Origin of the sequence: Luteipulveratus mongoliensis (assembly GCF_001190945.1) — a bacterium.
In the GTDB taxonomy this organism is placed as follows: Bacteria; Actinomycetota; Actinomycetes; order Actinomycetales; family Dermatophilaceae; genus Luteipulveratus; species Luteipulveratus mongoliensis.
On record NZ_CP011112.1, the window covers coordinates 4,874,640 to 4,928,972 of the forward strand.

At 68.5% G+C, this 54,333-nt stretch carries 61 protein-coding genes (1 of these 61 cut by a window edge); 21 read left to right on the forward strand and 40 right to left on the reverse strand.

Annotated features, from left to right (window positions below):
- The 3 genes in view from VV02_RS23215 to VV02_RS23225 are tightly spaced (at most 35 nt apart) and all read right to left on the reverse strand, a layout consistent with a single transcriptional unit that may run on beyond the window.
- A protein-coding gene (locus VV02_RS23215; RefSeq protein WP_281177323.1) for a DNA polymerase III subunit delta' crosses the window boundary here: on the reverse strand, positions 1–530 show its 5' end (the start). 625 nt of this gene lie to the left of the window's left edge; only the first 530 of its 1,155 coding nucleotides appear in the window; it begins with the start codon at positions 528–530; its stop codon lies off the left edge, out of view.
- Positions 527–1,177: a dTMP kinase gene (tmk, locus tag VV02_RS23220; protein WP_052595515.1), complete on the reverse strand. Its 651-nt coding sequence runs from the start codon at positions 1,175–1,177 to the stop codon at positions 527–529. The genes VV02_RS23215 and tmk overlap by 4 nt, the downstream gene beginning before the upstream one ends.
- A gap of 35 nt (positions 1,178–1,212) precedes the next feature.
- Entirely contained in the window at positions 1,213–1,995 is a 783-nt protein-coding gene (locus tag VV02_RS23225) for a MerR family transcriptional regulator (protein WP_245633175.1), read from the reverse strand.
- Positions 1,996–2,114: 119 nt separating this feature from the next.
- Here VV02_RS23225 and VV02_RS23230 point away from each other — a divergent pair, with 119 nt between their 5' ends.
- Entirely contained in the window at positions 2,115–2,318 is a 204-nt protein-coding gene (locus VV02_RS23230) for a hypothetical protein (protein ID WP_052595517.1), read from the forward strand.
- Positions 2,315–2,680, forward strand: coding sequence for a type II toxin-antitoxin system death-on-curing family toxin (locus tag VV02_RS23235; protein WP_052595519.1), 366 nt, complete (start codon positions 2,315–2,317; stop codon positions 2,678–2,680). The genes VV02_RS23230 and VV02_RS23235 overlap by 4 nt, the downstream gene beginning before the upstream one ends.
- On the opposite strand, the gene VV02_RS23240 is transcribed toward VV02_RS23235, so the two are convergent.
- From VV02_RS23240 to VV02_RS23260, 5 genes are all read right to left on the reverse strand, one after another.
- Complete coding sequence (locus VV02_RS23240) at positions 2,660–3,904, reverse strand: APC family permease (protein WP_052595521.1); 1,245 nt, start codon at positions 3,902–3,904, stop codon at positions 2,660–2,662. The genes VV02_RS23235 and VV02_RS23240 overlap by 21 nt on opposite strands.
- Entirely contained in the window at positions 3,904–4,404 is a 501-nt protein-coding gene (locus tag VV02_RS23245; RefSeq protein ID WP_052595523.1) for an HIT family protein, read from the reverse strand. Before VV02_RS23245 ends, VV02_RS23240 begins: the two co-directional genes overlap by 1 nt.
- Before the next feature lie 74 nt (positions 4,405–4,478).
- Positions 4,479–5,270 (reverse strand): class I SAM-dependent methyltransferase, encoded by a 792-nt coding sequence (locus VV02_RS23250; RefSeq protein WP_052595524.1) that lies wholly within the window; start codon positions 5,268–5,270, stop codon positions 4,479–4,481.
- A gap of 2 nt (positions 5,271–5,272) precedes the next feature.
- Positions 5,273–5,893 (reverse strand): GNAT family N-acetyltransferase, encoded by a 621-nt coding sequence (locus tag VV02_RS23255; protein ID WP_083450382.1) that lies wholly within the window; start codon positions 5,891–5,893, stop codon positions 5,273–5,275.
- Positions 5,894–5,920: 27 nt separating this feature from the next.
- Positions 5,921–6,805: a hypothetical protein gene (locus tag VV02_RS23260; RefSeq protein ID WP_052595528.1), complete on the reverse strand. Its 885-nt coding sequence runs from the start codon at positions 6,803–6,805 to the stop codon at positions 5,921–5,923.
- A 136-nt stretch (positions 6,806–6,941) separates the two neighbouring features.
- Between VV02_RS23260 and VV02_RS23265 the strand changes: the two genes are divergently transcribed.
- Positions 6,942–8,306, forward strand: a complete 1,365-nt coding sequence (locus VV02_RS23265; RefSeq protein WP_052595530.1) for a serine hydrolase domain-containing protein — start codon at positions 6,942–6,944, stop codon at positions 8,304–8,306.
- 58 nt (positions 8,307–8,364) lie between these two features.
- Here VV02_RS23265 and VV02_RS23270 read toward each other — a convergent pair whose 3' ends face one another.
- The 3 genes from VV02_RS23270 to topA form a co-directional block, all read right to left on the reverse strand.
- Positions 8,365–9,048, reverse strand: coding sequence for a hypothetical protein (locus VV02_RS23270; RefSeq protein ID WP_052595532.1), 684 nt, complete (start codon positions 9,046–9,048; stop codon positions 8,365–8,367).
- Positions 9,049–9,174: 126 nt separating this feature from the next.
- Positions 9,175–9,741 (reverse strand): thioredoxin-like domain-containing protein, encoded by a 567-nt coding sequence (locus VV02_RS23275; protein WP_052595534.1) that lies wholly within the window; start codon positions 9,739–9,741, stop codon positions 9,175–9,177.
- 24 nt (positions 9,742–9,765) lie between these two features.
- Positions 9,766–12,573: a type I DNA topoisomerase gene (gene topA, locus VV02_RS23280; RefSeq protein ID WP_052595535.1), complete on the reverse strand. Its 2,808-nt coding sequence runs from the start codon at positions 12,571–12,573 to the stop codon at positions 9,766–9,768.
- Between the two features lie 159 nt (positions 12,574–12,732).
- Here topA and VV02_RS23285 point away from each other — a divergent pair, with 159 nt between their 5' ends.
- Entirely contained in the window at positions 12,733–13,509 is a 777-nt protein-coding gene (locus VV02_RS23285) for a dioxygenase family protein (protein ID WP_052595537.1), read from the forward strand.
- Between the two features lie 124 nt (positions 13,510–13,633).
- On the forward strand, positions 13,634–13,978 hold the full coding sequence (locus tag VV02_RS23290) for a nucleoside triphosphate pyrophosphohydrolase family protein (protein ID WP_052595540.1): 345 nt from the start codon (positions 13,634–13,636) through the stop codon (positions 13,976–13,978).
- 44 nt (positions 13,979–14,022) lie between these two features.
- Here the strand turns inward: VV02_RS23290 and VV02_RS23295 are convergent, their stop codons facing one another.
- The 5 genes from VV02_RS23295 to VV02_RS23315 all read right to left on the reverse strand — a co-directional run bounded on the left by VV02_RS23295 (position 14,023) and on the right by VV02_RS23315 (position 17,488).
- Positions 14,023–14,445, reverse strand: coding sequence for a type II toxin-antitoxin system VapC family toxin (locus VV02_RS23295; RefSeq protein ID WP_052595542.1), 423 nt, complete (start codon positions 14,443–14,445; stop codon positions 14,023–14,025).
- A complete protein-coding gene (locus VV02_RS23300; RefSeq protein WP_052597469.1) occupies positions 14,442–14,690 on the reverse strand; it encodes a type II toxin-antitoxin system Phd/YefM family antitoxin in 249 nt (82 codons plus the stop codon). Before VV02_RS23300 ends, VV02_RS23295 begins: the two co-directional genes overlap by 4 nt.
- A gap of 173 nt (positions 14,691–14,863) precedes the next feature.
- Entirely contained in the window at positions 14,864–16,372 is a 1,509-nt protein-coding gene (locus VV02_RS23305; RefSeq protein ID WP_052595543.1) for a DUF7059 domain-containing protein, read from the reverse strand.
- 7 nt (positions 16,373–16,379) lie between these two features.
- On the reverse strand, positions 16,380–17,084 hold the full coding sequence (locus tag VV02_RS23310; protein WP_052595545.1) for an AIM24 family protein: 705 nt from the start codon (positions 17,082–17,084) through the stop codon (positions 16,380–16,382).
- A 53-nt stretch (positions 17,085–17,137) separates the two neighbouring features.
- Complete coding sequence (locus VV02_RS23315; RefSeq protein WP_052595547.1) at positions 17,138–17,488, reverse strand: anti-sigma factor antagonist; 351 nt, start codon at positions 17,486–17,488, stop codon at positions 17,138–17,140.
- A 76-nt stretch (positions 17,489–17,564) separates the two neighbouring features.
- Here VV02_RS23315 and VV02_RS23320 point away from each other — a divergent pair, with 76 nt between their 5' ends.
- Together VV02_RS23320 and VV02_RS23325 are read left to right on the forward strand one after the other, a co-directional pair.
- Positions 17,565–19,904 (forward strand): DEAD/DEAH box helicase, encoded by a 2,340-nt coding sequence (locus tag VV02_RS23320; protein ID WP_083450383.1) that lies wholly within the window; start codon positions 17,565–17,567, stop codon positions 19,902–19,904.
- 55 nt (positions 19,905–19,959) lie between these two features.
- Positions 19,960–20,406: a hypothetical protein gene (locus VV02_RS23325; protein WP_052595549.1), complete on the forward strand. Its 447-nt coding sequence runs from the start codon at positions 19,960–19,962 to the stop codon at positions 20,404–20,406.
- Between the two features lie 73 nt (positions 20,407–20,479).
- Here VV02_RS23325 and srmL read toward each other — a convergent pair whose 3' ends face one another.
- Positions 20,480–21,619, reverse strand: coding sequence for a PheS-related mystery ligase SrmL (srmL, locus tag VV02_RS23330; protein WP_052595551.1), 1,140 nt, complete (start codon positions 21,617–21,619; stop codon positions 20,480–20,482).
- 264 nt (positions 21,620–21,883) lie between these two features.
- Here srmL and VV02_RS23335 point away from each other — a divergent pair, with 264 nt between their 5' ends.
- Positions 21,884–22,234: a hypothetical protein gene (locus VV02_RS23335; protein ID WP_052595553.1), complete on the forward strand. Its 351-nt coding sequence runs from the start codon at positions 21,884–21,886 to the stop codon at positions 22,232–22,234.
- Positions 22,235–22,245: 11 nt separating this feature from the next.
- Here VV02_RS23335 and VV02_RS23340 read toward each other — a convergent pair whose 3' ends face one another.
- The 9 genes from VV02_RS23340 to VV02_RS23380 form a co-directional block, all read right to left on the reverse strand.
- Positions 22,246–23,586 carry a M20/M25/M40 family metallo-hydrolase gene (locus tag VV02_RS23340; protein ID WP_245633176.1) on the reverse strand — a complete coding sequence of 447 codons (1,341 nt, stop codon included), beginning with the start codon at positions 23,584–23,586 and terminating at the stop codon, positions 22,246–22,248.
- Between the two features lie 7 nt (positions 23,587–23,593).
- Positions 23,594–23,980 (reverse strand): Rv3654c family TadE-like protein, encoded by a 387-nt coding sequence (locus tag VV02_RS26745; RefSeq protein ID WP_083450384.1) that lies wholly within the window; start codon positions 23,978–23,980, stop codon positions 23,594–23,596.
- The gene (locus tag VV02_RS26750) at positions 23,977–24,372 is read right to left on the reverse strand and encodes a TadE family type IV pilus minor pilin (protein ID WP_169787743.1); all 396 of its coding nucleotides are present in this window, start codon (positions 24,370–24,372) and stop codon (positions 23,977–23,979) included. The genes VV02_RS26745 and VV02_RS26750 overlap by 4 nt, the downstream gene beginning before the upstream one ends.
- On the reverse strand, positions 24,372–24,590 hold the full coding sequence (locus tag VV02_RS23355; protein WP_052595557.1) for a DUF4244 domain-containing protein: 219 nt from the start codon (positions 24,588–24,590) through the stop codon (positions 24,372–24,374). The genes VV02_RS26750 and VV02_RS23355 overlap by 1 nt, the downstream gene beginning before the upstream one ends.
- 129 nt (positions 24,591–24,719) lie before the next feature.
- The gene (locus VV02_RS23360; protein ID WP_052595558.1) at positions 24,720–25,298 is read right to left on the reverse strand and encodes a type II secretion system F family protein; all 579 of its coding nucleotides are present in this window, start codon (positions 25,296–25,298) and stop codon (positions 24,720–24,722) included.
- The gene (locus VV02_RS23365) at positions 25,295–26,011 is read right to left on the reverse strand and encodes a type II secretion system F family protein (protein ID WP_052595560.1); all 717 of its coding nucleotides are present in this window, start codon (positions 26,009–26,011) and stop codon (positions 25,295–25,297) included. Before VV02_RS23365 ends, VV02_RS23360 begins: the two co-directional genes overlap by 4 nt.
- On the reverse strand, positions 26,005–27,147 hold the full coding sequence (locus VV02_RS23370; RefSeq protein WP_052595562.1) for a TadA family conjugal transfer-associated ATPase: 1,143 nt from the start codon (positions 27,145–27,147) through the stop codon (positions 26,005–26,007). Before VV02_RS23370 ends, VV02_RS23365 begins: the two co-directional genes overlap by 7 nt.
- Complete coding sequence (locus VV02_RS23375; RefSeq protein WP_052595564.1) at positions 27,144–27,857, reverse strand: nucleotide-binding protein; 714 nt, start codon at positions 27,855–27,857, stop codon at positions 27,144–27,146. The genes VV02_RS23370 and VV02_RS23375 overlap by 4 nt, the downstream gene beginning before the upstream one ends.
- An 896-nt stretch (positions 27,858–28,753) precedes the next feature.
- Positions 28,754–29,602, reverse strand: coding sequence for a Fic family protein (locus tag VV02_RS23380; protein ID WP_052597478.1), 849 nt, complete (start codon positions 29,600–29,602; stop codon positions 28,754–28,756).
- A gap of 151 nt (positions 29,603–29,753) precedes the next feature.
- On the opposite strand from VV02_RS23380, the gene VV02_RS23385 reads away from it, so the two are divergent.
- Both VV02_RS23385 and VV02_RS23390 read left to right on the forward strand, forming a co-directional pair.
- On the forward strand, positions 29,754–30,101 hold the full coding sequence (locus VV02_RS23385) for a DUF485 domain-containing protein (RefSeq protein ID WP_052595565.1): 348 nt from the start codon (positions 29,754–29,756) through the stop codon (positions 30,099–30,101).
- Positions 30,098–31,735: a solute symporter family protein gene (locus VV02_RS23390; RefSeq protein WP_052595567.1), complete on the forward strand. Its 1,638-nt coding sequence runs from the start codon at positions 30,098–30,100 to the stop codon at positions 31,733–31,735. Before VV02_RS23385 ends, VV02_RS23390 begins: the two co-directional genes overlap by 4 nt.
- 102 nt (positions 31,736–31,837) lie before the next feature.
- Here the strand turns inward: VV02_RS23390 and VV02_RS23395 are convergent, their stop codons facing one another.
- Positions 31,838–32,986, reverse strand: coding sequence for a beta-1,3-glucanase family protein (locus VV02_RS23395; protein ID WP_245633178.1), 1,149 nt, complete (start codon positions 32,984–32,986; stop codon positions 31,838–31,840).
- 290 nt (positions 32,987–33,276) lie between these two features.
- Here VV02_RS23395 and VV02_RS23400 point away from each other — a divergent pair, with 290 nt between their 5' ends.
- Positions 33,277–34,302 (forward strand): OmpA family protein, encoded by a 1,026-nt coding sequence (locus VV02_RS23400; protein WP_052595570.1) that lies wholly within the window; start codon positions 33,277–33,279, stop codon positions 34,300–34,302.
- A 341-nt stretch (positions 34,303–34,643) separates the two neighbouring features.
- Positions 34,644–35,174, forward strand: coding sequence for an AMIN-like domain-containing (lipo)protein (locus VV02_RS23405; protein WP_052597480.1), 531 nt, complete (start codon positions 34,644–34,646; stop codon positions 35,172–35,174).
- Between the two features lie 83 nt (positions 35,175–35,257).
- Here the strand turns inward: VV02_RS23405 and VV02_RS23410 are convergent, their stop codons facing one another.
- A complete protein-coding gene (locus VV02_RS23410) occupies positions 35,258–35,605 on the reverse strand; it encodes a DoxX family protein (RefSeq protein WP_052595572.1) in 348 nt (115 codons plus the stop codon).
- A gap of 64 nt (positions 35,606–35,669) precedes the next feature.
- Between VV02_RS23410 and VV02_RS23415 the strand changes: the two genes are divergently transcribed.
- Positions 35,670–36,041, forward strand: coding sequence for a winged helix-turn-helix transcriptional regulator (locus VV02_RS23415; protein ID WP_083450386.1), 372 nt, complete (start codon positions 35,670–35,672; stop codon positions 36,039–36,041).
- A gap of 63 nt (positions 36,042–36,104) precedes the next feature.
- On the opposite strand, the gene VV02_RS23420 is transcribed toward VV02_RS23415, so the two are convergent.
- From VV02_RS23420 to VV02_RS23450, 7 genes are all read right to left on the reverse strand, one after another.
- Complete coding sequence (locus VV02_RS23420) at positions 36,105–36,593, reverse strand: hypothetical protein (RefSeq protein ID WP_052595573.1); 489 nt, start codon at positions 36,591–36,593, stop codon at positions 36,105–36,107.
- 31 nt (positions 36,594–36,624) lie between these two features.
- A complete protein-coding gene (locus VV02_RS23425; RefSeq protein WP_052595575.1) occupies positions 36,625–37,092 on the reverse strand; it encodes a hypothetical protein in 468 nt (155 codons plus the stop codon).
- 21 nt (positions 37,093–37,113) lie between these two features.
- Complete coding sequence (locus VV02_RS23430) at positions 37,114–37,644, reverse strand: hypothetical protein (RefSeq protein WP_052595576.1); 531 nt, start codon at positions 37,642–37,644, stop codon at positions 37,114–37,116.
- A gap of 140 nt (positions 37,645–37,784) precedes the next feature.
- Positions 37,785–38,171: a universal stress protein gene (locus VV02_RS23435; RefSeq protein WP_052595578.1), complete on the reverse strand. Its 387-nt coding sequence runs from the start codon at positions 38,169–38,171 to the stop codon at positions 37,785–37,787.
- Positions 38,168–39,667 carry a tripartite tricarboxylate transporter permease gene (locus tag VV02_RS23440; protein ID WP_052595581.1) on the reverse strand — a complete coding sequence of 500 codons (1,500 nt, stop codon included), beginning with the start codon at positions 39,665–39,667 and terminating at the stop codon, positions 38,168–38,170. Before VV02_RS23440 ends, VV02_RS23435 begins: the two co-directional genes overlap by 4 nt.
- Positions 39,667–40,191 carry a tripartite tricarboxylate transporter TctB family protein gene (locus VV02_RS23445; RefSeq protein WP_052595583.1) on the reverse strand — a complete coding sequence of 175 codons (525 nt, stop codon included), beginning with the start codon at positions 40,189–40,191 and terminating at the stop codon, positions 39,667–39,669. The genes VV02_RS23440 and VV02_RS23445 overlap by 1 nt, the downstream gene beginning before the upstream one ends.
- On the reverse strand, positions 40,188–41,180 hold the full coding sequence (locus tag VV02_RS23450) for a Bug family tripartite tricarboxylate transporter substrate binding protein (RefSeq protein ID WP_052595585.1): 993 nt from the start codon (positions 41,178–41,180) through the stop codon (positions 40,188–40,190). The genes VV02_RS23445 and VV02_RS23450 overlap by 4 nt, the downstream gene beginning before the upstream one ends.
- Before the next feature lie 100 nt (positions 41,181–41,280).
- Between VV02_RS23450 and VV02_RS23455 the strand changes: the two genes are divergently transcribed.
- The 3 genes from VV02_RS23455 (at position 41,281) to acs (ending at position 45,727) form a co-directional block, all read left to right on the forward strand.
- Positions 41,281–42,927, forward strand: coding sequence for a sensor histidine kinase (locus tag VV02_RS23455; RefSeq protein WP_052595587.1), 1,647 nt, complete (start codon positions 41,281–41,283; stop codon positions 42,925–42,927).
- Complete coding sequence (locus tag VV02_RS23460; protein WP_052595588.1) at positions 42,924–43,601, forward strand: response regulator; 678 nt, start codon at positions 42,924–42,926, stop codon at positions 43,599–43,601. The genes VV02_RS23455 and VV02_RS23460 overlap by 4 nt, the downstream gene beginning before the upstream one ends.
- 119 nt (positions 43,602–43,720) lie before the next feature.
- Positions 43,721–45,727 (forward strand): acetate--CoA ligase, encoded by a 2,007-nt coding sequence (gene acs / locus VV02_RS23465; RefSeq protein ID WP_052595590.1) that lies wholly within the window; start codon positions 43,721–43,723, stop codon positions 45,725–45,727.
- Between the two features lie 329 nt (positions 45,728–46,056).
- Here the strand turns inward: acs and VV02_RS23470 are convergent, their stop codons facing one another.
- Positions 46,057–46,503: a nitroreductase family deazaflavin-dependent oxidoreductase gene (locus tag VV02_RS23470; RefSeq protein ID WP_052597483.1), complete on the reverse strand. Its 447-nt coding sequence runs from the start codon at positions 46,501–46,503 to the stop codon at positions 46,057–46,059.
- A 132-nt stretch (positions 46,504–46,635) separates the two neighbouring features.
- On the opposite strand from VV02_RS23470, the gene VV02_RS23475 reads away from it, so the two are divergent.
- From VV02_RS23475 to VV02_RS23490, 4 genes are all read left to right on the forward strand, one after another.
- Positions 46,636–47,340, forward strand: a complete 705-nt coding sequence (locus VV02_RS23475; protein WP_052595592.1) for a TetR/AcrR family transcriptional regulator — start codon at positions 46,636–46,638, stop codon at positions 47,338–47,340.
- 140 nt (positions 47,341–47,480) lie between these two features.
- Positions 47,481–48,794, forward strand: a complete 1,314-nt coding sequence (nhaA, locus tag VV02_RS23480; RefSeq protein WP_052595594.1) for a Na+/H+ antiporter NhaA — start codon at positions 47,481–47,483, stop codon at positions 48,792–48,794.
- A gap of 101 nt (positions 48,795–48,895) precedes the next feature.
- Positions 48,896–49,297 (forward strand): phage holin family protein, encoded by a 402-nt coding sequence (locus tag VV02_RS23485; RefSeq protein WP_052595596.1) that lies wholly within the window; start codon positions 48,896–48,898, stop codon positions 49,295–49,297.
- Positions 49,298–49,361: 64 nt separating this feature from the next.
- Complete coding sequence (locus VV02_RS23490; RefSeq protein ID WP_342667858.1) at positions 49,362–50,252, forward strand: alpha/beta fold hydrolase; 891 nt, start codon at positions 49,362–49,364, stop codon at positions 50,250–50,252.
- Here the strand turns inward: VV02_RS23490 and VV02_RS23495 are convergent.
- The 3 genes from VV02_RS23495 to VV02_RS23505 are packed head-to-tail and all read right to left on the reverse strand — an operon-like array spanning position 50,242 to position 52,536.
- On the reverse strand, positions 50,242–50,895 hold the full coding sequence (locus tag VV02_RS23495; RefSeq protein ID WP_052595600.1) for an NUDIX hydrolase: 654 nt from the start codon (positions 50,893–50,895) through the stop codon (positions 50,242–50,244). The two genes, VV02_RS23490 and VV02_RS23495, sit on opposite strands and share 11 nt — an antisense overlap.
- 28 nt (positions 50,896–50,923) lie before the next feature.
- Positions 50,924–52,156: a DUF6596 domain-containing protein gene (locus tag VV02_RS23500; RefSeq protein WP_052595603.1), complete on the reverse strand. Its 1,233-nt coding sequence runs from the start codon at positions 52,154–52,156 to the stop codon at positions 50,924–50,926.
- Positions 52,153–52,536, reverse strand: a complete 384-nt coding sequence (locus VV02_RS23505) for a YciI family protein (RefSeq protein ID WP_052595604.1) — start codon at positions 52,534–52,536, stop codon at positions 52,153–52,155. The genes VV02_RS23500 and VV02_RS23505 overlap by 4 nt, the downstream gene beginning before the upstream one ends.
- Before the next feature lie 215 nt (positions 52,537–52,751).
- On the opposite strand from VV02_RS23505, the gene VV02_RS23510 reads away from it, so the two are divergent.
- Entirely contained in the window at positions 52,752–53,282 is a 531-nt protein-coding gene (locus VV02_RS23510) for a dihydrofolate reductase family protein (RefSeq protein ID WP_052595606.1), read from the forward strand.
- Between the two features lie 4 nt (positions 53,283–53,286).
- Here VV02_RS23510 and nth read toward each other — a convergent pair whose 3' ends face one another.
- Positions 53,287–53,979, reverse strand: coding sequence for an endonuclease III (gene nth / locus VV02_RS23515; protein ID WP_083450616.1), 693 nt, complete (start codon positions 53,977–53,979; stop codon positions 53,287–53,289).
- Positions 53,980–54,333 lie beyond the last annotated feature (354 nt).

A 54,333-nucleotide genomic window follows, 5' to 3' on the forward strand; every position in this document is an offset into this window, starting at 1 on the left:
TCGGCCACCGCTGCCACGGGAGGAGTGCGGAGCCGGACGTGACGCGACCGGCTGCGGATCGTGATGATGACGTCCTCGACGGACGGTGCGCACAGCAGCCAGACCGTACGCGCAACGGGCTCCTCAAGGGCCTTCAGCAAGGCATCGGCGGCCCGCTCGGTCAGCCGGTCGGCGTCCTCGACGAGGATGACCCGCCAGGCGCCGACGGACGGACGGTGCTGCGCGAGCTGGGCGAGCTCACGCGCGTCCTTGACCTGGATGGACAGCCCTTGGGTGGCCAGGACGGTGACGTCCGCGTGGGTGCCGTCCAGCGCGGTGCGGCACTCGTGGCACGTCCCGCAACCGCCATCGGGGCACAGCAGAGCAGCAGCGAAAGCCCTTGCCGCAGTAGATCGTCCGGACCCAGGCGGTCCCGTGAGCAGCCATGCGTGGGTCATCTGCGCTGGATCGGTCACAGCGCCCTGCAGCATCTCGACCGCGTGCTCCTGGCCGATGACGTCGTCCCAGACACCTGGGCGGACCGTGATCACTGACGACCTCTTCCCAGCGCCTCGTCGACGCGATCCCGGACGATCTCGGCGATCTCGGACAAGGGCAGTGCGGCATCGACCACGAGATAGCGATGCGCCTCGGCCGCTGCCAGAGCGAGGAAGTGCTGGCGGACCCGCTCGTGGAAGTCGTCGGTCTCGCGCTCAAGGCGGTCGTGCACCTCACCGCGACGCTCCCGCCCGGTCTCCGGCGTCACGTCGAGCATCACCGTCAGGTGAGGGCGCAGCTCCTCGGTGCCCCACAGCGAAAGACGTTGCACCTCTTGAGGATCCAGGTCGCGGCCCGCACCCTGATAAGCGATCGAGGAGTCCATGTAGCGGTCCTGCAGGACGACCGCGCCACGCTGGAGCGCGGGCCGCACGAGCGTCGCCACGTGGTGTGCACGGTCGGCCGCGAACAGCAGCGCCTCCGCTCGCGGCGCCACATGGTCGCCGTGCAGCACCAGTGCGCGGATCTGCTGCCCGAGCGGAGTGCCCCCTGGCTCACGGGTCACGACGACCTCGCGGTCCTGGGTGAGCACCCACTCGCGCAGCTGCTCGATCTGAGTCGTCTTGCCCGCGCCGTCACCACCCTCGAACGCGATGAAGACACCGAGCTCGTCCGAGCCGGGGATGGGAGAGGCGGGCATGCCGCCGAGCCTAGGGCAGTCGTACGACGTCGGTTCTACAACTCCTGCCGCTCAGAGTTGGCGTAGATCGCGTCGCGCACCCACAGCGCGAATCCGGGGGCGTCGAACGAGCCGTCGTACGCCTCCGTATAGCGCGGGTCGGCGATGTACATGTCGCCGAGGTTGCGGTGGAACTGCGGTGACACGTCGTAGAACCAGCGGGTGATGTGCAGCCGATGCGCCTCGACTCCGTCCATCGCCTCCGCGCTGTCCGCAATGACGCCGTCCTTGAACAACTGGGCCAGCTGTCCCTGGATCTGGTCCGCCTCGGCCTTGATGGTGAGCCAGTCGGCCTTGGTGTAACTCTTGGTTCGGCGCTTGGACTCCTTGAACGCGTCGCTCTCACCCCAGCGCTCCCGCGCCTCCTCCTGGTAGTCCTCGTAGCTGTCGCCGAACAGCTGCTTCATGTCATCGGTCGTCATCGGTTGATCTGCCATGGTCTTCTCCAGTGCGTTGTCGATGGCTGCGACGAGACCTTCCATCTCGTCGAGCCTGGCCATGACCGCTTCACGCTGACGACGCAGATGCGTTGCCACGTCACCGGATTCGAGCAACGTCGCGATCTCGTCCAGAGGCATCTCGAGCCTTCGGTAGACCACGATGTGCTGCAGCCGGGTCAGGTCCTCCTCGGTATAGAGGCGGTATCCGGCCGACGACCGCTCGCTCGGCACGAGCAGTCCGATCTGGTCGTAGTGGTGCAGCGTGCGGACCGTGACGCCGAAGGTCTCGGCCACCTGTCCCACTGTGAGCATCTGCATCAGCTGCGTTCCCTCGGTCATGTGATCAACCGTCCAGGCTGACGTCACGTCAGGGTCAAGCCCGTTACACGACGGTTCTACGCACTTTCCTTCGAGGCCAGGCTAGGTGAGCGGGCTCCGGGGCAATAGCATCCGGGTTCATGGCGATGAACGTACGGCTGACCTCCGAGGCGGACACGGTGCTGTCGGCCATGGCCGAGCAGCAAGGCATCAGCAAGAACGAAGCAATCAATCGAGCGATCCTCGAACAAGGCAGCCGATCCGCCCACCGCGAGGACGTACGTCGCCTCGCACGGCAGACCGCCGAGGACTACGGCCGCCTCCTCAGCCGCCTCGCACGGTGACCCGCTACCTGACGACCGAGGACCTCTTCGACATCGCTGTCGAGCTCGGCAGCGACGTCGAGGTCCGTGACCTCGGCTTGCTCGACGGCGCTGCACATCGGCCTGCCGCAACGGTTTTCGGCGACGACACTTATCCCGATATCCATCTCAAGGCGGCCGTGCTGCTCGAGTCGATCGTGCGCGGGCAGCCGCTCACTGACGGCAACGAGCGCCTCAGCTGGGCCAGCACCGTGGTCTTCCTCGCCCTCAACGGGATCGTCGTGACCGCCCCGCACGACGACGCCTACGACTTGGTCATCGCCGTCGCCCAGGGCCTGCGCAGCCCGGAGGACGTCGCCGCCTTACTCCGCGACTGGTGCTGATCGCCTGAGCACCCGGTAGCCGACGCCGACTGCCAGCACCAACAGCCCCACCACGACGGAGCGCCACGGCAGCGTGGCGACGAGGCTGACGCAGCCCACCAGCCCCATGAGCTGGAGCGCCCTGGGCCACCGACGGTGCGCGCCGTCCTGGCTGTACGCCGCAGCGTTGGCGACGGCGTAGTAGAGCAGCACGCCGAACGACGAAAACCCAATAGCACCGCGGAGATCCGCGACCAGCACGAGCACGCAGACGACCGCGCCCACCGCGATCTCGGCGTGATGAGGGATCCGGTACGTCGGATGCACGGCAGCCATCCACCTCGGCAGATCTCCCTCCCGAGCCATCGCAAGCGTCGTACGACCGATGCCGGCGACGAGGGCGAGCAACGCACCGATCGCGGCCAAGGTGCCGGCGACGCGAACCACCGGCTCAGCCCATGGCCAGCCAGCTCCAGCAGCCTCCGCCAGTGGTGCCGCTGTGTGAGCCAGCCGATCCGGGCCAAGGACCGACAGGACGCTCACCGCGACCACGGCATAGAGCACCACAGCGACACTCAGGGCGGTGACGATCGCGCGCGGGATCGTACGCGTCGGATCGCGCACCTCCTCACCCATCGTGGCGATCCGGGCATAGCCCGCGAACGCGAAGAACAGCAGGCCACCTGACTGCCAGATCCCATAGATACCAACGCCATCCGTCGACCAGGCTCGATCAACGTCAGCCTGGCCACCGGCCACACAAGCGACCACGAGGACGACCAGCAGGATGAGCACGACGGCCACGATCGCGCGCGTCGCCAAGGCAGTCCGCGTGACACCGCGCAGATTCACCGCGGTGATGACCAGGACCACGCAGGCCGCCACCGGGCGTTGCCAGCCGGACGGGACGGCGTACGCCGCAGCGGTCATCGCCATCGCAGCACAGCTGGCCGTCTTGCCGATCACGAAGCACCAGCCCGCGAGATAGCCCCACCAGTCGCCGAGTCGTTGACGCCCGTAGACGTAGGTGCCACCGGACGAGGGGTACTGCGCCGCGAGCTGGCCCGAGGACGTCGCGTTGCAGAACGCCACGAAGGCGGCGAGCGTGAGGCCGAGGAGCAGCCCGGAGCCGGCCGCCTCGGCCGCTGGTGTGAATGCGGCGAAGAGCCCCGCGCCGATCATCGAGCCGAGTCCGATGACCACGGCGTCGGAGAGTCCGAGCCGACGCGCGAGGGTCGTGCTCATCAGATGGCCATGGTCGAGCTGATCTCGGCTCCGACAGCGTCGATCTCGGCACGCGACAGGGGCGGCATCGTGTCCTCCCAGACCGGCAGCATGTGGCCCATCATGTCGAGCCGGCCGATCGGTCGCGGCATGAACCACACGTGGAAGTGGGCGCCGCCGTCGCCCCATCGGTAGAGGTACACGCGGGCTACGCCGTCGAGGCTCATCAGCGCTCGATCGACGCGGGCGCAGACGGGACCAAAGCTCGCCTGATGCTCAGGCGGTAGGTCCGCGAACGAGTCGACGTGCACCGTGCTGGCGAGCCAGACCGCGCCCCGCAGGCTGGTCTGCCCAGGACTGTGCAGGCGCCACTGCTCGTCCGACCAGAGGGTCTGGGCTCGGTCCGACCACTCGCACGCGCCGCAGACGTCGCCGCCCGGCTCACCTCGCCGCGGCGGCTCGGGGACGACGAGCTCGCACGGCTCGCGCACGGTCAGGGGTTCGGCGTACGGCAGTGACATGACTGGACCTCCAGTGAAGGAATGTTGGGTTCAGCGTCGTCCGTACGCCGGTGGCGCCACTTGATCGATCTTGCTCAGCAGCGACGAGGGTCGGCTTCCGTCGAGGCCCGTCGTGCGACGGCGAGGAACCGCCCCGACTGATCGTCGAACGAGCGCGCCATGGTGGTGATGTCCTCTCGCAGGCGCTGTGCGTCGCGGCGTCCCTCTAGCGCGAGGTCGTCCACTCGTTCGAGGAGGAGGCGCGCCGTCGTCTCCTGCCGCGCACGCCAGTCAGGCGTCTCGTCGTACCGCTCGACCGTCAGCCCGGCACTCTCGAGGACGGGACGATGGTCCTCGACCTGCGGCGGTCGACCCGCCGGTTGGCGGGCGTAGTCCCACGACGTGAGGACGAGACAACCACCCGGCCTCAGGACCCGCGCGATCTCGGCAGCCGCGAGCGCCTTGTCCTGAGCAAAGAGCAGCGCATCGATGCTGACGACCGCGTCGACCGAGTTGCTCTGCAGGGGAATCGCCTCGAACGAACCAGCCAGGCAAGCCGTACGACGATGTGCGGTCTCCGCACGACCCTTCGCGAGGTGCAGTGCCGTCGTGTCGGCGTCGACCGCGACGAGGTCGGCGCCCACAGACGCGCTGAGCCACAGGCCGGGACCGCCTGACCCGCAACCGAGGTCAGCGACTCGGCCAACACCTTCATGCAGCAGCACGCCTCGTATCTGCTCCAGCTCGGTGCGACTGGTCCAGCTGTAGACGTCGAGACCATCGGGATACTCCGGCCCCATGGCTTCGCGCCAGACCTGCTCCGTGACCGCCGAGCGCGGCGACCACACGGCTCCACCGACGGGCGCCAGCCACGCAGCGTCCGTCATGCTCATCCGTTCGGCTGCCACTCGTCGCGCAGGATCGCCAGGTGGAGGTCGTCCCACCAACGCCCGTCCTTGCCGAGCACGGCCTGCACCGACCGCCCCTCCACGCGCATCCCCAGTCGCTCGAGCAGACGGCGTGAGGGCTCGTTGTCGGCGAACACGTCGGCCGTCACCCGCCGTAGGTCGAGGGTCCCAAAGGCTATGTCCAGCAACGCTTTTCCGACCTCGCCGCCCCAACCTCGGCCGTGAAAGTCCTGGTGCAGGCTGTAGCCGACCACACCCTCCCACTCGGCGGTCTCGGCCCCGACGGTCCGGGCCGGCCGGAACCCGATCATCGCGTCACCGCGGACGGCTCCGTCGCTCCGATCCACGACTGCCAGTGCGACCATCGGGTGATCGGCGTCCGGCTGCATCCGGCTCAGACTGCTGGCGATCCGCTCCTGGACATCGTCACGACTCATCGCGCCACGACCCGTGTAGTGCTGCACGCTCGGATCTGAGCGATAGGTCAGTAGTGCATCGACGTCATCGGCGGCAATCGGCCTGAGGAGCAGCCGTGGAGTGCGAATCGGCCACTCGACCGACCGTACGCTCGGAGACGCCTGACCGAGGACCATGCGGCTCATGCTGCCACGCGGGTGAGGACCACTCCGTCAGAATGCGGGCGCGGTCCGCGCGAAGATGCCGAGGGCGTCGTACGCGATCCACGAACCCTGGTCCTTCACGATCTCGAGGATGTTTTCGCCAGCCACGAAAAGGCCTCTGCGCAAAGAACGTTCGATGTACGCCGGTCCCGCACCGTGGCCAGGCACGTCCCCACCCGCCGGGGTCTCCGGTGGCTCGACCTCGTCGGCGAAGATGAGCGGGTCCAGACGCCTGCCGTTGACCAGCAGACCGGCCGCGCCCGCGCGAACCGGGTGGCGATCGGTGAGCCAGAGGGCGAGGTCGAGGTCGTCTTCGGGCTGCTCGTCCAGCCAGAACCGCAGGCGGAAGCGGTGACCGCGCCGGCCGGCCCAGGCGTCGTCAGGTCCGGGCTGCAGATAGCTCCAGGACGTGTCAGCACGATCGCGGCCGTGGGTGAAGTCGACATCGGCGGGGAACACCGACTGATAGCGCACGAATCCCGACGGGGACAGCGCGAGCTCAAGGCCCTGCCCGTTGAACGAGCCAACGGTGGCGACGGGATGTCCCGTGACGGTGACCGACGTCCTCGAGGTGGCCTCGACGGCATCGCTCGCGGCCTGAACGGCGCCGGCCCGGTCCAGCGCCTGCACGAGGTACTCCCAGCGCTCACCTTGAGGCGCAAGCCCGTGGTGCAGGAACAGTGGCTCGCGCACGGTGGCGAGCAGATGGTCCTCGGACGGCCGAAGCCTGGGCGCCGGTGACTTGTGGACCCGCTGCCCGTGCACAGTGAAGGAGGCAGCATCGAAGCTGCCGGGCTGCTGCCAGGTGAGGCTGATCCGGCGTACGTCCCCCGACGCACGGGCGGGCAGCAGAGCAGATGCCCGCGGGGCACGATGGGGCGGCGCGAGAGCCATCGCCGATTCCCCTCCTGTGCCGATACCTGTACGTGTGGTTGTTCGTACTCTCGCTGTCCAATGTGGCCGTGATGCGACCTCTCGGTGTCTTGAGAGTGACCTTTGCCACGGATCGAGACCACGTAAGTTCGGTGTCATGAGCCAGGACAACCCCGCCATCAGCCCCGAAATCGACCGCGAGCTCACGCGACTCGCGACGAAGCGCCAGGTCGAGGGCCGTGTGCCCGGCCTCCTGTCAGCAGTCGCGAGGGACGGAAAACTGTTGTGGTCAAAGGGAATTGGCGCAGCAGAACTCAGTCAGCCGGATGTTGCTCCCGGTGTGGACACGCACTTCCAGGTCGCGTCCAACACCAAGACCTTCACCGCCGTGATGGTCATGCAGCTGCGCGACGAGGGACGCCTGACGCTGGACGACACGGTCGACCAGCACATCTCCGAGACCACTCATCCGCAGGTCACCATCCGCCAGCTGCTGGCGCACACGACAGGCATGCAGCGAGAGCCCGTGGGGGACGTTTGGGACACTCTGGACTTCCCGGACCGCGAGGGCCTGGTGGACGGCTGGAACCAGGCCGAGCGCATCATGCGCCCCCACACCCACTGGCACTACAGCAATCTCGGCTACTCCATCCTCGGCGAGATCATCGCGCGGCTCGACGGCCGGGAGTGGGGCGACAGCCTGCAGGCCCGGCTCCTCGACCCTCTCGGCCTCGCACGCACCGGGCTCAAGCCGACCGGCCAGGTGTCCGGCACGTACTTCGTGCCGCCGTTCACCGACGTACCGGTCGAGGAGCCGCGCCTCGGCAAGGGCGCGACGGCGCCCGCCGGCGGCATCTGGAGCACCGCCTCGGACATGGCGGCCTGGCACGGCTTCCTCGCCGCACCGGATTCGCAGGTGCTCAGCCCTGACACCATCGAGGAGATGTGCCAGCCGCAGATCGTCGCTGACACGACCGGCTGGACGCTGGGCTGGGGTCTTGGCCTGGAGATCGCCCGGGTCAACGGTCGTACGTGGGTGGGCCACACCGGCGGCCTGCCCGGCGCGATCACCGGCATGTTCACCGAGCGCGCGTCGGCCACGACCGGTCTGTCCTTCATGAACGCCACCAACGCCCCCGATCCGCGCGCTGTCGCGGTCGACGCCGCCGACTACGTCCGGGAGCACGCGCCCGCTCCCCTGACGACCTGGAGCCCCGGCACGTCGCAGCCCGCCGAGCTCGTGCCGCTGATCGGCCGGTGGTACTCCGAGGGCACGGGATTCACGTTCGTCATCAAGGAGGGTCACCTCGAGGCACGCATCGACGGCCTGCCCGCCGTCCGTCCGTCGTCGGTGTTCGAACGCGTCGCGGATGACGTCTACCGCACGGTCGCCGGCCGGGAGAAGGGTGAGCTCCTGCAGGTACGCCGTCACTCCGATGGCTCCGTACGCCAGCTGAACTGGGCGACGTACCGCTTCACCCGTGAGCCGCTCACGTTCGGCGACACCGTCCCCCAGCACTGATCGGGACAGCGAAAAGGCCCGGATCCCAACGGGATCCGGGCCTTTGCGTTGGTCTGGACTACTTGCTCCAGGTCACGTCGATCGTGCCGCCGGGAGCGAAGACCACGTCGGTGATGGTGTCGCCGGTGATCTGGTAGGGCTCGCAGCCCTGGCCGGTCTGGCCGACCGCGAGGGCCTTGTCCTCGTTTTCACACGCCTTGTCCGCGTCACCGGAGAGGATGAGCTTCTTGCCCTCCTGGCCGGGCGCGAGCTTCGGGGTGAACATGAAGCTGTTGACGTCGCTGGCGTCGAAGCTGCTGCCCGACGCCTTGCCGATGTTGGTGACCTCGTAGCGCAGGTAGTAAACCTTGCCGTTGGCCTTGTTGAGGTTGGCCGCGGCGTAGACCGAGTCGGGTGCGATCTCGAGCGACTTGGCGGTCAGCTTGTAGGAGTCGTCGGAGGACTCGTCGCCCTCACGGACCACGGCGGGCTGGCCGAACTTCAGCTTGGTGCCCTTAGTGGCGACCTGACCGTCGCCGGAGCCGGCAGAGCCGCCGTCCGTGGCGGTCGAGTCGGAGCCCGTGGACTCATCGGTGGGTGCAGCGGTCTCGGAGCCAGCGGGGGCTCCGGTGCTGGAAGCGGTGGATCCGCCGTTGGTCGTGCCGGCGGCGGGCGCCTCGTCCTGGCAGGCGCTCAGACCGAAGGCTCCGGCGAGCGCGAGGGCGACGACAGCCGCGCGAGCGGCGCGGGTGGGGTGGGACATGAGTTGGTGCTCCTAATGCGGTGAGCCGTTGCTGGGTCGGGTGTGCGACGGCGTACGCCATCGCGGGGTTCCATGTGTCCGCAGGGCTCAGGGAGCCACCGGCGAGCGGGGAACCGCAGTTCGGAGTTATACGACGGCCGAACCGCCTTCCGGATCGTAGCCGCCCGAGCATGGCGCACCGCGCTCCGGCGTCTGCGGACCTTGCAGGAAGTCTTTGACGAACGCCGCGACATGGGGGTCGCGCACGTCCTGCACCTCGAGCTGCTTGCCCCACGCGGTGAGTACGACGGGGGTCTCCTGGTCGGCGTACGGCGACATGAGCATGTAGGGCTGACGAGCCAGCGTGCGAAGCACACCGAGGTCGGCTTGGCTCAGGACATTGGGTTTGTAGGTGATCCAGACGACGCCGTGCTCCAAGGAGTGCACGGCGTTCTCGTTGGGGATCGGTTTGTCGTAGATCCCGCAGTTGATCCAGAGCGGGTTGTGGTTGCCGCCGACCGGCGGACTCTGCGGATAGTGCACCGTGCCGCTCGTGTGATTGCGGCTGGGCACGGGATAGGTCTTGACGACGCTCGCTGCGCGAGGCGGAAGCGTCGCCGAGGGAGCCTCCTGCTGGCAGGCGCTCAGCGCGAGAACGCCTGCTACAGCAGCAGATACGGCCGTTGCACGACGTGCGCGAACGACGTACATCATCTGGCTCCCCCCGGAGTTCGGTCCTCAGGCCTTCTTGGCCGGCGTCTTCTTGGCGGTCTTCTTCGCAGTCTTCTTGGCGGTTTTCTTCGCGGCCTTCTTGACCGGACGCTTGCGCGTGGTCGGACCCTTGGCCCGCTTCTCAGCGAGCAGCTCGAAGCCGCGCTCGGGCGTGATCGACTCGGGGTCGTCGTCCTTGCGCAGCGTGGCGTTGGACTCACCGTCGGTGACGTAGGGGCCGAAGCGCCCGTCCTTGACCACGACCGGCTTGCCGGACACCGGGTCGTTGCCCAGCTCCTTCAGCGGCGGCGTGGCCGCACGGCCACGCTGCTTGGGCTGGGAGTAGATCTGCAGTGCCTCTTCGAGGGTGATGTCGAACAGCTGCTGCTCGGTCTGCAGCGATCGGGAGTCGGTGCCCTTCTTGAGGTAGGGACCGTAGCGGCCGTTCTGCGCCGTGATCTCGATCGGCTTCTCGACCTCGTTGCCCTCGTCGTCCTTGACGATCTCGGTGCTCATGCCGACGACGCGCGGCAGGCTCAGCAGCTTGAGCGCGGTGTCGAGGTCGATCGAGGCCAGGTCCATGTCCTTGAACAGGCTGGCGGTCCGGGGCTTGGCCTTGACGACCTTCTTGGCGCGCTTGGGCTTCTCGCCCTCGACCGGGGCCGGTGGTGGCGGGTCCTCCGGCAGCACCTCGGTCACGTAAGGGCCGTAGCGGCCGGCCTTGGCGACGATGTCGCGGCCCGTCGCGGGCTCCTGGCCGAGCACGCGACCGTCGTCGTCGGCGGCCTCGAGCAGCTCACGAGCCATGGCCGGCGTCATCTCGTCGGGCGCGATGTCGTCGTTGATGGTCGCGCGACGCGGTGTCGTCTTGGCGGCCGCGACCTCGTCGGTGACCTCACCAGTGGCCGGGTCCACGCCCTGCGGCACGGTGTCCTCGACGTACGGACCGTAACGACCCACGCGTACGACGATGCCGTCGCCGATCTCGATCGTGGAGATCCCGCGGGCATCGATGTCGCCCAGGTGGTCGACCAGGTGACGCAGACCCTCGGCCGTCGTCGCCTCGTTGCCGAAGTAGAAGCGGCTCAGCCAGGCCACGCGGTCGTCGCTGCCGGCCGCGATGTCGTCGAGGCCCTCCTCCATCGATGCGGTGAACTCGTAGTCGACCAGCGTCGGGAAGTGCTCCTCGAGCAGGCGAGTGACGGCGAAGGCCAGCCAGGTCGGGACGAGAGCGTTGCCTCGGGTGCCGACGTAGCCGCGGTCCTGGATCGTGCCGACCGTGGCGGCGTAGGTCGACGGTCGGCCAATCCCCTTCTCCTCCATGGCTTTCACGAGGGTCGCCTCGGTGTAGCGCGGGGGCGGGCTGGTCGTGTGGCCGTCGGCTTCGGCGCGCAGCACCTCGAGGCCCAGGCCCTCGGCCATCTTGGGCAGGCGACGCTCCTGGTCGGCGTCATCGCTGTTGCGGGTGGCGTCGCGGCCCTCTTCGTAGGCGGCCAGGAATCCGCGGAAGGTGATGACCGTGCCGCTCGCGGAGAACTCGGCCGTCTTGGCAAAACCGCTCGACTCGACCGGGACGCTCAGCTTGACCGTCGCCGTCGACCCGCGGGCGTCGGCCATCTGGGAGGCGACGGTGCGCTTCCAGATCAGCTCGTAGAGCGCGAACTCGTCACCGCGCAGCTCACCGGCGACCTGGGCGGGCGTACGGAAACGGTCGCCGGACGGGCGTACCGCCTCGTGCGCCTCCTGAGCGTTCTTGGACTTCTTCTCGTAGCGGCGCGGGCTGTCCGGGACGTACTCGGCGCCGTAGAGATCCCGCGCCTGCTGGCGGGCTGCGGTGAGAGCCGACTCCGACAGCGTCGTGGAGTCGGTACGCATGTAGGTGATGTAGCCGTTCTCGTAGAGCCGCTGAGCCACGCGCATGGCGTTCTTGGAGGACAGACGCAGCTTGCGGCTGGCCTCCTGCTGCAGCGTCGACGTCGTGAACGGTGCGGACGGCCTACGGGTGTAAGGCTTTTCCTGGACCGAAGAGACCGTGGCGCGCGACTGCGCGACCGACTCGGCGAGCGTGGTGGCTCGCGACTGGTCCAGGTGGACGAGCTCGGCGCTCTTGAGCTGACCGCGGTCGTCGAAGTCGCGACCGATCGCGACGCGCTTGCCATCGACGCCGGAAAGCCTTGCGGCGAAAGCCTGTCCGGCCGACTCGGGACGGAACTCACCCTCGACGTCCCAGTAGGAGGCCGCGACGAACGCCATGCGCTCACGCTCGCGCTCGACCACCATGCGGGTGGCCACGGACTGCACACGACCGGCCGACAGGCGAGGGCGGATCTTGCGCCACAGGACCGGGCTGATCTCGTAGCCGTAGAGGCGATCGAGGATGCGGCGGGTCTCCTGGGCATTGACGAGACGGTCGTCCAGGTCGCGAGTGCTGTTGGCAGCGCGCTGAATTGCTTCCTTGGTGATCTCGTGGAACACCATGCGCTTGACCGGGACCTTGGGCTTGAGAACCTCGAGCAGGTGCCACGCGATGGCCTCGCCCTCGCGGTCCTCATCCGTTGCGAGGTAGAGCTCGTCGGAGTCCTTGAGGAGGCGCTTGAGCTCCGAGACCTTCTTCTTCTTGTCGGCGTCCACGACGTAGTAGGCGTCAAAGCCGTTGTCGACGTCGACCGCGAACTTGCCGTAGGGACCCTTCTTCATGTCCGCGGGCATCTCGGACGGGGTCGGGAGGTCTCGGATGTGGCCGACGCTGGCATCCACGACGTAGTCGGAGCCGAGGTACTCGCCGATCTTCTTGGCCTTGGCCGGAGACTCGACGATGACAAGTTTGCGAGGCACGAATGATGCTCCTGTTCTGGTCTGGCACGTGCAGCGGATTCGTCGCTGCTCCGACGTGAGACCGCTAAGACCATAAGGCCTGGCTGAGCCGTTCCCATGCCGAGGCTCGCTAGTTGACGTCTAGTTGAACGTTAAATCGTGCGGGTTTAGGCTCGGTTCATGAGCGATCGCCTGCCCGTCGTCTACCTCAGCCATGGCGCGCCGCCCCTTGCGGACGACGAGCGCTGGACGGGCGAGCTCGCCCAGTGGGGGCAGGATCTGCCTCGGCCGAAGCGCGTCCTGATCGTGTCTGCGCACTGGGAGGCCGCTCCGGTCACGCTCTCCTCGACCACGGGCGCTCCCCTGCTCTATGACTTCTGGGGCTTCCCGCAGCACTACTACGAGGTGACGTACGACGCGCCCACGGCGGGCGACCTCGCGGACGAGGTCGCGGGACTGGTCCGGCAGCCCGGCGTACCCGTCGAGCGCGATGAGACGCGCGGACTGGACCACGGGGCGTACGTCCCGCTCAAGGAGATGTACCCGGACGCCGACATCCCGGTGCTCCAGATGTCCATGCCGACGCTCGACCCGCAGGAGCTCTTCGCGCTCGGCCAGCGGCTGGCTCCCCTGCGCGACGACGGCACCCTGATCGTCGGGTCCGGCTTCACGACGCACAACCTGCGCTGGTTCAACCCGGGCGCGCCGGCAGACGCGGCGCCGCCGACGCCGTCCTCGGAGTTCGACGCCTGGGCGGCTGAGTCGATGGCCTCGGGTGACGTGGATGGACTGATGGACTTCCTGCACCGGGCGCCGGCGGCACACGAGGCGCACCCGCGGACCGAGCACTGGGCGCCGCTCTACGTCGCCCTCGGAGCGGCCGGCGGCGCTGCCTCGACGAGCGTGATCGACGGGTTCTGGTACGGCCTGTCCAAGCGCTCCTGGCAGCTCGCCTGACGCTCACACGCCCTCGCCGAGAGGCAAACCGATCGCTTCAGAGGCAAACCCCTGAGGTACGCCTCTCGAGCGTTTGGTTTGCCTCTCGCCGGGCGTTGTCGGACTGTCGTGGCACGGTGCCGACGTGGATATCCGTGAGCTGACCGCGCAGGTCGAGCAGATCTCGCAGACGTACGCCTCTCGTTTCGACATCACGCGGGACGACAACTGGCAGATCCTCAAGCTGCACGAGGAGGTCGGCGAGCTCACTCAGGCGCATCTGATGCGTCAGGGTCAGGCGCGGCAGAAAGGGCTCACGCCGGAGGCGATCGACGCGGCGTTCCGCGAGGAGGTCGCAGACGTGCTGAGCCAGGTGCTGCTGCTGGCCCACCATCACCGCATCGACGTCGAGCAGGCCATCGCCGACAAGTGGCTGATCTGGAAGGACGTCTCACCCCGCCCGGAGGATGTCCTCCCTCACGAGGCGTAGTCGCGCGCTCACTGACTCGGTAACTCGGGGCTGCCTTCGGCGCGTCAGCCACTCATGCCGCTGAACGGGTTCAAGACCTGCGCGCCCGTGTGTTCCATGTCGGCCGCGTTCCTCGTGACCAGCGTGAGCCCACTCACCACGGCCGTCGCCGCAATGAGTCCGTCCGCGACCGGGATGGTCTGCACGGCATTCATCCGTCTGCCCCACTCGTCAGCGATTTCCGCCGAGATCGGGATCGCCCTGTCGGCATACTCGGTTCGAAGGACCCTGAACCAGCGCTCCAGCCGGGCAGCCTGCACGACGTCCCTGCGGCGCAGACGCTCGATCCCATCGCGGATCTCGCCGAGCGAGATCACACTGATCCACATCTCTTCTGAGGCGATGTCGCCGAACCACTGCACGACGCCGACATCCGGGTAGCGGCGCCTTAACTCCGACAAGACATTCGTGTCGAGGAGGAAGGTCACCCCAGATCAACCTCGCGCGGCAGCGATCGCGACCGCTCGATCACTAGATCGTCATCATCGAGCAACGGCTCCGCGCGCAGAAACTCCGCGAAGGTCAGCGCTCCGCGCTGCAGCCGCCGGTACTCCTCGATGTCGAGGACGACGGCTACGTCCTGGCCGTGCTTGGTCACGACCTGCGGCGCATCGTGCGCAGCGCGCAGCACTTCGCTGAACCGCTGCTTCGCTTCTTGGACTTGCCAGCTCATGTCGATCACCTCGCGGTCCAGTCTGACGACTTCTGTCCAGTCTGTCTAGATTTCTGGAGGCGGTCTCGATACGCCTCCGCTAGCGCTCCGGCTACTCGACCAGCCGGTTGGGAAGGTCCGGCTACTCGACCAGCCGGTTGGGAAGGTCCGGCTCCTCGACCAGCGGTGGTCCGCTACTCGACCGGCGGGGCGACCAGCAGGCCGTCGGCGATCAGGTCGCGGATCTGCGGAAGTGCTTGCGTACGAACGGCTTCCGGGCTTGCATCGACCAGTGAGGCGATCGCATCCAACGCCTGACCTGCCGTGAGTGAGCCATCGCAGACCGAGAGGTACGCCGACAGCACGGTGTCCGCACGGAACGCCCGCCCCAGCCCGCCACCCTGGCGCACCACGATCACGGTCGGGTCGTCCGCACCGGGCGCACCGTGCCGCTCCTCGGTCACGTCGGCCGCACACTGCCACGCGGTCGCGAGCACACCAGCGTCGCCGTGCTCGGCCAGCCACGCGCGAGCGGCCAGACCGGCCGCGACCGATGGACCCATGGGCGCCGCCACCGATCCGGTCGACTCGACGAGATTCCGCCAGGGCTCGCGAGCCCCGACCGGGCGCTGGAGCGTGATGACACCGAAGCCGATCTCACCGACACCGCGACGGTCGAAGTCGGCCAGCCAGCCGGCGTACATCTCCTCGAATCCTTCAGTGCCCGAACGGTGTCCGCCGTCTCCGGCCCACAGCTCGGCGTACTCAGCGGGGTCCTGCACATCGCGCTGAATCACCCACGCGTCGAGGCCGGTGCCGTCCAACCAACCGTCGACGACATCCCGCCAGGCGCCACCGACCGGGACCTCCCAGTTGCCGAGCAGCTGCGCGATCCCACCGGGAGCCAGGTGGGATCCGACCTGCCGGATGAGGTCCTCGACGACGGCATGCCCGACCTGGCCGCCGTCGCGGTACTCGTAGGTCGGCATCGTCTCGGTTCGAGGTGTGATGACGAACGGCGGATTACTCACCACGAGATCGAAGGTCTCGCCCGCGACCGGCTCGAGCATGTTGCCGGCCCGGATGTCCCAGTCCAGTCCGTTGAGCGCCGCGTTGAAGCGGGTGATCGCCAAGGCTCGCTCCGACACGTCGGTCGCGACCACGGTCGACGCGTGCTGAGAGAGGTGCAGCGACTGCACCCCGCAACCGGCGCCGAGATCGAGCGCCCGGCCCACGGGCGCGCGTACGGTCCAGGAGGCCAAAGTCGTTGAGGCGCCACCGATTCCGAGCACGTGATCGATCGAGAGGGGTTGTCCGGTCATGGACTCGGTGAGGTCGGACAGCACCCACCACTCGCGCTCGTCGTCGCCGTAGGGCCGCAGATCGAACAGCGTCCGAACCTGTCCGCGCTCGACCGCTACCAGCCCGGCGCGTACGAGCCGGTCGACGTCCCAACCCGCGAGCACAGGATCGAGCGCCTCGGCGGGCACGGAACGACCGAGGGCGAAGAGGCGCACGAGTACGCCAACCGGTGCGGTCGTCGTACGGGTCACCAGGTCTGCGGGCACCACCTGCTCGCGGTGCAGTGCACGGCTGGCGCGCTCACCGAGACAGTCGCGGATGCCGTCCAGCGTGAAGCCGGCGTCCCGGAGGGCGTCGCGCAGCGAGATGAGCTCCGCGCCCGCCCGCGGGACACCGGCCATCAATCACTCAGCTCATCAGGTTGCCGAGGAGGCCACCCTGCTGCTGCTGACCACCCTGAGCGGGGGTCCACTCGCTGGGCTGCACGACGACGAAGCCCGGGCCGTGGAAGGCGTACTGGAAAGCCTCACCCGAGCCACCGCGCAGCATCGACTTCATGTTCATGCTGTTGACGACCTGCGGCACCAGGTTGGCCGACCAGGCGACCGCAGCCTGCACGTCGACGTAGGTCGGCTGCTGCGAGCAGTCGAGCACGACGGGCTGGCCGACCGCGTGCAGCGCGACCGTGCCCTGTCCGTTGAGCACCATGTTGAACAGACCGCCCGACATCATGCCGGCGCCCTGGACCCGCTTGATGTCCCAGTCGATGGCGGAGTCGAAGGCCAGCAGGTTGCGGCCGTTGACCGAGATGCCGTCGCCGGTGAGGTCGACCAGGAACACGAAGCCGGCCTCCGAGGCGAAGAACACCTCGCCCTGCCCCGTGACCCGCATCAGAGGCACGTCCTCGCTGGTCACGACCTTCTTGAGGAGCTTGCCGACCGAGCCGGCGCCCTCGTGGTTGAACGTGACCTGGCCCTGGAAGGCGACCATCGCGCCCTTCACGGACAGCACGTCCGGGCCGAGGGAGACCCGCAGCATCTGTGGGTTCTGAAGTCCGAACCGGTTCTGGCTCTGGACCTCGAGGTTCTGCTGATCGAAAAGACTGCTCTGCATGTTCGCCCCTTGTGTTGTCGTACGACGCCCCAGGCCAACGCTTGTGCGTCGGGTCAGCGTTCCCCGGCCATGTCGGCCAGGCCTTCTTCGACGGTGGGATAGATCCGGAACACCTTGTCCAGGCCGGTGATCTCGAAGTTGCGCAGCACGCGTTCGCTGCTGATGACCAGGCGCATCTCGCCGTCCTGGACCCGAACGGTCTTCAGCCGCCCGACCAGGACGCCGAGTCCCGTCGAGTCCAGGAACGGGACGTCCGTGAGGTCGGCCAGCAGCTTGGTCTTACCTGATGCGATGACGTGGGACAGCTCGTCCCGCAACGTCGGAGCGCTGAACACATCGACCTCACCGGCGAGACGTACGACGGTCACGTCGCCCTCGGCTCGAGTGGTCACGGTCAGGTCCACGATGCAGCTCCTTCGTCTTGGGTGATCCTGAACACTAACGACCCCGGCCAGGTCAAGCACATAGCGTGTCCTGTCGATGGATACCGGACGCCCAGATCAGCGCGCCGAGGGCTTCGACCCGGCGCAGGCGCTCGGACGTCTCGTCGAGGGTGTCGGCACCGGCGAGCTGCTGCACGTCCAGGACCTGCCCGAGCGCCTGGAGCAGACCGCGGCGTGGCCGGAATGGGTCAATCCGCAGGTCGCGGCGGCCGTGCGCGGCACCGGCATCGACCGTCTCTGGACCCATCAGTACGACGCCGCTGAGCTCGCGCACGACCGTCACCACGTGGTCGTCTCGACCGGCACGGCGTCCGGCAAGAGCCTCGCCTACCTGCTGCCGATGCTGTCCGCGGTGGCCGACGGCACGTCCGCGGCTTCGGGTCGCGGGGCGACGGCGCTCTACCTCGCGCCGACCAAAGCCCTGGCCGGTGACCAGCTGGCCCGGATCGAGTCCTTCGCGGTGCCGGGAGTCCGGGCGGCGACGTACGACGGCGACACCCCTCCCGACGAGCGCCGCTGGATCCGCGAGCACGCGCAGATCGTGCTGAGCAATCCTGACCTGCTGCACCACACGCTGCTGCCGAACCACGAGCGGTGGGCGCCATTCCTGCGGTCGCTGCAGTACGTCGTGGTCGATGAGTGCCACACCTATCGCGGCGTCTTCGGGGCACACCTGGCGTCGGTTCTGCGGCGGCTGCGACGGGTGGCGGCGCGCTACAAGTCCGACCCGACGTTCGTGCTCGCGTCTGCGACGGTGGCCGACCCGGCAGGGCACGCGTCCACGTTGGTGGGCGAGCCCGTACGCCCGGTGTCGGTCGACGGATCTCCGCGCGCTGCAATGACTTTCGCTCTCTGGCAGCCTGGCCCTCCCCCTGGCGGCCCGCCCGATGGGGCTCGTCGGAGCGCGGTGGCCGAGTCGGCGGATCTGCTCACCTCATTGGTCGGGTCGGGCGTGCAGACGCTGGCCTTCGCGCGGTCCCGAGTGGGCGTCGAGGTTGTCGCCGAGATGGCGCGTGACCGACTCGCGTCGTCGTCTCCCGGGCTGGAGACCACCGTGGCGGCGTATCGCGGTGGTTACCTGCCTGAGGAGCGCCGCGACCTCGAACGATCGTTGCGCGACGGGACGCTGCGCGGGCTCGCGGCGACCAACGCGCTCGAGCTCGGCATCGACGTGAGCGGGCTGGACGCCGTGGTGCTGGCCGGCTGGCCGGGCACCGTCGGGTCCCTGTGGCAGCAGGCCGGTCGGGCTGGTCGCAGCGGTCAGCGGTCGCTCGTGCTGTTCGTCGCGGCCGACGACCCGCTCGACACCTATCTCATCCATCACCCGGAGATGCTGCTCGGACGGCCGGTCGAGGCCTCGGTGGTCGATGCCGAGAACCCCTACGTCCTCGCGCCGCACCTGGCCGCGGCGGCGGCCGAACTGCCGCTGACCCCGGCCGACGAGGTCTACTTCGGGCCGACGATGCGGCCGCTGATCGACACGCTGGTCGAGCGCGGGGTGCTGCGCCGGCGACCGCGCGGGTGGTTCTGGGCGCGTGACGACCGGCCCGGCGATCATCTCTCGTTGCGTGGGACAGGCGAGCCCGTCGTACGGATCGTCGAGAACCGCACCGGCCGCGTCCTCGGAACGGTCGACGCGGAACGTTCGCACCGCGCCGTCCACACCGGCGCGGTCTATGTGCACCAGGGGCAGACGTACGTCGTGTCCGACCTCGACCTGTCCGACGGCAGCGCGCACGTCACCGCCGGCGACCCGGGCTGGTCGACGATGGCGCGCTCGGTGAGCGCGTTCGACATCGTGGCGAGCGAGCGGCGTACGACATGGGGTCCGGTCTCCCTGCACTTCGGCACCCTGGACGTACGCACGCAGGTCACCTCGTTCCTGCGGCGGCTGCCCTCGGGTGACGTCATCGGCGAGCACCCGCTCGACCTGCCCGAACAGCGGCTGAGGACTCGCGGCGTGTGGTGGACGGTCAACCCTGATGCCCTCGAATCTGTTGTTACAGAAGAGGATTGGCCCGGAGCGCTGCACGCGGCCGAGCACGCCTCGATCGGAATGCTGCCGCTGGTCGCCCAGTCGGATCGGTGGGACATCGGCGGCGTCTCGACTGCTCTGCATCCGGACACGGAGCTGCCGACGGTGGTGGTCTACGACGGCTATCCGGGAGGGGCCGGGTTCGCCGAGCGGGGCTACGAGCAGGCGGCGACGTGGCTGGGTGCGACGCGTGACGCCATCGCCGAGTGCCGGTGCGTGTCAGGTTGCCCGTCGTGCGTGCAGTCGCCCAAGTGCGGCAATGGCAACAATCCGTTGAGCAAGGCCGGTGCGGTGGCGGTGCTCGACCTCGTCCTACGCCATGCGAGCGACCCGGGAGGCTAGGGTCCGGACAAAAGGACGTCCACCGCGGCCTCTGCGCCGCGCGAAGGAGCTCGTCGTGATTGCCGTTGCCCTTGTCCTGCTCATCATCGTCGCCCTGATCGTGCTGTGGCTGCTGCTCGCATCAGGCGACTCCGCCGATGTCGATCTCTCGTCCGCCGGGCTCGACGTCCATGTCAGCCCGCTCGTCGTGTTCCTGCTCGGTGCGGTCTCGATGGCCTTGCTGCTGCTGTCGATCCGGTTCTTCTACTGGGGGTCCAAGCGCAGTGCTCGCCGTCGCCACGAGCGCAAGGACCTGGAGAAGCAGGCTCGCGAAGCCAGCAAGCAGCGCGACGCCGCCCTCGCTGAGCGGGAGCGGGAGCACGCGCGACTGGCCGACCTGAAGGGTGAAGCGGAGGGGCCAGATGGTGAGGACCGCCCGCTCGAGGTGGATGGCCGCGTGCGGGACGGCGAAGGGCGAGCTGTTGACGGGCGCCCCGCGGAGGGGCGCCCTCGGGACGAGTAGTCCCCCTTCCAACACAGATTGACTGCGGTAGCACGCATGCGTGCTACCGCAGTCAATCTGTGTTGGAGGCGGCTCAGCCGATCAGCTCCAGCACGTGGCCTTCGTGGACCGCACGGTAGACCTCGTCGCGGATCTCGTTGGCCGCGTCATCCGTCAGCGTCCTGTCCAGCGGCCGAAGCGTGAGGCGTACCAACGCATTCACCTGACCCGGCTCGATCTGCAGACGCCGGCGCGCGTGGTGCGGCAGGTCGTCGTACGTCGCCGTGGACAGCAGCTGCACTGACTCCAGCCACGACGCGCGCGGCCCTAGTGCGGTACGCACTCGATCGCCGAGCGTCTCTTCGTCGGTCTCCCAGCCGACCACCAGGGAGAGGTCGCGGCGGATGGGCGGCTGCATCGAGACCGGCCGCCACGGCTCGAGGCCGAGCATCTGGTCAGCGATGCGCTGATCGGTCGCGCGTAGCAACCTGATGTCGGGAATTCCCTTGCGCAGCATGAGTGCTCGCTCGAGTCCCATGCCTAGCGCGAGACCCGACCATCGCGCTGAGTCCAGTCCGGAGCGTTCGAGAAGGGCGGGGTCGATCAGCCCGCACTCAGCGAGCTCGAGCCACTCGCCTCCGTGTCGTACGTCGACCTGGCGCCCGTTGCGGGTGTACGGATGAGGGGATGGAACGGTCCGCCACCGGGCGCCGGGCAGCACACTCTCCACGAGCGTCTCGACCATGACCATCAGGTCCGTATCGGTCTGCGCCGGACCGTCGGTCACCCGCCAGAGGTCGACCTGATGTGGCGCGCCGACGTGCGTACGGTCGATCGCGTCGCGGCGGTAGACCAGGCCGGGGAGGGCGTACAGCCGGTCGTGATGGTCGCAATTTCGTTGTGCCGCAATACTTTTCAGCAGATCAGGGACGGCTGCCGAGGTGTGGCTGCGTAGCATCACGGTCGGGCTGACGTAGCGCGAGTAGCGCGCATCGCGAGTGACGGCGGTGCGGTCGAAACCGAGGCGGTCGTAGTTGTCCTGCACGCTGACGAGCGGGCTGACTCGGACGATCCGGGAGTCGATGCGCCAGCCCTCAGCGAGTGCGGTGACTGCGCTGTTGAGGAGCTGCTCCATCGCATGCGGCGGCTCGTCCTCGGTACGACTCGCGGGGTCCGTCAGATCGCGGAGGGCGAGGGCGTCGTACAGCTGCTCAGGGGAGAGATAAGTGGTCATGTCACGTCCTTCGGTTCGTACGGATGGGGAGGGTCTCCCCCGGCCGAACCGACGCGGGACTAGGCGCTTGCGAGCGTGCCCACGCGGCCGATGTGCGGCCGGGGGCGGATAAATCGCTGCATGCGCATGGCTTCACGATACGCCCGCGGACGCGTGGCCTGCAGCCGACTTTTCCCTGCCAGCCGGAACCCGGCGGCGTACCGGACCGTTGTCGTACGCAGGTGCTCCGATGCCGTCGGAGCCTTCGCACGACGGGACGGACTCATGAGGTTCCGCGGCAGGTTCAACGACCGGTTCGGGATTCGCAAGCATCGAGGTCGCTCGGTGACGCGGCTCGACCGCGAGGCCACCGACGCTGATATCGAGGCTCTGATCGAGTTCGCCCGAACCAGACGCGGTGTTGAGTTCTTTGTCGAGCCCGAGACCTACGCGACAGGCAGTTCGGCCGTCGCGGTGGCCCATGACGGCGAGTGGAGACGCCGTCGGGTGGGTACGCCTGCGGTCATCGCGAAGGTCGCTCGGGATCTCCGCCTTCCGATCTACGACGCTCAGATCGTCGGTTACCCCGCCCGGATGCGCGCCTGGAACGAGCGGCACCGCGAGCGCGACGCCTGACAGCGGCCGGGCTAGGGACGCTCGGCGATCAGATGACGGTAGAACGCCACCCCGCGGCCGAGGGCATCGAGCGAGATGTACTCATCGACACCGTGGATGCTGTCGCGCTGCTCCCGTGTCATCGCGAACGGGCTGAAGCGGTAGACGTGATCGCTGATGGCATGAAAATGGCGGGCATCCGAGGCCTGCATCATCACGTAGGGCGCCGTGACCGCGTCCGGATAGGTCACCGCGACGGCGGACCGGATCGCGTCGAACTGCTCACCGTCACTTGGTGACACCGATGTCGGGTTGCTGCCGGACACCACGCGCAGCTCGATGGTGCGGTCCTTGATCACGTCACCGAGGCGCGCGACGACACTCTCGACGGTCTCTCCGAGCTGGATGCGGATGTTGGCGTGCGCGGTTGCCCGGGCGGCGATGACGTTGGCGGCCGGGCTGCCCTCGAGCCGGGTGATGGCAACGGTCGTGCGGACGACGGCCGCGGTCTCGGGCCCCATCCGCGCGAACGCCTGCGCGAGCGCCGGGCGCAAGGACCCGGCGCGGGACAGCACCGCTCGCAGCGGACCCCTCACGTGCTCGCCGAGTGTCTCGACCATGGCGAGAGCGGGGTCGGTCAGGGTGACCGGGAACGGGTGCTGGTCGAGGCGGCCGATCGCTCGCGCAAGCCGCGCTACAGCGCCGCCCTGTCTCGGCATCGCGGCATGCCCACCCTGGTCAGCGGTGGTGATCTCCAGATCGAGCAGACCCTTCTCCGCAACACCGACCAGTGCGGCCGGCCGGCGCAGCCCAGGGAAGACGCCTTCGACGACCGCACCACCCTCGTCGATGACGAGCCATGGCGTCACCCCTCGGCTGCGCAGCTCGTCGACCGCCTCCACCGCGGCCGTACCAGCCACCTCCTCATCGCACCCGAAGGACAGGTAGACATCCTGCTCTGGCGAATAGCCTTCTGCCAGAAGGGTTTCGACCGCCTCACAGATCACGACGAGCGAGCCCTTGTCGTCCAACGTCCCGCGACCATGCACGTCCGTGGCAGAGACGCGCCCCGAGAACGGGTCCTCGCTCCAGTCCGACTCGACCACAGGGACGACATCCCAGTGAGCCATCAGTACGAGGGGCTTCTCCGCGCTGTCGCCAGCCCAATGGAACAGCAGTCCACCAGGGCCGACCGTGGTGCGATCGAGGTGCTCATGGAGCAGTGGGTAGGACGCCTCGAAGGTCTTGACGAACCGAGCGAAGGCGACATCATCCTGATGCCCGGGGTCGGGATGGGAGACGGTCGGGATGCGTACGAGGGCACTCAGATGCTCAGCCGCGCGCTGCTGGAACTGCGTCCCGATGTCGGTCACCGAGCCATTATCGGGGCATCACCTCCCCCAGACCGGCGCGACTTCGAACCCGGGCCAGACCGAGCCCAGGTGTTGAGACGGGCACCCCGACGGTCACGACGACATCTTCGGCACCGGTCGCACAGCTCAGCAAGGACGCTCCGTTCGCCTGAGCGAGGCTGCCTGCAGCCGCGCACGGATCGGAGTCAGGGCGCGGGTTGAGCACCCGATCCGCAGCGGCGAGCGCGGCAAGGTCGGCGGCCGTACGCGCTCGCATGCTTGCGTGCACGACGCTCACCAGCACCATGGCGCCGGCCATCAAGATGAGGGTCACGCCCGCGATGCCGACCATGAGCAGGGAGCCCGAGCCCCTGTCCGTTCGACGGCACGCTGGGCTCGGGCGGCACAGGGTCATGGCGCGCCCTCCTCGGCAGCCAGCTCCCGCTCGGCCTGGGCCGTGGCGGACAGCTGCCGGTCGCCTGCCAGCCAGCCCAGCGGACCCGGCACCGGACTGGTCACCGAGACCCGTACCCAGGTGTCGCCGGCCACTCCGACCCGAGCTCCGGCGGGCGCATTGCGCATCCCCGCCTCCTGGACCGCTCCGGCGGAGTCGCCCCGTGCCGCCGAGCGCGCGGCCAGCCGAGCCGCATCCGCACATCGGACCTGGTCGATCCCGATGACCACTGCATTGAGTGCCACCGCGAGTACGAACACGACCGCGGGCACGGCAGCTGCGAGCTCGGCGGACACCATGCCGGTGTCGCGTCGCCTGACCGACCCTCGTCGAGCTCGCAGCTGCCCGGCCATCAGGACACCGTGCTCAGCGCCGACTGGATGATGCTGGTCAACGCCGCCTTGACCGTTCCTGACTTGATCACGGCGATCAGCAAGGCCGCGAAGGCCACTGCTGCGAGCGTGCCGACGGCGTACTCGGCGGTCGTCATCCCGGCGTCTCGCCCCTGTGCGACAGCGAGTCGCCAGCGCACAGCGAGTCGGCGACTCACCTTGAGGGTCTTGGTGTTCATGTTGTCCTCCTGTGTCGACCGCGACGGCTTGTCCGAAGGCGGTGTCTTGCCGGCAGGGTGTGGTGCCGGTGCCGTCCAACGCGGACGGCGTCTGTCACCGCAGGCGTGGGCCTGCGGCACGTGTGGGTCTCACGGCACGCCGGCCATGAGGTCGGCTGCGAGCGCGGCGACCACGGGCACCACGGTCAGCAGCCCGAACGCGGGCAGGAAGCACAGCCCCAGCGGGATCACGATGCGCACCGACAGCCGCGCAGCCGACTCCTCCAGCCGCCGACGCTCGCTGTCACGGACGTCGTACGCCGCCTGCTTGAGCAGCTGCGCGGGCGGCACTCCGGCGATGCTCGCCAGGGACATTGCCTGCGCGGCCGGCTGCCAGATGGTCGGCAGCCCCTGCCACGCCGCTGTCGGGTCGACGCCCCACCGGAGTGCCGCGCCGACATGACGCAGATGACTCGTGACCATCGGCCCGGACCGGTCGGCGACCGCGTCCACCGCGGTCATCACCGGCGCGCCGCTGCTGAGGGCGAGCGCGAGCAGATCCATGGACTCGGCGACGGCGAGCGGTCCTTCGCCTGATGACTGGGCGGAGCTGGACGGCGAGGCTGCGGACACGACCGCCGAGGTCGCCGGCGCGAGGGTGAGGACACCTCGGCGCGGCCAGGCGCACCACGCGGCCAGGACCAGAGCGCCGATCAGCAGGCTGCTCATGCGATGCTCCGCTCCGCCGTCGCGCGGCGGACCATCCGGGCGACCATGGCGCGACCGAGGAGGAGCAGGATCACGCCCGGGACGCCGGCCAGCAGCACGACAGGACCGGTGTAGACCTGCGCGGGGCTGACCCCGATGAGAGGTGCGAGCCCGGCCCCGCCCAGCGGCAGCAGAGTGAGCAGCTGCATGGTCGCGCGCGGCCCGGCCGTCAGGACCCGCACCCGCCGCTCGTGCTCAAGGCGGGCGCGCAGCGAGCTGGTGGCGCTGGTGAGCGCCTCGGCCAGGGGCGTACCGAGCCGGTCGGACAGCGTCCAGGCGCGGCCGACCTCTGCGAGCGCGGTGAGCTCGTGACGATCGGCCAGCTCCGTCCAGGCCGGGCCGAGCTCATGGCCATCGCGTCCGGCACGTGCCAACGCCTCGAGATCCGCCCGGAGGCCAGGCTCGCGAATCTGCGCCGACTCGACCGCCACCGCGACCGCCTGCGCCGGCGGCACACCGACCTGGACTGCCGGAACGATGCCTTCGAGCAGCTGAAGCACGGCCTGGGCGCGCTCACGTGCGGCCCGCGTCGTACGTCGTCGGCGGCGCGGGCGGTGGTCGCTCGCCGGCCCGGCGGGCTCGGTGCCCAGGCCCAGCGCACGAGCGCGCAAAGACGGTGGCCAGACCAGAACGGCCGCTCCGAGCGCGGCCGCGGCCAGGATCAACGTCACCATGGATCGCTGTCCAGTCCGAGGCGTGTGCGCAAAGCAGGCCAGGCCGGTCCCGGGCGCAGACCGTCATCCCCACGGGTCAAGCCCGCCTCGATGCGCAGCCGCCCGCCGTCACGTTGCAGAACTCCGATCTCGGCGACCTGCCGCGCCGTCGGCGTGCGGCGCAGGTGGATCACCACGCTGATCGCGCTGGCGAGCTGCGTCCGGACCGCCTCCGGGCTCAGCCCGGCGAGGGCGCCGAGCGCCTCGAACCGGGCGACGACATCCGCACTCGCATTGGCGTGGACCGTGCCGCAGCCACCCTCGTGGCCGGTGTTGAGCGCACTCAGCAGCTCGCGCACCTCAGCACCGCGAACCTCACCTACGACAAGCCGGTCAGGTCGCATGCGCAGCGACTGACGTACGAGAGTTGTCAGGGACACCTCGCCGCGGCCCTCAACGTTGGGTGACCGGCCTTCGAGGCGGACGACGTGCGGGTGCTCGACCTGCAGCTCGCGGACGTCCTCGACCAGCAGGATGCGCTCATCCGGACTGACCTCGCGCAGCAGCGCGCCCAGCAACGTGGTCTTGCCGGAGCCCGTGCCTCCGCTGATCACGAACGCTTCGCGCACCGCGACCAGCCGTTGCAGCAGGCGCTTGCCGATCTCGTCGACCGCGCCGAGCTGCTGAAGAGTGTGCAGGTCAGGACGGTTGCGCTGCGGGATGCGCAGGGAGATGTGCGCGGCACCTTCGACCAGCGGCGGCAGCACGGCGTGCAGCCGGACACCGCCAGGAAGCAGACCATCGACGTAGGGGCTGGTCTCATCAAGTCGGCGCCCGGCCAGCCCGGCGAGGCGGACGGCGAGGCGTCGAACCGTCTCGGCGTCGCCCATGCCGATGTCCGTGCGTTCGAGGCCGCCACCGCGGTCGGCCCACACCCCCTCGGTGCCGTTGACCAGCACATCGGTCGCGCCGCCGTCACGAAGCAGGTCCTCCAACGGCCCGGCTCCGAGCAGGTCGGCCGAGAGACGGTGCCGCAGCTCGCGAGCGCGGTCGCTGCCGAGCACCGCCGCATCGTGCTGAGCGAGGGCGGCGACGTTGCTCGCCGTCGGCGCCTCGCCCTCGCGGATGTGACGCCAGATCGTGCCGCCGACCGTCATGACGCCAGCCGCTCTTCGATCATCAGGTCACGCAGCACCTGGTCGGCGATCCGAGCCAGCCCAGACTTGTTGCTGCGTCCGGGCGGCAGGCCGCGCGCCAGGTCCGCCTCGACGGACGACTCGCGGCGCAGCTCGCCGATCAGCGGCAGCTGGAGTGCCTCCGCAACCTGGCGAGTGAGGGTCTCCTCGACGTCTCGAGTCAGCAACCACGGGTCCTGCTCGAGCGCGACGAGACGGTCGGCGGTGACCTGAGCCGCCGCCAAGCCGGTGAGCGTCCCGTGCGCCACCAGCACTGTCGCGTCCGCCTCGATCGGGCTGGGCAGGTGATGCGGCGCGTCGATGATCATGACGTCGGCCGTAGCGCGGAGCGCGGCCATCACCGGCTCGATCAGCGTGGACGCCGCGTCGAACCAAGACCGGTCGAACGACATCACTGCCGCGCCGTCAGACGTCTCCGGCAGCTGGTCCAGGAGGGCTGCTCCGTCCACCTCTCCGCGCAGGCCGTGGAGGTCCCGCCAGCGGGGGCCCGGCTCGCGCTCGATGCCGAGCACGACGTCGAGGCCGCCGCCGCTCGGATCGAGGTCGATCGCGACGGCGCGGTGGCCGGCCTTGGCGGCTCGGGTGGCGATGGCGCCGGTCAGGACGGAGGCTCCGCAGCCACCGGAACCGCCGACGACGGCCAGTGAGAATGCTCTGCTCGAAGTGGTCATGAACTGATCGCAGCGGGTGCGGAACCCCTCGCGCCAGCGTCACGTCAGTCGTTGTGGAGGCCGGCCGGCTCCGCCCTGGAGGTGTGGATGAGGGGACCAACAGGGTGGGACCAGCCGGCCTCTCGCGTACCCATCGCCAGGGCCACCTGACCGGATATCAGGCCAAACGGCCCTCGTCAGCTGGCAACCGCGCCCACCAGAGCCAGCCACCCACGACGCGGAGTCGACGATGCCAGCCGGGTGAGCCTGCGAACCCGGCTGGAGGAGGAGACGAAGCAATGAGCTCAGGTCCGGAGACGGAGCAAGAAAGGTGACGGCCCCCGCTGGGGGGACAGCGGGGGCCGTCGGAGCGCCTCGCCCCGGGGGGGAGGGGCAGGAGCCCCGGCGCTCAAACCCATGCGGGGAGCGCGCACCAACCATCTTGGTGGCCAACAGCGTTCGGCGCAACGAGTTCACGTAACCCGGCATTCACACTGTGCACGCCGAAGGGCGGGCCGACCGCCATACAGCTGCGGCGATATCGCCGGCCAGGTCCGGCGTGTCGGGCCTCGAATGGGTGATGGCACCCCACCGAGGTGGGGTGCCATCTGCCGTGACTTCAGTCAGGTGACCAAGCGTGCATCCTTGGTTTGTCGCCCAGGGACGAGCCCCGGGACGAGCGGTCCATTTGTGGACTGTCTTCGCGTGGGTGCCCGAATCAATCACGGTGGTCGTCGCGCTCTCGCGTGTCGAATGACTCTGCGGTCCTGCGGCTGGCGGTCGGTGGCACGGTGTGCCTGGCCGTCGCTGTCGCCCTCGCACGGAGACTTTGTGCCTCTGTGTCTACGCCCGTCGGGCGCTGACAACAAGACTTGTATCCGTGCGCCCGGAGGGCCACAATGCCCGTCGGCCCGGGGTCAGCTGAGACGGCCGGCGAGCACGGCGTCGGCGATGGCCATTCCTTCGGCCGCTCCGTGCTGCACGGCCTGGGCGCAGTGCGTCAACCAGAGCGCGACACCTTCGGGCGAGCCGGAGGCGTACGCCGTCAGCGCCCCTGCGTAGCCCGCCACCCCTTCCTTGCCGTGCCCGACTTCGGGCACGACGACGCCGGTCGGCTCCAGGCCGCTCTCGATGAGCACCGCGCGCTCGAAAGCTCTTGCTACGACTGCGTTTCCGCGCACGAACGGCCGCATCACGGCAATCTCTCCGTGCACGACAGCAGCGACCACGAGTGCCGGCGCTGCGCTCATCGCTCCGGTCAGGTCCGCCAGGCCGCGCAGCCGCTCGGCAACCTCGGTCGATTCGGGCGCTGCGCCCAGCTCGACGAGCTCTCGGGAATCCTCGCCGGCGACCCGCGGGCGACCGACCTGGTCCGCAGGCAGCAGTGGGGAGCCAGCGGCGACGTGCAGTCGAGCGAGAGCCTGAGCGGGCGACGTACCGACCTGAGGACGTACGTGCTCGCTCTCGGCAGTGGCCTGCACGGCCGATCGCAGGGTCTGCATGACGGCGTCGTCGTCGGTCGGCCACGCGACCGCGCCGCGCATCAGGTCACGGACCGCATCGACGGGGATCTCGGCACCGTCCAGCGCCGCACTGGCGCGGGCACCTCGTACGCGAGACTCGGCCGCAGCCTCGGGAATTCGACGCCTGAGGGCCTGGTGCCAGCGCAGCTCGGTGCACGCATCCCGCGCCGTCGCCACCGCCTCGGCCACCCCTGGCAGCTGCTCGAGGGCGCGCAGGGTGCTCACGACGTCCGGTCCACTCACGGGCACACCCTAGGACGCGATCCGCACTACTTGAACCATCAACCCCACGCCGCCCTCCCCCGTACGCGATAGTGACTCGAATCACACCTCCGTGCGGCGGAACTCGCGCTGCGAAGGCGGCGGTCTGCCCGCTGCAGGAAGGGAGCCAACCATGACGCCAGCGAGCGTTGAACCCAGCCCCGATGAGGCCGCCGAGACCTACAGGGAGGTGCACGAGTCAGCGGAGTTCGAGGAGCTCAAGCGGCGGTTCCGCCGGTTCGTCTTCCCGATGACGGCGCTGTTCCTCGCGTGGTACTTCGTCTACGTGCTGCTCGGGGCGTACGCCCACGACTTCATGTCGCACAAGCTGTTCGGCAACATCACGACGGGTCTGGTGTTCGGATTGCTCCAGTTCGTCAGCACTTTCGCCATCACGTTGCTCTACGTGCGTTGGGCCAACCGCGTCTTCGACCCGGCGGCCGAGGCCCTGGCCGCCCGCGTGAAGGGGAGTGACGCATGAACGCCCTCATGCCGATGAAGACGACAGTCGGCAACTCCACCGTCAACATCACGATCTTCGCGATCTTCGTCGCCATCACGCTCGCGATCGTCATCCGAGCCTCCCGCAACAACAAGACTGCGGCTGACTACTACGCCGGTGGACGTGCCTTCACCGGCCGCCAGAACGGCATCGCGATCTCCGGCGACTACCTGTCGGCCGCCTCGTTCCTCGGTATCGCTGGTGCGATTGCGCTGAACGGGTACGACGGCTTCCTCTACTCGATCGGCTTCCTCGTCGCGTGGCTGGTCGCCCTGCTGCTTGTCGCCGAATTGCTCCGCAACACAGGGCGATTCACGATGGCGGACGTCTTGTCGTTCCGCCTCAAGCAAGGACCGGTCCGTACGGCTGCGGCCGTCTCGACCCTCGCTGTCACCTTCTTCTACCTGCTGGCTCAGATGGCGGGAGCTGGTGGCTTGGTGTCGTTGCTGCTCGGCATCGACGGCAAGGGTGGCCAAGGTGTGGTGATCGCGATCGTCGGCGCGATCATGATCTTCTACGTGCTCGTCGGCGGCATGAAGGGTACGACCTGGGTGCAGATCATCAAGGCCGTGCTGCTCATCATCGGCGCCGCTGTGATGACGGTCTGGGTTCTGGCCAAGTACGGCATGAACGTCTCCGAGGTGCTGCAGCATGCGGTCGACAACTCGCCCAAGGGCGAGAAGATCCTCGGCCCCGGTCTGCAGTACGGCAAGAACGGCACCACCCAGCTGGACTTCGTCTCGCTCGGTCTTGCTCTGGTGCTCGGCACCGCCGGACTCCCCCACGTGCTGATGCGCTTCTACACCGTGCCGAGCTCGAAAGAGGCTCGTAAGTCAGTGGTTTGGGCGATCTACCTGATCGGCCTGTTCTACCTGTTCACGCTGATCCTCGGCTACGGCGCCGCCGCCCTCGTCGGCCCGGAGAAGATCGCAGCAGCGCCAGGCAAGGCCAACTCGGCCGCACCCTTGCTCGCCTTCGAGCTCGGCGGCGAGATCCTGCTGGGGCTGATAGCCGCGGTGGCGTTCGCCACGATCCTCGCCGTTGTGGCGGGGCTGACGATCACCGCGAGCGCGTCCTTCGCCCACGACGTGTACGCCAACGTCATCAAGAAGGGCACGGTCTCGCCCGACGGCGAGGTCCGAGTCGCTCGCATCACAGCGGTCGTCATCGGCGTCGTCGCGATCATCGGTGGCATCTTCGCCAACGGTCAGAACGTCGCGTTCCTGGTGGCTCTCGCGTTCGCCATCGCGGCGAGCGCCAACCTGCCGACGATCCTCTACTCGCTGTTCTGGAAGCGGTTCAACACCCGCGGTGCGCTGTGGTCGATCTACGGCGGACTTACTTCCGCGCTGGTGCTGATCGTCTTCAGCCCCGTCGTGTCGGGTAAGGCGGCCGGGCCTGACGGCAAGAGCCTATCGATGATCACCGACACGGGGATCGACTTCCACTGGTTCCCGCTGGACAACCCGGGCATCATCTCGATCCCGCTCGGGTTCTTCCTGGGCTGGCTCGGAACGGTCACGAGCAAGGAGCGCTCGGACCCGGACAAGTTCGCCGAGATGGAGGTCCGCTCGCTGACCGGTGCAGGTGCCGAGAAGGCCACCGAGCACTAGTCCGTACGACGAAAGACCTCGGCCCCGGACGAATTCGTCCGGGGCCGAGGTCGTTGCGTCGGTGTGTCTAGGCGAGGGCTGCTCGCATCACCGGACGCCCTCCTAGAACGGGCTCAACGTGATCGACGCCGACTGTGGGTCTCCCTTGTGGACGAGAGACTCGAAGTTGCCGACGTCGTCGTACGCGAAGGCGTACGCCTTGCCATCAGCCATGTTCGCGTGGATCGTCTTGGCGTACTGATTGGTCGGCGAATTCGTATAGAAGTCAGCCGCATTCGTGCTCGGCTGGGTGTCGATCTTGCCAAGCGTCCCGCGGTTCAGCGCGGCGCAGAGCGTGCGCGAGATCGGCCCGACCACCTGGTCGTTCGGCGACGGGAGGTCGCCGTCGCAGCCCCAGACGCTCGCACTGCTCGGCTTGTTGAACGACGCGACCTCCGCCCCGGACCCGTCCTTGAACGTCATGACGTTGCCGGAGGTGTGCCCGATGAACTTCTTGTCGGGCTGGTCCGCGAACGGCACGACCGTCAGGTCCTTGGACTCATACGCCTGCCAGGCCGAGCTGATGTAGGAGTCGAGGTACGCCGTGTCGAGCCGGCCGGAGCCCGCCGCCTTGCCAGGCGCCAGGACCCGCAGCACCGTCCCGTCCGAGCGGGTGTCGACGGTGTTCGCCCACGCCGGGTCGGCCTTCAGCGAGTCGATGACTGCCTGGCGACCGCCCGAGACCGGTGCGCCGGTGGTGTCCGTCGAGCCGTCGCTGCCGGTGGCGGACACGCTGTGCGGGACAGCGAACATGTCGACCTGCGAGCTGTTCAACCACAGACCCGAGTCGTTGTACGTGAACTCGCTCCAGTCGAACAGGATGTTCTTGTTCGGGTCGCCATCGGCCCACGGAGCGGGCTGGACGAGACCGTCCGGCGTGAGGCGGAAGTCCAGCTTGTCCCCGAAGGAGAAGTAGACCCGCCCGGAGAAGCCTCGGGGCACCTTGATCTCTGTGCCGCCGCCGTTGCCCGGGCCGTCGATCGAGACGTCCGGAGCCGGCGAAGGTGGGTTCTGGCCGGCTGGCCAGGGCGTGAATGCCCCTGCCTGGTCTACGTATCCGAGCTTTCCGCTCGCCAGGTCGGTGCCGAGGACGTACAGATGCACGGCCTCACCGCGACCTGTCGAGTTGGCCACCGTGATGGGCAGGATGTCGGGGGGTACGGCCTCTGCTGGAGTGGACATGACCAGGCCGGCGGGGGTGACGAGGGCCACGGTCAACAGTGCGTGTCGAACTCGATTTTTGAGTAGCACGGCGAATCTCCTTGAGATTGTCGGTCACTCAGGTCTAACGGAGCGATCACAGTGGATTGGCGGTCGCCGGTCGCCGGATGAGGCCGAATATGGACGGAGCCCGTACGTACCGATCGGCCACTTTCGTAACCTCCTTGGCAGCCAGACGGCTGTTCAACGCCCCCAAAATGGGACGGAGCCGATCAGCGGCTCGTGACGTCGAAGCGCAAGACGCCCGCCCGCGCGCGGGGACGTGCCATCAAGGAGATCCGATGAAGACCACCACCCGACTGGGTGCTCTCACAGCAGTCGTCGCCGCTGCCACGCTGCTGACCGGCTGTCAGGAGAAAGAGGTCGTCGGCGGGAGCACCGGCGCCACTCCCAGCGCAGCCACGACGAACCAGCCCAGCGCCACTCCCTCTGAGGGTGGCAGCACATCGGCCACCGAAGGCGGTGGCGCCGTCGGACCGGACGGTCAGGACTCCGGACGCAAGGAGCACCTCAGCGACAAGGGCGGCTACGTCGTCCAGGGATCCAAGGTCACCTTCGTCTACAGCAACGGCATCCGCTACGTCATCGACGTCGGTCAGCCCGTCGGCGACCAGACCACGGTCAAGAGCGGCACCGGCACCCTGACCTTCAAGAACGGCGGGGCTTCCTGGGTCGACCTGCGCAGCCGGGCGAGCAGTCAGGTCGATGCCGACGGTGCGGGGACCGTCATCGACAAGACCGGCGCGATCGTCGTCCTCAAGGACGGCAGCACCACGTGCGCCAACGGCCAGGGCCTGCAGTTCGTCGGCTCCGACGGCGCCAAGGCGCAGGCGAGCAAGACCGGGGCGTTCTACGTCGACGCAGAGGGCAAGAAGACGTCGTACGGCCAGCCCTCCTCGGGCGGCAAGCTCGCCGGCCGCTTCACAGTCTGCAACGTCGACAAGAAGGTCAGCGTCGACCTCTACTCCGATGTCCTGTTCGACTTCAACAGCGCGACCCTGAGCCCGGCCGGCAAGGCCGTGGTCGCCAGCGCGGCCAAGACGATCAGCAAGGACGTCACTGGCAAGCCGGTCTCCGTCGTCGGGCACACCGACAGCAAGGGCACGGAGGAAGCCAACAAGACGCTCGGCCAGCGCCGCGCGGACGCCGTCGCCGCCGAGCTGCGTACGCAGCTGCCCGGCGTCCAGCTCAAGGCCAGCAGCGCAGGCGAGACCGAGCCGGTCGCGGCCAACACCACTCCGGATGGCGCAGACAACCCGGCCGGGCGCGCCAAGAACCGACGGGTGACCATCTCGTACGCAAGGTAAGCAACAAGCGTCCTGGCTGGGCCAGGAGGGGAGCGCACAGGCCGTCCCGACCGCGAGGTCGAGGCGGCCTGTGCGCTGTCCATCGCTCGGTGCGAGTATCACCGCGGTCCGACCGGATTCTTTGGGTGTGACGTAGATCACGAAAACCCGTGATTCGCGCCAACCGAAATTCATCGGTAGACGTCTTGATCGCACTCGTGGCCACTCCGTCCGCGAGTCGACGGGAGCCGTACGCGCAAGCGTGCGGCCTGCCGCTGCTTCACAGAAACAGGGGGGACGCCATGTCCCAGTCACGCACACCGCACCGCCTCGTCACTCCGGCCACCGTGGCCGTCTTTGTGATGGGGCTGCTCCTGGCCCTCATCGGGCCGATCGTCGCCTCCTCGCGCGCCAGCGCCACTGTGTGCGAAGCCCCGTGGGGCTCGCTCGCCAAGACCGCCTCAGGCTCCACGACCAAGGCTCTGACCGGAGTTCGCACCGGACAGAACCTCTGTTACGACCGTCTCGTCCTCGACATCGGTCGCACCGGCACCGGCAGCGTCGGCTACGACGTCCGCTACGTGACCACCGTGTACTCCGAGGGTCAGGGCACTGCCCTGCCCGTCCGTGGCGCCGCCGACATCAAGGTGACGGTCCGGGCTCCGGCGTACAACTCTTCGGGAGCGTCGACCTACCTGCCGGCGAATCCCCTTGAGATGAGCAATGTCTCGGCCTACCGGACGTTCAAGCAGGTCCGTTGGGGCGGTTCGTTCGAGGGGCAGACCACCATCGCCCTCGGCGTCCGTGCTCGGCTGCCCATGCGCGTCTTCGTCCTCAACAACACGGACGGCTCACGCCGCCTCGTCGTGGATGTCGCGCATCTCTGGTACTGACCGAACGCACTGCGCGTGCCCAGGAGTCGGCCGGCTCCCGGGCACGCGTCTGCGCGAAGCCAGGCCCGTCGTACGCCGACCGATCAGGCAGTCTGTAGCCGCAGCACGAGCGTGGCTGCAGCCACCAGACCGACCACCAGAGCCGGGGCGATCGCCGTGTCCGACTTGCGCAGGTGGGCACCCACCGCGCCGACGAAGTAGAGGACCAGGCCGATCGCGGCGGCGATGCCGAGCGGAGCGAGCCAGAGCCCGGCGACCAAGCCGATGGCACCGGCGATCTCGAGGGCCGCGAGCACCGGGCGCAGGCGTACGGGCACCTCGACCCGGTCCAGGGTCTCCGCCTGGCGAGGGTCGCCGGTGAGCTTGCCGTAGGCGGACAGGATGAGGATAAGGGCCAGCGCCACGCTGACGACTGCGGTCACGATGAACATGATTCAAGTCTTCGGACTGTCGAGGCGGCTGTCGAACCATGCGTAAGTCACTTACTATAAGTAAGTGACCAGTGTCGACGCCGGCCCCGCGTTTCGCCCTGAGGACATCACCACCATCGCCCACGGCACGAGCGAGACGTGCCGCTCGGTGCAGTTGACCCTCGATGTCGTCGGCAAGAGGTGGAGCGCGGCGATCCTGGTGGCGATCGCCCAAGGTGCGACGCGGTTCGGTGAGATCCGCGGAGCGGTCGATGGCATCTCGGACCGCCTGCTGGCCGCCCGACTCAAAGATCTCGAACGGCACCATCTGGTCGAGCGGACCGTCGTGCCGAGCATGCCCGTCCAGGTGAAGTACGCGCCGACCGTCGAGGGCGTGCAGCTGGTGGCCGCGATGGCCCCGCTGTTCCAGTGGGGCGAGAACCACTTCGGCACCTAGCGACGAGCAACGGCGTCCGGCTGATCGCCGAACACCGTTGCACATCAAGCAGATTCAACGAGGTCAGCAGGGCTTGACCGATCCGATCGGGGTCGCGTCGAACGTGCCTTCCTCGTACGCCGTCGACGTCCACCGGAGGCTGTAGTCCTCGTTGTAGAACGAAGCGACCGTGCCGGGCGTCTGGTTGTTGATGAAGTAGCTCGCGCCGTACCAGCCGAGCACGCGGGTGGTCTCGCACTCGTAGAAGTCGTACGTCAACCCATTCACGAACAGACACAGGTGTCCGTAGTCGCATCGAGGCGCCGCGCCCATTCGCTCCACGGCCGCGCTCGACAGATGCCCGGACGTCTGGACGGTGACGCTGAAGCCGTCCGCAGCGACCTTGTCGGGCGCCACCTGACGACTGCCGGGGTACGCCTTGAGGACGTCGCTCACGGTGGCGCTGCTCGCCGCCCCCTGGGTCGATGGGCCGATCTCAGCGGCGGACGCGGCCGACATCGGGACGAGTGTGAGTCCTGCAGCCGCCAGCGCGGCGCCGATCAGAGTGCGCATAAGACTTCCTTCACGCTCGAGGATGGAGAGGTCAGCACGGGTTGATGGACCAGATCGGGTCCCACAGGATGGAGCCGGTCGAGTAGGCAATCGAGTCAACGAGGGCGCCGCCGCCCTGACCGTTGAACGTCGCGCGCGTCCCGGGAGTCTGGTTGTTGACGTAGTCGCCCACACCGACCCAGCCGTCCAGCGGGTAGTTGCCGCACAGGTAGAAGTTGAGCTGGTAGCCGTTGATCGTCACGCACAGGTTCCCGTACGGACAGTCGAGGTCCGCCGCGCGGGCGTCGCGGGGCCGTACGAGCACGTCGAAGCCCTTGGCGGCGACCTTGTCGGAGGAGACCTGACGGCTGCCGGGGTACTTCTTGAGGACGTCGTTCACCTTGGCCTGGGTGGTCGAGGTGTCGTGGGATGACGGGCCGCTCTCGACGGCGGACGCGGTCGCCATCGGGGCGAGCGCGAGTCCGGCAGCCGCCATTGCGGCGCCGATCAGAGTGCGCATGAGTGATTCCTCGCAGCCGGGTCAGCAGGGTCGTACGGAGCCGATGGGCGTGGCATCGAAGTGACCCGCTTCGTACGCCGTGGACGTCCAGCGCAGCGCGCCGGAGCCGTCGGTGTAGAAGCTCGCCACCGTGCCGGGCGACTGGTTGTTGACGAACTCGCCGGTGCCGTACCAGTTGGTGGCGTACCAGGTCTGGCAGGCGTACAGGTTGAAGACGGTGCCGCCAACCTCCATGCAGAGGTAGCCGGAGTTGCAGCCGAGCGCGAGCTTCGTGGCCGGCTTGGCGAGGTCCTGGCCGGCCTTCTGCCCGGGCGCCTGGACCACGATGTCAAAGCCCTTGGCGGCGATCTTGTTGGCCGACACCTGACGACTGCCCGGGTACTGCTTGATCAGGTCGTCGACCTTGGACTGCAGCTCCACGGTCTGAGTCCGGGTGAGGCCCGCGCCGCCTGCCTGCGTGGCGAACGGGGCGGCCTGTGCGGGTGAGCCCGCGATAGGCATGAGGGCGAGCGCGCCGGCCACAGCGGTGGCGGCGAGGATGCGACGAGACATGGGTTCCCCTTGGGTTCTGCAACGTGTTGACGAGCAGAACGTAGATGGCCGGACCCGCCATTTCGAGATCCCATGTCAAACAATGACCATCAGTTGCCAGAACTTGGCGATAATTTACCAAGTGGCCGTCTCAGGGCCGGTCAGGCCTTGACGGCCAGCACCGGGCAGCGTGCGTCGAGCAGGACCTGCTGGGCGGTGGAGCCGAGGATCAGCTTGCCGACCGGCGTACGCCGCCGCAGGCCCATCACGATCAGCTCCGCCTCGACCTCCTCAGCCGCCTCGAGGATCAGCTCGGCGACGTCGGGTCCCATGGGCTGCCGGACGTCGTACTCCACGCCTGCCCGGTCCAGCTGCGCGCGCAGCGCATCCATGTCGGCCCCCTGGCTGAAGCGACGGTCGACAAACGCATCACCACGAGTGCCGTTGACGACGACGACGCGTGCGCTCGTACGGATCGCCTCGGCAATCCCGTGCTTGAGGGCGGCCTCCCCGGGCGGGCCTGGGACGTAGCCGACAACGATGGTCATGCTGCAATCTCCTTGGTAGACGGACGGAACCGGCTCCAGACCAACATGCCGATGGCTCCGATGATGATGAGCGCGTAGACGATCTTGGCGACCGGCTCACTCCACAGACCGGACCAGTCACCGCTCGCGAGCTGCAACGACTGACGCATCTCCTTCTCGACGCGCGGGCCGAGGATGACGCCGATGATCAGTGGCAGGACCGGCAGTCCGTAACGCCGCATCAGCAGCCCGAGCAGGCCGAAGATCAGCAGCAGCGCGAGGTCGAGCCACTGCAGGTTGACCGCGAACGCGCCCAGCGAGGCGAAGAACAGGATGCCGGCGTAGAGGTAAGGCCGTGGCGTACGCAGCAGCTTGGCCCACAGGGGCGCGAGCGGCAGGTTGAGCACCAGCAGCAACAGGTTGCCGATGAACAAGCTGGCGATCAAGGTCCAGATCAGATCGCTCTGCTTGGTGAAAAGCGTTGGGCCTGGGTCGATTCCGTAGCCCGTCATCGCCGCGAGCATCACGGCCGCGGTGGCGTTGGTAGGGAGACCGAGCGACAGCATCGGCACGAGCGTGCCAGCTGCCGAGGCGTTGTTGGCGGCCTCAGGTCCGGCCACGCCCTCGATGGCGCCCTTGCCGAACTCCTCCGGGTGCTTGGTCAGCTTGCGCTCGGTGACGTACGACAGGAAGGTCGGCAGCTCGGCACCACCGGCCGGCACGGCTCCGAACGGGAAGCCGAACGCCGTACCGCGTAGCCACGGCTTCCACGACCGGCGCCAGTCCTCGCGACCCATCCACGGTCGACCGACGGGCACGATCTCAGCGGGGCGTTGGCGCAGGTGGGCCGCGACCCAGAGGGCCTCGCCGATCGCGAAGATCGCGACCGCGACGACCACGATGTCGACACCGTCGGCGAGCTGCGGGATGCCGAACGTCATCCGCGCCTGGCCGGTGATGCTGTCCAGCCCGACCAGACCGATCGCGAGGCCGAGGAACAAGGAGATGAAGCCGCGCAGCTTGGAGCTGCCGAGCACCGCGGTCACCGCGAGCAGGGCCAGGACCATGATCGCGAGATAGGACGGCGAGCCGAGCTTGACGGCCTGCGTGGCGATCGACGGGGCGAAGAGGGCGAGCAGCGCGGTGCCGATCGCGCCGGCGACGAACGATCCGATCGCGGCCGTGGCGAGGGCTTGGGCCGCTCGTCCGGCCTTGGCCATCTTGTTGCCCTCAATTGCGGTGATGACCGACGACGACTCACCTGGGGTGTTGAGCAGGATCGAGGTGGTCGATCCGCCGTACATACCGCCGTAGTAGATGCCGGCGAACATGATGAACGCGCTTGAGGCGTCGACGTTGTAGGTGATCGGCAGCAGCAGCGCCACCGTCATCGCCGGTCCGATGCCGGGGAGTACGCCGACTGCCGTGCCGAGCAGCACACCGATGCAGGCGAACAACAGGTTCATCGGGGTCAGTGCGGACGCGAACCCGTCCGCCAGGTTGCCGAGGTTGCCCATCAGAGAATCCCGTCCAGGATGCCCGCGGGGAGCGGGACGCCGAGGCCGCTGTAGAACGCGTAGAACGAGCCGACCGAGAGGACTGTGCCAATCGCGAGGTCCCGCAACCACGTTCGGCTGCCAAGAGTGAGTGAGCACCCGGCGAAGAACAACGCGCCGGAGATCGCCCAGCCGAGCACGTTGACGGTCGCGATCAGGAAGAGGAACACGGCGACCAGCTTGCCGACGGTCAACCAGTCGGGCCGCTGCGTGAGGTCGATGTCCTCGCCCTCCTCCGACTCCGGGAGCGAGCCACGAAGCACGGCGATCGCGAGGAGAACGGAGAGGATCAGGAGGCCGATCGCGACGGCGTACGGGAAGGCCCTGGGCCCGACCGGGTCGAGCTTGGCGAAGTCGTTGCGCAGCCGAGAAGCGTTGACTGCCACCAGGATTCCGAGTCCGGCAAGGATGCCAACCAGGATCAGCTGCGAGAGATCCCGCTCGCGCTCCGGCGCCGTGTCTTGGATGTCAGTGGGTGTGCTCATGCCAGCCCCAGCTCCTTCAACGTGCGCTCCACGCGCTGGTCCTGTGCGGTCAGGAACGAGCCGAACTGGTCACCCGTGAGGAAGGCGTCCGTCCAGCCGTTGTCCTTCAGCGCGGCTTTCCACTCAGGTGTGTCGTGCATCTTCTGCAGCAGAGCGATGAGCTCCTGCTTGCGTTCCTTGGAGATCCCGGGCGGCGCCAGCACGCCACGCCAGTTGGTAAAGGTCAGGTTGATCCCGGACTCCTTGAGCGTGGGCGCCTTGACCCCGGGCGCCCGGTTGGCGCCGGACACCGCGAGCACGCGGATCTGACCGCTCGCGATCTGGTCGGTGAACTCACCGAGACCGGTCGTCGCGAAGTCGATCTTGGATCCCAGGAGTGCGGGCAACAGCTCGCCGCCACCGTCGTACGAGATGAAGTTGACCTTCTTCGGGGTGATGCCGCTGGCGTTGGCCAGCTCCATCGGGAAGAGGTGGTCCGGCCCGCCGGGGGCCGAGCCCCCGCCGACGCGCGTCTTCGCGGGGTTCTTCTTCCAGGCGGCGATCAGTTGATCGATCGTCTTGTAGGGCGAGTTCTTGGGTACGACCACGCCCTCCTGGTCCTCGATCAACCGTGCCAGCGGGGTCGCCTTCGAAGCTCGCGAGTCGGACTTGTTGGTGAAGGTCGCACCGACGACGCCGAGACCCATCGCCATCATCAGGTCGCCGTTGCCCTTCTCGTTCTTGAGCCGGGCCATCGCCACGGTGCCGCTCGCGCCGATGACGTTGAACACCTCGAACCGGCCGGTGATGTCGTCGTCCTCCATGACCCGTACGGCGGTGCGCCCGGTCACGTCGTAGCCGCCACCCGGGCTGTTGGGGATCATCATGCGAAGGCGTGTGGAGCCTGCGTCATCACCACGAGTGACGCCGCAGGAGGTCAGCAGCATCGCGGCGACGGCTGCCAGGGCGAGGCCCTGCAATGGTCGACGGCGACGGGACCGTTCGGTCATCGGACTGCCTCTCGGGTAGCGCGGGAGATCGTGCAGGCTCGATAGTGGCGCGCACGTGTGGCGTACGTCACGGTTGTGTTCGCAGAGGAGGTTGTGGTCTTTGTGGTCCTCGCAGCACCGCCGCTGGCCGCGCACGTTGGCCGGGCAGTTCCTGCTGCTCCAGCTCGTCGTACTCGCACTGGTGCTGGCCCTGGTCGCGGCGATCACGGTGCAGCAGTCGACGCAAGACTTCCGAGCCAGCCGCAGTACGCGCCTTCTCGCGGTCGCCGAGAACTTGGCCGGTACCGCCGTCATCGGTTCTCAGCTGTACGGCACACCGGACCGGTATGTCCTCGATCCCGCGATCGTCAGGACCTCGTCCGACACCGGTGTACGTCTGGTCCAGGTCATCGATCGGAACGGGCGGGTGGTCGCGTCGACCGACCCACGAGACGTCCGCTCGCCCGCGACGCTGAAATCCCCTGTGTCTGCAGGGCGTTCGTGGTCAGGTGATCTCGACCTCCGGAGCCGCGAGATGGTCGGTGGGCAGGCTCCGGTCATCTACAACAGCCCGTACGACGCCGCGCCGGAGCGCACCGTCGGAGCGGTGCTCGTCCTCGAGGAGTACCCGTCCTGGTGGGACCGGCTCGCCAACGCTGCTCCCGATCTGCTCCTCTACCTCGGCATCGCTGCAGCCCTCGGCGCGATTGGCGCGTACCTGCTGAGCCGCCTCATCCGACGCCAGACCCGCGGCCTCGAGCCGGCCGAGATCGCGGGCCTCGCCGACCACCAGGAAGCGCTGCTGAAGGGCATCCACGAAGGCGTCGTGGGCGTCAGCCCGGCCGGTCAGGTCACGCTCGCCAACTCGTCCGCGCACGAGCTGCTGCACCTGCCCGACGATCCAGTGGGCCGTGATGTGGCCGACGTCGTCAGCCACCGCGGGATCGCCGACTTCCTGGTGGCCGAGGACGACAGCGACAGCACGGTGATCGTCGTCGAGGGCCGCGCGCTCGTGCTCAACCGGCGGCGCGCGGCGTACAACGGCCGATCGGTCGGCACCGTGACCACATTCATGGACCGCAGCGACCTGCTCTCGATGCAGAGCCAGATGTCCGCGCAGGCCAGCATCACCGACGTGCTGCGGGCGCAGACCCACGAGTTCGACAACCGGCTGCACACCATCTCGGGGCTGCTGCAGCTCGAGGAGTACGACGAGGCCGTCGCCCTCATCGACGACGTCAGTCGCCGGCGGGCCGAGATCAGTCAGAGCGTCACCCACCGGGTGCACGACGCACGGGTGGCCGCCCTGCTCATCGCCAAGACCACGACGGCGGCCGAGTCCGGGATCGCGCTGTCGCTGGAGCCGGAGACCGACCTGCCTCGGCTGGCGGCCGGACTCTCCGCGGACGTCGGAACGGTCGTCGGCAACCTGGTCGACAACGCCGTCGACGCGTCCAGGGCCAACCGCGGTGCCGAGGTGTCAGCTCGAATCACCCATGACGAAAACATGATTCGCATCCGGGTCGCCGACACGGGCGCCGGCGTCGCGCCAGAAGACGTGGAGCGGATCTTCGAGCGCGGCTGGTCGACCAAACCGTCAGGGCCAGCTGGTCGCGGTGTCGGACTCGCCCTGGTCCAGGCGATCTGCTCGCGACGCCATGGCGACGTCTCCGTGGCGAACGGTGAGCACGGCGCCCTGCTCACTGCCACGCTGAGGGTCCGCCCGGGACGCGACCTGGCGGACGCCACGGCAGAGGAACCCGCATGAGCAGCGCACTGAGTGTCGTCATCGTCGACGACGACTTCATGGTGGCGCGCGTGCACACCAAGTTCGTGGAGCGCATCGACGGTTTCGACGTCGTCGCGAGCGCCTCATCGGGGTCGGCGGCGCTCGACGCGATCCGCGAGCACCGGCCCGACCTGGTGCTGCTCGATGTCCACCTGCCCGACATGTCCGGGCTGGAGGTGCTGCGCACGCTGCGCGCCGAGGGCGACGACGTCGGCGTACTCATGGTGACGGCCGAACGCGAGCTGGAGAGCGTGCGTACGGCCAAGATCGGCGGAGCCGTCGGCTACCTCGTCAAGCCGTTCACCCAAGAGGACCTGGCGCAGCGGCTGCAGGAGTTCCTGGCGCAGCACCGGCGGCTGGCCGGGCTGGAGGCGCCCGAGCAGGCCGACATCGACCAGGTCTTCGGCTCGATCACCGCGCCCGCCGCTGAGCAGACCCTCCCCAAGGGGCTCAGCGCGGCGACCGGTGAGCTGGTGCTCCAGGCGCTGCGGGAGGACGGCGAGCTGTCGGCGGCCGCCTGCGCCGAACGCGTCGGCCTCTCCCGCGTGACGGCCCGCCGCTACCTGGAGCACTTCACGGTGAACGGCCGCGTCGAGGTCCGCCAGCAGTACGGCCGCGTGGGCCGCCCCGAGCGGATCTACCGGGCGACCTGATCCCGGCAATTGTTGATGGCCCCTATAGGCCCACACGCGCTACCCGTCCGTACTGCAACCCTCTGAAACGGTTGAACGCCGCGGCGTGGAAGGGTTGAGTGGTTTGCGACACACATTCGATGACCAGGAGGTCGACCGTGGCTGACGCCGCATCCGAGGAGACCCTGTCCAACCTGGGGCACGAGGACCGCGAGTTCCCTCCGGACCCGGCCTTCACGGCCCAGGCTGTCGGCAAGGCGGAGCTCTACGAGCAGGCCGACGCCGACCGCGAGAAGTTCTGGGCCGACCAGGCCCGCGAGCGCCTGACGTGGAGCAAGGACTTCACCCAGACCCTCGACTGGTCCGACGCGCCCTTTGCCAAGTGGTACGCCGATGGCCAGCTGAACGCCGCGTACAACTGCGTGGACCGGCACGTCGAGGCCGGCAACGGCGACCGCGTGGCGCTGCACTTCGTCGGCGAGCCCGGTGACACCGAGGACATCACGTACGCCGACCTCCAGGATCGTGTGAAGCGCGCGGCCAACGTGCTGCTCGAGTCGGGCGTCGCCAAGGGCGACCGCGTCGCGATCTACCTGCCGATGATCCCTGAGGCCGTCATCTCGATGCTCGCCTGCGCGCGCATCGGCGCCCCGCACTCGGTGGTGTTCGGCGGCTTCTCCTCGGACGCGCTGCGCTCTCGCATCGCCGATGCCGAGGCCAAGGTCGTCATCACCGCTGACGGTGGCTACCGCCGCGGCAAGCCGTCTGCGCTGAAGCCGGCTGTGGACGACGCGGTCAAGGACAGCCCGTCGGTGCTCAAGGTGCTCGTCGTGCAGCGCACCAAGGAAGAGGTGGCCTGGAACGACGAGAAGGACCTCTGGTGGCACGAGGCGCTCGAAGCCGCCTCGCCCGAGCACACTGCCGAGCCGATGGATGCCGAGCACCCGCTCTTCATCCTCTACACGTCCGGTACGACCGGTAAGCCCAAGGGCATCCTGCACACGACCGGTGGCTACCTCACGCAGGCGGCTTACACCAACGCCGTCGTGCACGACGTGCACCCGGAGACCGACGTCTACTGGTGCTCAGCCGACGTCGGCTGGGTCACCGGCCACAGCTACATCGTCTACGGGCCGCTGGCCAACGGCGCGACGCAGGTGCTCTACGAAGGCACCCCGGACACCCCGCACAAGGGCCGCTGGTGGGAGATCATCCAGCAGCACAAGGTGTCGATCTTCTACACCGCGCCCACCGCGATCCGCACCTGCATGAAGTGGGGCAAGGAGATCCCGGAGAAGTTCGACCTGTCGTCGTTGCGGGTGCTCGGGTCGGTCGGCGAGCCGAGCAACCCCGAGGCGTGGATCTGGTACCGCGACGTCATCGGCGGCGGCAAGGCCCCGATCGTCGACACCTGGTGGCAGACCGAGACCGGCGCGATCATGGTCAGCGCGCTACCCGGCGTGACGACTCTCAAGCCCGGCTCCGCACAGATCGCTGTCCCAGGCATCTCGGTGGATGTCGTTGATGAGCAAGGCAACTCGGTCGACAACGGCCACGGCGGTTACCTCATCATCGACAAGCCGTGGCCCTCGATGCTGCGTGGCATCTGGGGTGACCCGGAGCGGTTCAAGGAGACCTACTGGTCGCGCTTCAAGGGCATCTACTTCGCGGGCGACGGCGCCAAGAAGGACGAGCAGGGCAACATCTGGGTGCTCGGCCGCGTCGACGACGTCATGAACGTCAGCGGCCACCGGCTCTCGACCACCGAGATCGAGTCGGCGCTGGTGTCGCACCCGAAGGTCGCCGAGGCCGCGGTGGTCGGTGCGACGGACGAGACCACGGGCCAGGCGGTCTGCGCGTTCGTGATCCTGCGGGGTGACGCCGTGCAAGAGGCTGACGAGCCCGGCGAAGGCGCTGACCTCGTCGCGGAGCTGCGCAACCATGTGGCCAAGGAGATCGGCGCGATCGCCAAGCCGCGGCAGATCCTGATCGTGGCCGAGCTGCCCAAGACGCGGTCGGGCAAGATCATGCGTCGCCTGCTGCGGGACGTGGCCGAGAACCGCGAGGTCGGCGACGTCACCACGCTGGCCGACTCCTCGGTGATGGACCTGATCCAGCAGGGCCTCGCCAAACCCGCCGCCGACTAATCACCGGCTCGCCGGTCGAGTAGGCGAGCCCCCTCGCCGGTCGAGTAGGCGAGCCCCCTCGCCGGTCGAGTAGGCGAGCCCCCCTCGCCGGTCGAGTAGGCGAGCCCCCTCGCCGGTCGAGTAGGCGAGCCCCCTCGCCGGTCGAGTAGGCGAGCCCCCTCGCCGGTCGAGTAGGCGAGCCCCCTCGCCGGTCGAGTAGGCGAGCCCCCTCGCCGGTCGAGTAGGCGAGCCCCCTCGCCGGTCGAGTAGGCGAGCCCCATAGGGCGAGACGTATCGAGACCAGGTGCCCGCGTGCACCTGGTCTCGATACGCCTCCGCCAGCGCTCCGGCTACTCGACCGGCGAGGAGGGCTGCAGCTTGAAGACGGGGTGGGCGGGGATGATCCCGGCGATCTCGGCGTCGGTGGACTTCGCCCGGACGCCCTCCGGGAAGAACGCACCGACCTCCCAGAACCACTTCTTCAGGTAGTACCGCATCACCGGCACCGCTGCGTCGCCGTGCACCTCGACCGCGGTGTACGTCTCCACGCGCCGGCCGAGCCGCAGCTTCACCTCGGGGTTCTTGCGTACGTTGCGCACCCAGTCGGTCTGCCCGCGCGGCGCGACCAGGTACGGCTGGCCGTCGACCTTCATGAGGTTGACCGGAGTCGTCCGCGGCTGCCCACTCTTGCGGCCGATCGTCTCCAGCTCGCGTGCTCCCGTCACGCTGATACCTGCCCGCGCCAGCCGGCCCACGAACGCATTGAACATCTTGGTCCAGCGATCGAGCTCACTCATCTCGTTCTCCTCCAGCCAGGTGCGAGAGCGGTGCTCTCGGTTGCTTCGGTTCATCATGCACCCGTCGCACAGCAATTGCAAGAGCACTGCTCTCTCTTGCGAGCAGCGCTCTCTGATGGCACTCTCAGACGCATGGCTTCAGACGCACCCCGCACCGCTCGAGCACGTGCTCGCGAGGAGGTGATGGCCCAGATCCTCGACGCCGGTCGACGTGAGCTTGCCGAGCACGGTGCCGACGGCCTCTCGCTGCGGGCCGTCGCTCGTGAGGTCGGGATGGTCTCGTCCGCGGTCTACCGCTACGTTGCCAGCCGCGACGAGCTGCTGACCGCGTTGATCCTCGAGGCCTACAACGCTGTCGGCGAAGCTGTCGAGCAGGCCGCGGCCGCCCGGACCACCCCGGGCCGACGGTTCGTCCGGCTCTGCGACGCCATCCGGACCTGGGGTCGCGAGCACCCGCACCAGTACGCCCTCCTCTACGGCTCCCCCATCCCCGGCTACCAGGCGCCGCAGGACACGATCCCGGCTGCGAGCCGCACCCCGTTGGCCGCGGGGAGACTCGTGCAGGAGGCGTACGACGCAGGCACCCTCGACCTCGATCGCCCCTCTCCCAAGATCGGCCGAACGCTCGCCCAGCAGTGCGCGGTCACCCGTGAGACCCTCGGGCTCGACCTGCCGGACCCGGTGATGGTGCGGTTCGTGCAGGCCTGGACCCAGGCGTACGGGGCCATCAGCTTCGAGCTGTTCGGCCAGCTCGTCGGCACGTTCGATCCTGCGGACGCGCTGATGACCCACACCTTCACCACCACAGCGCAACGGATCGGCTTCACTGACCTCTGAGCCGCGCCCGCGAGCCGAGATGCGGCCAGGCGGCGTACGACCGATCGATAGACTCGGCGACGGTGTGCCGGGAAGTCTGGTCGGCCATCGCGACAGCGGTCGCGATGTGACCGACGACCGACCCTCAAAGGGGGCGAAACATGGCCTTGCCGACACCGAACAAACCCCGACTCTTCAGCCGCGGCGCGTGGCCCGAGGCCAAGCGCGTCACCGAAGCCCTGCGCGCCGAGACGGTCGGTGGGGCGCTCCTGCTGCTCGCTGCCCTGCTCGCGATCATCTGGGCCAACACCCCCTGGCGCGACTCCTACGCGTCGTTGCGGGACGTGCACGTCGGCCCGTCCGCGCTCGGGCTCGACCTGAGCCTCGCCCACTGGGCCTCCGACGGCCTGCTCGCGATCTTCTTCTTCGTCGTGGGCCTGGAGCTGAAGCACGAGTTCGTCGCCGGCGACCTCAAGGATCCGGCGAAGGCCGCGCTCCCGGTGATCGCTGCAGTCTGCGGTGTGGCCGTGCCCGCGCTGATCTTCGCGGCCGTCAACACTGTCGGCGGTGGGGACGCACACGGCTGGGCCATCCCGACGGCCACCGACATTGCCTTTGCCCTGGCGATCCTGGCCGTGCTCGGCACCCATCTGCCGTCCGCGTTGCGGTCGTTCCTGCTCACACTCGCGGTCGTCGACGACCTGATCGCGATCACGATCATCGCGCTGTTCTACAGCGACGACATCGACCTCGCGCTGCTCGGACTGGCGCTGATCCCGATCGCGGTCTTCGGGGTGCTCGTGCAACGGCGCGTGCACCAGTGGTGGGCGCTGCTGCCCGTCGGCCTGGTGGCGTGGGCGCTCGTCCTCAACAGCGGGATCCACGCGACGATCGCGGGTGTCGTGCTCGGGCTGCTCGTGCCGGTCAAGGCCGTACGCCGGGGGCGTGGGTCCGCGGAAGGCGTTTCGTTGGCGAGTCGGCTGGAGCACCGGCTGCGGCCGATCTCGGCCGGTGTCGCGGTGCCTGTCTTTGCGTTCATGGCGGCCGGCGTCACCGTGGTGGGCGGCGGGCTCGGCGACGCGGTCACGGACCCGATCACGATCGGCATCGTGGCCGGCCTCGTGGTCGGCAAGATGATCGGGATCATGGGCGGGACGTACCTCACCGCACGCTTCACCAAGGCCGAGCTCGACGACGAGCTGGCCTGGTCGGACGTCTTCGGACTGAGCCTGCTCGCGGGTATCGGGTTCACCGTGTCGCTGCTCATCGGGGAGCTGGCCTTCGGTGCCGGGTCGGACTCCGATGACCACGTGAAGATCGGCGTGCTCGCAGGCTCGGTGCTCGCCGCGCTGCTGGCCGCGATGGTGCTGCGGCGGCGCAACGACGTCTACCGGCGCATCGAGGAGTACGAGACCCGAGACGACGACGGGGACGGTGTCCCGGACTGCTACGAGAGCGACGCCGCGCGGGCCTGACCGTACGCGCCCGCGGACGCCAGGCGAGGCTCCCGCAACGGCGGCGAACGGATCGGTAGGGTTCAGGTCAGAATGTGCCGCAAACGCAACAGGAGGTAGCGATGGCTATCAGCACCAACGGGTCCGAACGCACGCTCGGCCAGCTGGTCGCGGATGCCTCGACTGACCTGTCGAGCATCGTCAAGGGCGAGATCGACCTGGCCAAGGTCGAGATCAAGGCTGACGTCAGCAAGGCGGGCAAGGGTGGCGGACTTCTCGCCGGTGCGGGTCTGGTCGCTCTCTACATGCTGGGGTTCTTGTTGACCGCCGCCGCGTGGGGCATCCACGCGGCCGGGCTGTCGACCTGGCTGAGCTTCCTGATCGTCGGCGTGGTGCTGCTGTTGATCACCCTGATCCTGGCCTGGCTCGGGATCCGGGCGTTCAAGAAGATGCAGGGCGGTCCCAAGAAGGCGATCGCCAATGCGCAGGAGACCGTGAAGGCCATCAAGCCCGCCAAGGGCTGATCTCCTTCCTGCGACGCGGCCACAGCGCAGAATGGCGAGCCACCCCACAGTCGACGTGTCGAGCGTGCTGCTCGATGGACCCTGGAACCACCGCTTCGTCGCCGCCAATGGTGCTCGCTTCCACGTCGTCGAGGCTGGCACCGGGCCCTTGGTCGTGCTGCTGCACGGCTTCCCCGAGTTCTGGTGGGCCTGGCGGGCGCAGATCCCAGCCCTGGTCGCGGCCGGCTATCGCGTCGCCGCGATGGACCTGCGTGGCTACGGCGCGTCCGACAAACCACCGCAGGGCTATGACACCTTCACCCTGGCGGCCGATGTCGCGGCCGTGATCCGGTGCCTCGGTGAGCGTTCGGCCACGGTGGTCGGCCACGGCTGGGGCGGTTGGATCGCCTGGTCGATGCCGAGCATGCAGCCGGATGTGACGCGTGCGGTCGCCTCGCTCGGTATGCCGCACCCGCTGGTGATGCGCCAGGCCTCGGCCCGCAGTGCGCGCCAGATCCGTGCCAACCGCTACCTGTTCGCGTTGCAGCGGCCGTTCGTGCCGGAGCGGCAGATGGTGGCCGGACCGCGCTATGTCCGCAAACTGATGTCGGCCTGGTCGGGTCGCCCCGCGTGGCCGCCGGGTGAGCTCAGTCAGCAGTACGCCGACGCCCTGACTCTCCCCTTCGTGGCCCACTCCACGGCGGAGTACTACCGCTGGGTGGTCCGGTCCGTGATGCGTTCGGACGGCCGCCGCTACGTCTCCCGCCTGAGCCAGCCGATCGGCGTACCCGTCCTGCATGTGCAGGGCGACTCCGACGGCTGCGTGCTGCCCTCGAGCGCGCTCGGATCGCAGGCATGGTGCAGCGGACCGTACGAAGAAGTGACGCTCCCCCAGGTCGGCCACTTCGTTCCTGAAGAGGCGCCCGATCAGACGAACGACCTACTGATCCGGTGGCTTTCGACTCTCAGCGAGTGAGGAAGCGGGCCGGCACCGGCCGCTCGTCCTGCACATCCCACGGCACCGTGAGCCCAGCGAGATCGAGCGTCTCGGACAGCACGATCGCGGTGAACCCCCACACGTAGACGCCGTCGACCTCGAACGCCGGCGCGTGAAATCGTCGCGACGGATGGACAGCCGTGAACCTGTTGGCCGGGTCGACCAGGTCCGCGATCGGCACCCGGACAACGCTGGCCACCTCAGCCGGGTCGACGACACCAATCGGCGTCGGTCGCGGCCACCACGCGAGCACCGGGGTCACGCTGAAGCCCGTCACCGACAGCGGCAGTTTGGGGAGCCGCCCCAGCACCTCGACGCCGTCGGGCGACAGGCCGATCTCCTCCTTCGCCTCGCGCATGGCGGCCTCGACCGGTCCGTCATCGGCGTCGTCGATCATCCCTCCGGGGAAGGACACCTGGCCCGGATGCTTGCGCAGCGATGCGGACCGCTCGGTAAGGACGATGTCCTGACCACCGCCCTCGGTCGGTCCGAACAGCATCAGTACGGCCGACTGGCGCCCGACCGGGAGACCCGCCAGCCGGCGTACGAGAGAGACGTCCTCGTGGGCGGTGTCCGCGACCCGCTGCAACCAGTCGGGCACGGGCGGAGTCGACGTCGGCATCTCGCCAGTCTGCCCCGAGCCGGTCCGGTCAGGACGTCCGGGCCGCTCGTCGCAGACAGAAACGGCGCACCGGCTCGGAGCGCATCACCTCGGCCAGGTCGCGGTAGCGCGCCGCGGCCTCCTCCGTCCTGCCTGTCCGCCAGGCGAGGTCGGCGAGCGCGAGGGAGGCGTCCCGACTCGCGTATGACGGTGCCTCGCTCTCGAGCGCGTCCAGCTCTTGCTCGATCGCCAGCAGGTCATCGGGTCGGCCACCGACCAGCGCCTCCTGGGATCGAGCGACGAGGTGGGCGACCCGCACCGACGGTGAGTTCCAGCGCTCCTCGAGGGCGGCGTACAGCACGCAGATCTGGGTCCAGTCGGTCGCTTCGAGGTTCGGAGCGACGGTGTGCAGCGCCGAGATGGCGGCCTCGAGCGCGAAGCGGCCGTCTCCGGCAGCGGCCGCGGTCGCGTCGTCCAACCCGGCCTCGACGAGCCCGCGGTTCCACCTGGACCGGTCGACCTCGTCCAGGGCCAGGGCCGTGCCGTCCGCATCGAGGCGACCCGGACGCCGGGCCAGCCCAAGGCGTACGACCGCCCGGAGTCCGCGGACCTCGGTGTCTTGCGGGTACTCGGCCACGAGCGCGTCCGCGATGGACAGTGCCTGACGTCCGAGGTCCTCCAGCGCGTCCTCGGGATCGAGCACCTGACGGTGCGCAACTGTGAACATGCCTGCAACACAAGCGAGTACGACGGGGAGCCGCGTGCGGCGGACCGCCTCGTCCGGGATCACGAAGGCGCCGCGCGCATCCGCCAGGGCCCTCTTGGCACGGGTGAGTCGCGCTGCGGCGGCGGTCTCCTGGATGCCGAGGTGGTCAGCCACCTGGCTGATGGACAGACCGCAGACCACGCGCATTGCGAGCACCATCTGCGCCGATGGCGGCAGCGCCTCGTCACAGGCGACGAAGAGCAGCGCCAACCGGTCGTCGAGCTCCGGAGTCGTCATGGCGTCGAGTGATGTCGCGGAGTCGGATCGGACGAGCTCGGGCGCATGGCGGTCGTGCACCTCGCGTCGACGCACCTCATCGAGCCAGGCACGCTTGCCGACGGTGATGCACCAGGTCGCCAGGTGCTCGACGGGCTTGTCCTGGGCGGCCGCTCGAGCGACCGCCTCGGCGGCCAGCTCTTCAGCGACGTCCAGGCTGCGCGTGAAGGATGCGAGCGCGCGCACGATGCGCGGCCACGCCTCCTCGAACTCGGCCCGACCCACCTCCGGCGAGATCATCCGATCGGGAAGACCTTCCGCCACTCCACCAGGCCACCGCTCGGGACCATCGCAGCGAGCTTGCGGGCGACCTCGGGGTCGTCCACCTCGACGGCGTAGTAGCCGGTGATGACCTCGGTCGTGTCCGCGAAGGGTCCGTCCGTCCAGACCGCGTCCTCGACCTTGCGGTCGCCCTTGCCAGGCTTGACGGTGCCGCCGTGCGAGGTGTTCTGCAGGGCGCTGGCTCCGACGATGCGCGCGCCCAGGTCGGCCACGGCCTTCTGGAACGCCGCGTGCTCGGGAAACATCGGCTCGTCCGACTCTGCGGTCGGCGTGGCGTTCAAAACGCCGTCGGAGTCCCAGTCGGCCTCGCGGATGAGGTACACGTAGGTGTCGGTCATGATCTGCTCCCTGTGGTCGGTCGCGTGACGTCCCTCGTCACATCATGCAGACGAACTCGCCTCCGCAGAATCGACATCGCCCTTTCTGGTGACTCTGATTGGTCCTGATGCGTAACGTCGAACTGGACCTGTGCGACCGGCGCGGCCGCGACCTACGTTGGCACCCGAAGGCGCGCACGCCAGGTGCGCCACCGGACTCGGAGGAACAAAGAGCCATGCGGATCATGACGCGACTGTGCACGAGCATCGACGGCTACGTCACCACGCCCCAGGGCTGGCCGGCGCAGCTGGCCGACCCGGACTTCTCGCCGGAGACGTACGGTTTCGTGGACTTCCAGCAACGTGTCTCGGCCGTGCTGATGGGCCGGGCCACGTTCGAGCCGGCTCTCGGTTCGGAGCGGTGGCCGTGGCAGGACCTCGGCGTCTTCGTGCTGGGCTCGCACCGACCGGAGGGTACGCCGGACCACGTGGTCGTCGACAGCGACCCGACACGACTGCTCGAGCAGATGCGCGCTGCGCACCCCGACGGCGACGTGCACCTGGTCGGCGGGCCTCGCACCGTGGAGACGTTCCGTGCGCTCGGCGCGCTCGACCAGCTCGGCCTGATCGTGGTGCCGCGGCTCCTGGGCGGCGGCACCCAGCTGACCCCGGCCGTACAGACCGACACCGGCCTGAAGCTCAGTCACCACAACGCCCTCCCGAACGGAGCGGTCGAGCTCGTCTACGACATCGAGAAGTCGGCGTGAGCCGTCACGCCGGCGCTGCGCTCGCGTAAGGGTTGACCGCGCCGGGAGCCAGCTCGAACTTCAGCAGCTTCGCTGCCTTCTCGGGGTCGGTCTCGCCGTCGCCGTACGACGGGCACCACTGGGCGACCGGGCAGACTCCGCAGGCGGGCTTCTTGGCATGGCACATGCGGCGGCCGTGGAAGATCAGCACGTGGCTGAGCATCGTCCAGTCCTTGCGCGGGAAGAGCGCGCCGATCTCGTGCTCGACCTTGACCGGGTCTGTTTCGGTGGTCCAACCCATCCGTCGCACCAGCCGACCGAAGTGCGTGTCGACGGTGATGCCCGGGACGTCAAAAGCGTTGCCCAGCACCACGTTTGCGGTCTTGCGTCCCACGCCGGGCAGGGTGACGAGATCCTTCAGGCGCGGCGGCACCTCGCCGTCAAAGCGCTCGACCAGCGCCTGTCCGAGCGTCATCACGGACTTGGCCTTGGCGCGGAAGAAGCCGGTGGGCTTCAGCAGCGTCTCGAGCTCGACCCGGTCGGCGCTGGCGAGCGCGGCGGCGTCCGGGTAGCGCTTGAACAGGATGGGCGTGACTTTGTTGACGCCGACGTCCGTGGTCTGCGCCGACAGGATCGTGGCGACCAGCAGCTGCAGCGGCGTCTCGAAGTCGAGCTCGCAGTGGGCGTAGGGGTACTTCTCGTGCAGGACGCGATACATCTTGCGTGCGCGGCGCGTACGGCCGGTCGGGGTCTCCTGCGTGACATCAAGGCGCTTCACCCGCAAGACCCTAGGCGCTCACACCGACACCCGCTGGTCCAGCCCAAACCGCTGGTCGAGTAGCCGGAGCGCCAGCGGAGCCGCATCGAGACCCGGGCCGGTTTCCCTGATACCAGGTCAAACGGCCCCACCCACAGACCCGACCCGGGCCGGTTTCCCTGACACCGGGTCAAACGGCCTTACCCGCAGACCCGGAGCGCTTGGAGACGGCTGATGACCGGCGTCTGAGAGGGCGTAGGACGTGCGCAGTGCCGACCGGACGCAGCAGGCGCGCCGGCTGACCCGAGAGTGACG

Excerpts from the sequence above, each read along its gene's own strand:
- VV02_RS23355 (WP_052595557.1), bottom strand. The coding sequence starts at position 24,590 with ATGAACACCAAGACCCTCAAGGTGAGTCGCCGACTCGCTGTGCGCTGG.
- VV02_RS23495 (WP_052595600.1), bottom strand. The coding sequence starts at position 50,895 with ATGCCGACGTCGACTCCGCCCGTGCCCGACTGGTTGCAGCGGGTCGCG.
- VV02_RS23470 (WP_052597483.1), bottom strand. The coding sequence starts at position 46,503 with ATGAGTGAGCTCGATCGCTGGACCAAGATGTTCAATGCGTTCGTGGGC.
- VV02_RS23510 (WP_052595606.1), top strand. The coding sequence starts at position 52,752 with ATGCGGATCATGACGCGACTGTGCACGAGCATCGACGGCTACGTCACC.
- VV02_RS23410 (WP_052595572.1), bottom strand. The coding sequence starts at position 35,605 with ATGTTCATCGTGACCGCAGTCGTCAGCGTGGCGCTGGCCCTTATCCTC.
- VV02_RS23375 (WP_052595564.1), bottom strand. The coding sequence starts at position 27,857 with ATGACCACTTCGAGCAGAGCATTCTCACTGGCCGTCGTCGGCGGTTCC.
- tmk (WP_052595515.1), bottom strand. The coding sequence starts at position 1,177 with ATGCCCGCCTCTCCCATCCCCGGCTCGGACGAGCTCGGTGTCTTCATC.
- VV02_RS23300 (WP_052597469.1), bottom strand. The coding sequence starts at position 14,690 with ATGAGCTGGCAAGTCCAAGAAGCGAAGCAGCGGTTCAGCGAAGTGCTG.
- VV02_RS23320 (WP_083450383.1), top strand. The coding sequence starts at position 17,565 with ATGGATACCGGACGCCCAGATCAGCGCGCCGAGGGCTTCGACCCGGCG.
- VV02_RS23475 (WP_052595592.1), top strand. The coding sequence starts at position 46,636 with ATGGCTTCAGACGCACCCCGCACCGCTCGAGCACGTGCTCGCGAGGAG.
- VV02_RS23485 (WP_052595596.1), top strand. The coding sequence starts at position 48,896 with ATGGCTATCAGCACCAACGGGTCCGAACGCACGCTCGGCCAGCTGGTC.
- VV02_RS23445 (WP_052595583.1), bottom strand. The coding sequence starts at position 40,191 with ATGAGCACACCCACTGACATCCAAGACACGGCGCCGGAGCGCGAGCGG.
- nth (WP_083450616.1), bottom strand. The coding sequence starts at position 53,979 with ATGTATCGCGTCCTGCACGAGAAGTACCCCTACGCCCACTGCGAGCTC.
- VV02_RS23270 (WP_052595532.1), bottom strand. The coding sequence starts at position 9,048 with ATGTCCCACCCCACCCGCGCCGCTCGCGCGGCTGTCGTCGCCCTCGCG.
- VV02_RS26750 (WP_169787743.1), bottom strand. The coding sequence starts at position 24,372 with ATGGCCGGGCAGCTGCGAGCTCGACGAGGGTCGGTCAGGCGACGCGAC.
- VV02_RS23435 (WP_052595578.1), bottom strand. The coding sequence starts at position 38,171 with ATGACCATCGTTGTCGGCTACGTCCCAGGCCCGCCCGGGGAGGCCGCC.
- nhaA (WP_052595594.1), top strand. The coding sequence starts at position 47,481 with ATGGCCTTGCCGACACCGAACAAACCCCGACTCTTCAGCCGCGGCGCG.
- VV02_RS23460 (WP_052595588.1), top strand. The coding sequence starts at position 42,924 with ATGAGCAGCGCACTGAGTGTCGTCATCGTCGACGACGACTTCATGGTG.
- VV02_RS23240 (WP_052595521.1), bottom strand. The coding sequence starts at position 3,904 with ATGAGCACGACCCTCGCGCGTCGGCTCGGACTCTCCGACGCCGTGGTC.
- srmL (WP_052595551.1), bottom strand. The coding sequence starts at position 21,619 with ATGACCACTTATCTCTCCCCTGAGCAGCTGTACGACGCCCTCGCCCTC.
- VV02_RS23450 (WP_052595585.1), bottom strand. The coding sequence starts at position 41,180 with ATGACCGAACGGTCCCGTCGCCGTCGACCATTGCAGGGCCTCGCCCTG.
- VV02_RS23500 (WP_052595603.1), bottom strand. The coding sequence starts at position 52,156 with ATGATCTCGCCGGAGGTGGGTCGGGCCGAGTTCGAGGAGGCGTGGCCG.
- VV02_RS23430 (WP_052595576.1), bottom strand. The coding sequence starts at position 37,644 with ATGTCTCGTCGCATCCTCGCCGCCACCGCTGTGGCCGGCGCGCTCGCC.
- VV02_RS23285 (WP_052595537.1), top strand. The coding sequence starts at position 12,733 with ATGAGCGATCGCCTGCCCGTCGTCTACCTCAGCCATGGCGCGCCGCCC.
- VV02_RS23400 (WP_052595570.1), top strand. The coding sequence starts at position 33,277 with ATGAAGACCACCACCCGACTGGGTGCTCTCACAGCAGTCGTCGCCGCT.
- VV02_RS23245 (WP_052595523.1), bottom strand. The coding sequence starts at position 4,404 with ATGTCACTGCCGTACGCCGAACCCCTGACCGTGCGCGAGCCGTGCGAG.
- VV02_RS23360 (WP_052595558.1), bottom strand. The coding sequence starts at position 25,298 with ATGAGCAGCCTGCTGATCGGCGCTCTGGTCCTGGCCGCGTGGTGCGCC.
- VV02_RS23225 (WP_245633175.1), bottom strand. The coding sequence starts at position 1,995 with ATGACCGAGGGAACGCAGCTGATGCAGATGCTCACAGTGGGACAGGTG.
- VV02_RS23275 (WP_052595534.1), bottom strand. The coding sequence starts at position 9,741 with ATGATGTACGTCGTTCGCGCACGTCGTGCAACGGCCGTATCTGCTGCT.
- VV02_RS23335 (WP_052595553.1), top strand. The coding sequence starts at position 21,884 with ATGAGGTTCCGCGGCAGGTTCAACGACCGGTTCGGGATTCGCAAGCAT.
- VV02_RS23390 (WP_052595567.1), top strand. The coding sequence starts at position 30,098 with ATGAACGCCCTCATGCCGATGAAGACGACAGTCGGCAACTCCACCGTC.
- VV02_RS23265 (WP_052595530.1), top strand. The coding sequence starts at position 6,942 with ATGAGCCAGGACAACCCCGCCATCAGCCCCGAAATCGACCGCGAGCTC.
- VV02_RS23370 (WP_052595562.1), bottom strand. The coding sequence starts at position 27,147 with ATGACGGTCGGCGGCACGATCTGGCGTCACATCCGCGAGGGCGAGGCG.
- VV02_RS23440 (WP_052595581.1), bottom strand. The coding sequence starts at position 39,667 with ATGGGCAACCTCGGCAACCTGGCGGACGGGTTCGCGTCCGCACTGACC.
- VV02_RS23505 (WP_052595604.1), bottom strand. The coding sequence starts at position 52,536 with ATGACCGACACCTACGTGTACCTCATCCGCGAGGCCGACTGGGACTCC.
- VV02_RS23385 (WP_052595565.1), top strand. The coding sequence starts at position 29,754 with ATGACGCCAGCGAGCGTTGAACCCAGCCCCGATGAGGCCGCCGAGACC.
- VV02_RS23230 (WP_052595517.1), top strand. The coding sequence starts at position 2,115 with ATGGCGATGAACGTACGGCTGACCTCCGAGGCGGACACGGTGCTGTCG.
- VV02_RS23250 (WP_052595524.1), bottom strand. The coding sequence starts at position 5,270 with ATGACGGACGCTGCGTGGCTGGCGCCCGTCGGTGGAGCCGTGTGGTCG.
- VV02_RS23425 (WP_052595575.1), bottom strand. The coding sequence starts at position 37,092 with ATGCGCACTCTGATCGGCGCCGCAATGGCGGCTGCCGGACTCGCGCTC.
- VV02_RS26745 (WP_083450384.1), bottom strand. The coding sequence starts at position 23,980 with ATGACCCTGTGCCGCCCGAGCCCAGCGTGCCGTCGAACGGACAGGGGC.
- VV02_RS23260 (WP_052595528.1), bottom strand. The coding sequence starts at position 6,805 with ATGGCTCTCGCGCCGCCCCATCGTGCCCCGCGGGCATCTGCTCTGCTG.
- VV02_RS23405 (WP_052597480.1), top strand. The coding sequence starts at position 34,644 with ATGGGGCTGCTCCTGGCCCTCATCGGGCCGATCGTCGCCTCCTCGCGC.
- VV02_RS23305 (WP_052595543.1), bottom strand. The coding sequence starts at position 16,372 with ATGGCCGGTGTCCCGCGGGCGGGCGCGGAGCTCATCTCGCTGCGCGAC.
- VV02_RS23255 (WP_083450382.1), bottom strand. The coding sequence starts at position 5,893 with ATGAGCCGCATGGTCCTCGGTCAGGCGTCTCCGAGCGTACGGTCGGTC.
- VV02_RS23420 (WP_052595573.1), bottom strand. The coding sequence starts at position 36,593 with ATGCGCACTCTGATCGGCGCCGCGCTGGCGGCTGCAGGACTCACACTC.
- VV02_RS23365 (WP_052595560.1), bottom strand. The coding sequence starts at position 26,011 with ATGGTGACGTTGATCCTGGCCGCGGCCGCGCTCGGAGCGGCCGTTCTG.
- acs (WP_052595590.1), top strand. The coding sequence starts at position 43,721 with ATGACCAGGAGGTCGACCGTGGCTGACGCCGCATCCGAGGAGACCCTG.
- VV02_RS23310 (WP_052595545.1), bottom strand. The coding sequence starts at position 17,084 with ATGCAGAGCAGTCTTTTCGATCAGCAGAACCTCGAGGTCCAGAGCCAG.